The following is a 50,272-nucleotide window of genomic DNA, read 5'->3' as shown; positions in this document are numbered from 1 at the left end:
TCAACCAATGTTGGCCAGAAGCCGAAGACAGCTTCCTCGAACAGGCCTTATACATAGATGCAACCGGGTAGCAGTGTTTGAAAAGCAGGTAGACCGTGGGGGCGAGTCCATACATAAGGGCGGAACCATAAGTGGCCGTTACCGCAGAAACGGATATGTACACCAGCGAGAGCCAGGTCGGCTGTCAGGCCGCCATCGCAGGCAAGCCAGCTCCCACATTTGAACTGTGTACACCAGCGGGAGCCAGGCAGGCTGTCAGGCCGCCATCGCGAGCAAGCTCGGCTCCTACAAGGGATCCAATTTGCCCTTGCCCCGCCGCCATCGCACGCTAACATCAATATTCAGGGAAAATTCTCGCACAACCCTCAAGTTGCACCGGGTTGCGACCGACACAGTACTAATCGCCCGAGCAAGCCAAAACCGTATTTTGGCCAAGCAGACAGGCGAAATCTCCTGTGCTTGATTGTCCCTTTGACTGCCATCACGGGATTGCCAATACTCATGGCAACTTGACGCTACCCGCACGGAACAAGGAAAAGCCATTTGAAGCTGGAACTCAAAAACAGCTTGTCGGTGAAGTTGCTCCGGGTTGTATTGCTGTCGGCATTGATCGTCGGCGTGGTTCTAAGCTGCGCACAAATCGTCTTCGATGCCTATAAGACACGGCAGGCTGTGGCCAATGACGCCCAGCGTATCCTCGACATGTTCCGCGACCCATCGACCCAGGCGGTGTACAGCCTTGATCGGGAAATGGGCATGCAAGTGATTGAAGGTCTATTTCGCGATGACGCCGTGCGCATGGCGTCCATCGGCCATCCCAACGAAACCATGCTCGCGGAAAAAACCCGCGAACTGCAGCAATCATCCAGCCGCTGGCTGACCGATCTGATCCTCGGTCAGGAACGCACCTTTACCACCCAGTTGGTAGGTCGCGGCCCGTACAGCGAGTATTACGGCGACCTCAGCATCACCCTCGACACCGCGACTTACGGTCAGGGCTTTATCGTCAGTTCGGTAATCATCTTTATTTCCGGAATGCTTCGCGCGTTGGCCATGGGCCTGGTGCTGTATCTGGTCTATCACTGGCTGTTGACCAAGCCGCTGTCACGGATCATCGAACACCTGACCACCATCAATCCCGATCGCCCCAGCGAACACAAGATTCCGCAGCTCAAAGGTCACGAAAAAAACGAGCTGGGCATCTGGATCAACACCGCCAATCAATTGCTGGCCTCGATCGAGCGCAACACCCACTTGCGCCATGAAGCGGAAAACAGCCTGCTGCGCATGGCCCAGTACGACTTTCTCACGGGTCTGCCTAACCGCCAGCAGTTGCAGCAGCAACTGGACAAGATTCTGGTGGATGCCGGCCGCTTGCAACGGCGTGTAGCCGTGCTCTGTGTCGGCCTCGATGACTTCAAGGGCATCAACGAACAATTCAGCTACCAGACCGGCGACCAATTGCTGCTCGCCCTGGCCGATCGCCTGCGCGCTCACAGCGGCCGCCTGGGAGCTCTTGCCCGCTTGGGCGGCGACCAGTTCGCGCTGGTTCAGGCCGATATCGAGCAACCTTACGAAGCCGCCGAACTGGCACAAAGCATTCTCGATGACCTGGAAGCGACGTTCGCCCTCGATCATCAGGAGATTCGCCTGCGCGCGACCATCGGCATCACGCTGTTCCCGGAGGATGGCGACAGTACCGAGAAGCTGCTGCAGAAAGCCGAGCAGACCATGACCCTGGCCAAGACTCGTTCGCGCAATCGTTACCAGTTCTATATCGCCAGTGTCGACACCGAAATGCGTCGCCGACGCGAGCTGGAAAAAGACCTGCGCGAAGCCCTCACTCGCGAGCAGTTCCATCTGGTCTACCAACCGCAGATCAGCTACCGCGATCACCGCGTAGTCGGTGTCGAAGCCTTGATCCGCTGGCAGCACCCGGAACACGGGCTGGTGCCACCTGACCTGTTCATCCCGCTGGCCGAACAGAACGGCACGATCATCGCCATCGGCGAATGGGTGCTGGATCAGGCCTGCCGCCAGTTACGCGAATGGCATGATCAGGGCTTCGCGGATCTGCGCATGGCGGTCAACCTGTCCACCGTGCAACTGCACCACGCCGAGTTGCCACGGGTGGTCAACAACCTGCTACAAATGTATCGCCTGCCGCCACGCAGTCTGGAGCTGGAGGTCACCGAAACGGGCTTGATGGAAGACATCAGCACCGCTGCTCAGCACTTGCTCAGCTTGCGCCGTTCCGGGGCGTTGATCGCCATTGACGACTTCGGGACGGGTTACTCCTCCCTGAGCTATTTGAAAAGCCTGCCCCTGGACAAGATCAAGATCGACAAGAGCTTCGTCCAGGACCTGCTGGATGACGACGACGATGCCACCATCGTTCGGGCGATCATTCAATTGGGCAAGAGCCTGGGCATGCAGGTGATCGCCGAAGGCGTCGAAACCGCCGAACAAGAGGCCTACATCATCTCCGAAGGCTGTCACGAAGGTCAGGGCTATTTCTACAGCAAGCCTCTGCCCGCGCGCGAGTTGAGCGCTTATTTGAAGCAAGCCCAACGCAGTAACGCCGCCATCCTCTGACACTCGCCGACGAACCGTAGCAGCCGAACGCAACCTTCGGCAGCTGCTACAGGTCATATACAGGCGCAATCACCGCGCAAATAAGAAATATTTCCAACGCCAACCCTTTACACATAATGCAAATCTTTCGCATTATGTTGCAGCTTTGCGCGCCCGCGCGCCTGTCCACCCCTTTTGAAGCAGGATGTTCGCCATGATTCGTATGCCTCTGGCTACCGCCAGTCTGTTGGCCATCGCTATTTCCCTCGCCGGTTGTGGCGAGGGCAAAGACAAGGCTGCCGCTCCTCAAGCACCTGTTCCAGCCGCCAGCACCGCAGCACCTGCTGCTGCCACTACGGCTGGTAACGTTGACGAAGCCGCTGCCAAGGCCGTTGTCGCGCATTACGCCGACATGGTCTTCGCTGTCTTCAGCGATGCCGAATCCACTGCGAAAACCCTGCAAACCGCAATCGATGCGTTCCTTGCCAAGCCTGACGCCGACACTCTGAAAGCCGCCCGCGCTGCCTGGGTCGCCGCGCGCGTGCCTTACCTGCAAAGTGAAGTATTCCGCTTCGGCAACACCATCATCGACGACTGGGAAGGACAGGTTAACTCCTGGCCGCTGGACGAAGGTTTGATCGACTACGTCGACAAGAGCTACGAGCACGCACTGGGCAACCCGGGCGCGACTGCCAACATCATCGCCAACACTGAAGTTCAGGTCGGCGAAGACAAGGTCGACGTGAAAGACATCACCCCGGAAAAACTGGCCAGTCTCAATGAGCTGGGCGGCTCCGAAGCCAACGTTGCCACCGGCTACCACGCCATCGAATTCCTGCTCTGGGGCCAGGACCTGAACGGCACCGGCCCTGGCGCCGGTAACCGTCCAGCCTCCGACTATCTGGAAGGTGCCGGCGCCACTGGCGGTCACAACGATCGTCGCCGCGCTTACCTCAAAGCCGTGACCCAATTGCTGGTCAGCGACCTGGAAGAAATGGTCGGTAACTGGAAACCGAACGTGGCTGACAACTACCGCGCCACCCTGGAAGCCGAACCAGGCGAAACCGGTTTGCGCAAAATGCTTTTCGGCATGGGCAGCCTGTCCCTCGGCGAACTCGCCGGCGAGCGCATGAAGGTCTCCCTGGAAGCCAACTCTCCAGAAGACGAACAAGACTGCTTCAGCGACAACACCCACAACTCGCACTTCTATGATGCCAAAGGCATTCGCAACGTCTATCTGGGTGAATACACGCGCACAGACGGCACCAAGATGACCGGCGCCAGCCTATCCTCGCTGGTGGCGAAAATCGACCCGGCAACCGACACCGCACTGAAGGCCGATCTGGCTGCAACTGAAGCCAAGATCCAGGTTATGGTCGATCACGCCAACAAGGGTGAGCACTACGACCAACTGATCGCCGCGGGCAACACTGCCGGCAATCAGATCGTTCGTGAGGCTATTGCCTCCCTCGTCAAGCAGACCGGTTCGATCGAACAGGCTGCCGGCAAACTGGGCATCAGCGACCTGAACCCGGACAACGCTGATCACGAGTTCTGATCACCCGTTGTTTGAGTGAATAGAGAGGCGACCTTCGGGTCGCCTTTTTGTGGGACACAAAACCACCCCTCACCCTAACCCTCGCCCCGTTGGGGCGGTCCGGCGTTCCGGGAGGGTTAGGGTGAGGGGTGGATCTAACAGCCAACACAAATCCGGCTCTGCCCTCAAACCTTGCCCCACATCAAACTAAACGCTAATTCCTCTTATTCAAACTCCCCTACCCTGATAGACTTTGCGCCCTTGTTTTGCTCGTCTTGCTGGATGTCTGATGCCCTCGCTGCTGCTTCGCTTGTCCACTTTGTTTATGGCCCTGGGCCTGAGTGCCTGCGATGACGCCCCGCATTTCACCAAGGCCGAACCCGGTGAAGCGCGCTCTGGTGGCAGCGCGACAGTAAGGAAGACCGATCAGAACGCCTTTTCCCTGCCTTCGGCCAACCTGTCGCCCACCCGGCGTCTGGATTTCAGCGTCGGCAACAGCTTCTTTCGCAGCCCGTGGGTGATCGCCCCGTCGACCACTACTGCCCGCGATGGCCTGGGTCCGTTGTTCAATACCAACGGCTGCCAGAACTGCCACATCAAGGACGGTCGCGGCCACCCTCCAACACCAGACTCCGATAACGCGGTGTCGATGCTGGTACGTCTGTCGATTCCCAACGCCCCGGCCTATGCCAAAGTCATTGAGCAACTCGGCGTCGTGCCGGAGCCAGTCTACGGCGGGCAATTTCAGGACATGGCGATACCCGGCGTAGCACCGGAAGGCAAAGTGCGAGTCAACTACGACCCCGTGCCGGTTCGCTTCAAGGACGGCACCGAAGTCGAGTTACGCAAACCTACGCTTGCAATCACCCAACTCGGCTACGGGCCGATGCACCCGGACACGCGCTTCTCCGCACGCATAGCTCCGCCGATGATTGGCCTCGGCCTGCTCGAAGCCATCCCCGATGCAGCGATTCTGGCCAATGCTGACCCTGAAGACGACGACAATAACGGCATCGCCGGGCGACCGAATTGGGTATGGGATGACCTGCAACAAAAAACCGTTCTCGGGCGTTTTGGCTGGAAAGCCGGCCAACCCACTCTCAATCAGCAAAACGCTCACGCGTTTTCCGGCGACATGGGCCTGACCACCAGCCTGAAACCTGTTGATGACTGCACCAAAGCACAAACCGCCTGTCTGCAAGCACCCAATGGCAATGGCCCGGACGGCGAACCGGAGGTCAGTGACAACATCCTGCGCCTGGTGCTGTTCTATAGCCGCAACCTCGCCGTTCCTGCCCGCCGCGACGTGAACTCGCCGCAAGTGCTGGCCGGTAAAAACCTGTTCTATCAGGCTGGCTGCCAGTCTTGCCACACACCGAAATTCACCACGGCCGCGAATGCCGCAGAGCCTGAGCTGGCCAATCAAGTGATTCGCCCTTACAGCGACCTGCTGCTGCATGACATGGGCGAAGGGTTGGCTGACAATCGCACGGAATTCCAGGCCAGTGGCCGCGACTGGCGCACGCCGCCGTTGTGGGGCATCGGCCTGACACAAACGGTCAGTGGCCATACCCAATTTCTGCATGACGGCCGTGCCCGCAACGTGCTCGAAGCCGTGCTCTGGCACGGCGGCGAAGCCCAAACGGCGCAGCAACAGGTTTTAGCTTTCAATGCCGATCAGCGCGCCGCGTTGCTGGCATTCCTGAATTCTCTATAACGTATTTCCCATAAGCTTTTCCCAAAAAAAAGGGAGCCCGAATGTTCCGTCCCAAATTGTTGTTCACCAGCCTTGCCGCACTCGCCCTGGGTGCCTGCTCGCCCCAGGACCCACAAGCAGTCACCTCGGCGGCCATTGCCAAACAAGTGATCCTGCCGAGCTATAGCCGCTGGGTCGAAGCCGACCGCCAATTGGCGATCAGCGCGCTGGCCTTCTGTGAAGGCAAGGAAAACCTGGAAACCGCCCGCGCCGACTTCCTCCACGCGCAAAAAGCCTGGGCCGAGTTACAGCCGCTGCTGATCGGCCCGCTGGCCGAGGGCAACCGTTCCTGGCAAGTGCAGTTCTGGCCGGACAAGAAGAATCTGGTCGGCCGTCAGGTCGAGCAACTGGTCACCGCGCAGCCGCAGATTGATGCCGCCGAGCTGGCCAAATCCAGTGTTGTGGTGCAAGGCCTCTCGGCTTACGAGTACATCCTGTTCGACAGCAAAATCGACATGGCCGACAGCGCGCAGAAAGCCCGCTACTGCCCATTGCTGACGGCCATTGGCGAACGCCAGAAGGTCCTCGCCGAAGAGATCCTGTCGCGCTGGAACACCAACGACGGCATGCTCGCGCAGATGAGCAAATTCCCGAACCAGCGTTACGCCGACTCCCACGAAGCAATCGCCGATCTGCTGCGGGTTCAAGTGACCGCGCTGGACACCCTGAAGAAAAAACTCGGTACGCCAATGGGTCGCCAGAGCAAGGGCATCCCACAGCCGTTCCAGGCCGATGCCTGGCGCAGCCATACCTCGCTGCAAAGCATGGAGACCAGCCTCGCTGCCGCCAAGACCGTCTGGGTCGGTGTCGATAACAAGGGCCTGCGCGGTCTGTTGCCAAGCGAACAAAAACCACTGGCCGACAAGATCGACGCGGCCTATGCCGCTTCATTGAAACTGTTCGCCAGCAACCAACGCTCACTGACCGAGATGCTTACCGACGACGCCGGTCGCCAGCAACTCAACGACCTCTACGACAGCCTCAATGTCGTTCACCGCCTGCACGAAGGCGAACTGGCCAAAGCGCTGGGCATCCAACTGGGCTTCAACGCCAACGACGGTGACTGATGAGGGTTAGCTCCATGCTGCGACGTCAGGCTTTGACTTTAGGCAGTTTGCTGCTTGGCGCAGTGACACTGGGCGGCTGGACGCTGTTTCGGCAAAAGGACAAAAGTCCTTTGCTGCTCTCGGCGCGGGACGATGGCGACGGCAGGCACTATGCCGTCGGTTATCGTCTGGACGGCACCCAGGTGTTCGCCACCCAGGTTGGTCAGCGCTGCCATGACATCATCAATCATCCGACGCTACCGATTGCACTGTTCGTCGCCCGTCGCCCCGGGACCGAAAGTTACCTGATCGATCTGCGGGACGGCACGCTGTTGCAGACCGTTATCTCCCAACCGAACAGGCACTTCTACGGTCACGCGGTGATTCACAAGAGCGGCGACTGGCTCTATGCCACTGAAAACGACACCACGGACCCGGGACGCGGCCTACTCGGTGTGTACCGGTTCGACGGTGAGCGACTGGTGCACAGCGGCGAGATTTCCACCCACGGCGTCGGCCCCCATCAAGTGTCGTGGATGCCTGACGGCGAGACCCTGGTGGTGGCCAATGGCGGTATCCGTACGGAAGCCGAAAGCCGGGTCGAGATGAACCTCAACGCCATGCAGCCAAGCCTGGTGCTGATGCAGCGCGATGGTACGTTGCTGAGCAAGGAAACCCTCGCCCAGCAGATGAACAGCGTGCGCCATTTGGGTATTGCCAGCGACGGTACCATCGTCGCCGGCCAACAGTTCATGGGCGATGCCCATGAGTCTTCCGAACTGTTGGCGATCAAGCGTCCCGGTCAGCCCTTCGTCGCCTTCCCGGTCGCCGAACACCAGTTGCAGGCGATGGGGCACTACACCGCCAGTGTTGCCGTGCATAGCGAGTTGCGCCTGGTAGCCCTCACCGCACCGCGGGGCAACCGCTTCTTTATCTGGGATCTGGACACGGCTCAAGTGCGCCTCGATGCGCCTTTACCCGACTGCGCCGGGGTCGGTGCGGTAGCCGATGGTTTCGTCGTCACGTCGGGTCAGGGACGTTGCCGTTTCTACGATTGTCGTCAGGCACAGCTTGTTGCGAAACCCCTTGAGCTACCCGCAGGGCTCTGGGACAACCATTTGCATTTGGTCTAAACACCCGTAGCAGCTGGCGCAGCCTGCGTTCGGCTGCGCAGCAGTCGTAAACCATGCGCTGCGGTGTGTCAGGCTAACCGCAATGTCAGGATTTACGACCGCTATGCAGCCGAACGCAGGCTGCGCCAGCTGCTACGGGTCGCGTCATGCCTACCTGTTAAAACGGCCATCTGGAATCACCACCACAGTCAGAGTAACCTGCCCTATATCTCATTTTTCTCAGCTTTTTTCCAAGGAACCGGAATATGCTGCGTCGCCGCATGCTGATCATGTTGGGTATTGTTCTGCTCATCGTTCTGCTGCTCGCAGGTTACAAAGCCTTCTCCGTCTATCAGCAGATCCAGGTGTTCTCCATACCGAAACCGCCGCTGAGTGTGGCCGTGGCCACCGCTACTGAACGCCCATGGCAAAACCGTCTGCCAGCGGTTGGCACGCTCAAGGCGTTGCAAGGGGTCAACCTGAGTCTGGAGATCGCCGGGACGGTCAAGGATGTGCAGTTCCAGTCCGGGCAGAAGGTCAATGCTGGTCAACCAATCGTGCAACTCGACAGTGCGGTAGAAAGTGCCCTGCTGGAAACCGCTCAGGCCGACCTCGGTCTGGCCCAGCTCGACTATGGCCGGGGCAGCCAACTGGTGGGCAGCCAGGCAATTTCCAAAGGGGAATTCGACCGGCTCTCGGCGCAACTGCAAAAGACCAAGGCCACGGTCAATCAGCTCAAGGCTGCGCTGGCGAAAAAACACATCGTCGCGCCCTTCAGCGGCACCATCGGCATTCGCCAGGTAGATGTCGGTGACTACTTGCCCAGCGGCACGGTGATCGCCACCTTGCAGGACTTGAGCAGCCTTTATGTTGACTTCTACGTGCCGGAACAGGCGATACCGAAAATAGCGCTCGGCCAGCCGGTTCAGGTCAACGTGTCGGCCTACCCGACGCAGAACTTCCCCGGCACCATCAGCGCGATCAACCCGAAAGTCGAAAACACCACCCGCAACGTGCTGGTGCGCGCGACCCTGGCCAATCCGGACGGCACGTTGCTGCCAGGCATGTTCGCCAGCCTGCAAGTCATGCTGCCAGATCCGCAACCGAAAATCGTGGTGCCGGAAAGCGCGATCACCTACACCCTCTACGGCAATTCGCTGTTTGTGGTGGCGCAGAAAAAAGCCGCCGACGGTAGCATTGAGAAGGACGCCAACGGCCAACCGGTGCTGATTGCCGAACGACGTTTTATCGAAACCGGCGAGCGCCGAGACGGGCTGGTGCTGATCACCAAAGGTCTGCGGAACGGCGAACAAGTGGTCAGCGCCGGACAGATCAAACTGGACAACGACGCCCACATCACCATCAGCGCCGACAAGACATTGCCAGCAGAGCAGAAAAGCCAGCCACGCACCAACTGATCAAGGAATCCCCATGGCTTTCACTGATCCGTTCATCCGTCGCCCGGTGCTCGCCACCGTGGTCAGCCTGTTGATTGTGCTGCTGGGTTTCCAGGCCTGGAGCAAGCTGCCGCTGCGCCAGTATCCGCAGATGGAAAACACCCTGATCACGGTGACCACCGCCTACCCCGGGGCTAACGCCGAGACCATCCAGGGTTACATCACCCAACCGATGCAGCAGAGCCTGGCGAGCGCCGAAGGCATCGACTACATAACCTCGGTCAGCCGCCAGAATTTCTCGGTGATTTCGATCTACGCGCGAATCGGCGCCAACAGCGACCGGCTGTTCACCGAGCTGCTGGCCAAGGCCAACGAGGTCAAGAACCAACTGCCCCAGAACGCCGAAGACCCAGTGCTGAGCAAGGAAGCTTTGGGCGCCTCGGCGCTGATGTACATCAGCTTCTTCAGCAAGGACCTGAACAACCCTCAGATCACCGACTACCTGTCACGGGTGATCCAGCCGAAACTGGCGACGCTGCCGGGCATGGCCGAAGCGAAGATTCTCGGCAACCAGGTGTTCGCCATGCGCTTGTGGCTGGACCCGGTCAAACTTGCCGGCTACGGCCTCAGCGCCATTGACGTGACCGATGCGGTACGCCGTTACAACTTCCTCTCGGCGGCTGGCGAGGTGAAAGGCGAATACGTGGTCACCAGTATCAACGCCAATACCGAGCTTAAATCCGTCGAGGCCTTCGCCGCCATCCCGCTGAAAATCGACGGCGACAGCCGGGTACTACTCAGCGATGTGGCGCGGGTGGAAATGGGTGCCGAGAACTACGACACCATCAGCTCCTTCGGTGGCACGCCGTCGGTGTATATCGGCATTAAGGCAACCCCCGCTGCCAACCCGCTGGACGTGATCAAGGAAGTGCGCAAGATCATGCCAGAGCTGGCGTCCCAGCTGCCGCCGAACCTCAAAGCGGAGATCGCCTATGACGCCACGCTGTTCATTCAGGCGTCGATCAATGAGGTGGTGAAAACCCTGTTTGAAGCGGTGCTGATCGTGATTGTCGTGGTGTTCCTGTTCCTCGGTTCCCTGCGTTCGGTCGTGATTCCGGTGGTCACCATCCCGCTGTCGATGATCGGCGTAATGTTCTTCATGCAACTGATGGGCTACTCGATCAACCTGCTGACCCTGCTGGCGATGGTACTGGCCATCGGGCTGGTGGTGGACGATGCGATCGTCGTGGTAGAAAACATCCACCGACACATCGAAGGAGGCAAAACACCGCTCGATGCCGCCATCGAGGGTGCTCGGGAAATCGCCATGCCGGTGGTCTCGATGACTATCACACTGGCCGCGGTCTACGCGCCAATCGGATTTCTCACAGGCCTGACTGGAGCGTTGTTCAAGGAGTTTGCCCTGACCCTGGCCGGTGCAGTGGTGATCTCCGGGGTCATCGCCCTGACCCTTTCGCCGATGATGTGCGCCCTGCTCCTGCGCCACGATGAGAACCCGTCGGGCCTGGCCCATCGTCTGGACAGGATCTTCGAAGGACTCAAACGCCGCTATCAAAGCATCCTGCACGGCACACTCAATACGCGGCCAGTGGTGCTGGTGTTCGCGGTGATCGTCCTGTGCCTGATTCCGGTGCTGCTGAAATTCACCAAATCTGAATTGGCACCGAATGAGGACCAGGGTGTCATTTTCATGATTGCCAACGCGCCGCAACCAACCAACCTCGACTACCTCAACACCTACACCGATGAGTTCCTCACGATCTTCAAGGAGTTTCCCGAGTACTACTCATCGTTCCAGATCAATGGCTTCAACGGCGTGCAATCGGGGATCGGTGGTTTCCTGCTCAAACCGTGGAACGAACGCCGCCGGACTCAGATGCAAATCCTCCCGGAAGTTCAGCGCAAACTCGCTGCCGTCACCGGGCTTCAGGTGTTCGGCTTTAACCTGCCGTCCTTGCCAGGTACCGGTGAGGGCTTGCCGTTCGCCTTCATCATCAACACCCCGAAGGATTACGAGTCTCTGTTGCAACTGGCCATTCGAGTGAAAAAGCGTGCGCTGGAATCCGGCAAGTTCGCCTTTCTCGACATCGATCTGGCCTTTGACAAGCCTGAGGTGGTGGTCGATATCGACCGCGCCAAGGCGGCGCAAATGGGGGTTTCGATGCAGGACCTGGGGGGGACCCTGGCGATATTGCTGGGTGAGGCGGAAATCAACCGTTTCACTATTGAAGGCCGTAGCTACAAGGTCATTGCCCAGGTCGAACGAGCCTACCGCGACAACCCCGACTGGCTGAGCAACTACTACGTAAAGAACACCAAGGGCGAACTGCTGCCCTTGTCGACACTGATCACCGTTACCGACCGGGCTCGACCGCGCCAGCTGAACCAGTTCCAGCAGCTCAACGCGGCGACGATTTCAGGCGTTCCAGTCGTCAGCATGGGTGAAGCCATCGAAACCGTACGCCAGATCGCCCGGGAAGAAGCCCCACCGGGCTATGCCTTCGATTATGGCGGCTCTGCCCGGCAATTCGTTCAGGAAGGCAGCGCACTGTGGGCGACCTTTGCCCTGGCGCTGGCCATCATCTTCCTGGTGCTGGCGGCACAGTTCGAGAGTTTTCGTGATCCGCTGGTGATTCTGATGACCGTGCCCTTGTCGATCTGCGGCGCGCTGATCCCGCTGTTCCTCGGCTGGTCGAGTATGAACATCTATACCCAGGTCGGACTGGTGACCTTGATCGGCCTGATCAGCAAGCACGGCATCCTGATCGTTGAGTTTGCCAACCAGTTACGCAAAGACAAGGGCCTGTCATCTCGAGAAGCCGTGGAAGAAGCCGCGGCAATTCGCTTGCGACCGGTGTTAATGACCACGGCGGCGATGGTGTTCGGCATGGTGCCGTTGATCATCGCCAGCGGCGCGGGCGCCGTCAGCCGGTTCGATATCGGTACCGTGATCGCGACCGGGATGTCGATCGGCACGCTGTTCACCTTGTTCGTGCTGCCTTGTGTTTACACCCTGCTGGCCAAGCCAGATAAATAGTCGACCGAAAAATAAAAGGCCTCGCACTGCGAGGCCTTTTATTTGGGTTTTATTATCTTCAACTTTGTGGCCTCTTTCCTTGAGAAAGACCGAACATGAACAGCAAAAAATCATGGTCGGGGTTACTTGCAACGGATGCCTTGGCTACCCGAGGCAAGGGGCAATGCGCGTCACCGTGCATTGCACTGAGGACTTTGGTGCGTGGTTGCTCCCAAGCAACCACCGCCAGAGAAACAACTGCCAAGGCTCCTGCCAAAAATAAACCTCGCGCAATTTCTAGTTTCATTACTCTAAACCTTTGATAGCGCTGCCAAACGCCGTCATATAACGGTAGCTGAGTTTTTGCCAGTCCGTAGGGCTCCACGACGAATGGCGGCGCCGCTGTTTCATGTCGTGGACGGCGGCACGTTTGCGAGTCAAGCGTTGCCCGCGACTATTGGGTTCTTCCACCCACTCACCGCGCAGGCCCCGGAAATAGTCAAAGCGGTCCTCAAGAGCTACGTCCTTTTCTGAGACATCTTCCACTGCCATCCTGTTACCTCTTGCGTAATACATAAACCCGCCACATGGCGTAGAGCGGGAAAAAGTCCAAATGTTCCTGAATGCGAAAACCGGCCTGTTTGAATTCTTCTTCTACCGTGGCTGCTGGTATCACAAATCGATTTTGGTAACCGTCTTGTTGCCCCGTTTCCTGCTTGCGCTTGTGCTCCATGCGCTTGCGTTTCCAGGCCTTGAAGTTGCCATCGACCCAAAGAGAGATAATGACGCTGTCGCGGGTAACCCGCTGAAACTCCTGCAACAGGGCGAGCCGATGAGCAGATTCGCCAATGTGATGGAGCAAACGCATACAAAAAATGCTGTCGACAGCGTTATCCGGCAAGCTGATGTCGAATGCTGATGTCTGCAAGGGTTGTACCCGCTTTACCACTTCGACGGGCTGGGCTCGCGTTGCGACCTCCAACATCGCCGCAGAGTTGTCGGCACCGATGATCACACGATTCTGCTTTTCTGCCAGTAACGGCCAGAAACGACCTGCACCACAAGGCAAATCGAGCACCAGGCTTGGCTCTCCCGCCAGCGCCAGAGCCTTTCGTGCCAGTTGCCCATCGCGTTTGTGCGACAACCTGCGGGCTAAGCCGTCCTGGTGTTTGAGCAAGTACTCTTGCGCGTGCTGTTCATCGTACGTGTTGGAAAAATCAAGTTTTATCGGGCAATCCATAATCGCCGTCTCCTGTAACTGATGAGGCCACCTTAGGTAGGGACATGTCAGCGTCAGGTCATCGCGTTGTGAAAACTTCGTCCCCACCAACGTTGATGTACTTCAGGGTTTTACAGAAGGGCCGCAATAGCATTGCGGCCACGGCCCGATAAAAACTGCGGTAAAGCGTGCCCGGAAGAACCCTGGGCACGAGAAGGAATCAGTTTTTAGCCGGGTTCAGCTCGACATGGAACCGGCAGCCATTGGGCTCCATTGTGCTGAGGCTGACGCTCCAGCCCTGGTTTTCACAGATTCGCTGCACCAGTGACAGACCCAGGCCCAGGCCCTCGCCACGCTTTTCGTTGCCGCGCACGAACGGCTCGAACATCGCCTCGCGTTTTTCTTCGGGAATCCCCACACCGCTGTCCTCTACCACAAAGCCGCCAGGTTCCAGCGTCAGGCGGATAAAGCCACGGTCAGTGTAGTGCAGCGCATTGCGCAACAAATTGCCCATCACCGCATGCAAGAACGTCGCGTTGTATCGGGTATCCAGCGGGTTGTCGGGGTCATAGATCAGCTCAATCCCCTTGGCCTCAATGGGTTCACGCCACAGACCAATCAGGTCCTCGGCTACCAGATTCAAGGTCACCTGGGGCGACATGCTGGCATCTTCGCGCTGGGCACGCGCCAGCATCAGGAAGGTCTGGACCAGTTCGCGCATCTCTTCGCAGGCGCGGGCAATCCGTTCGACCTGAGCGCGACCACGCGGGTCGATGCAAGGATTTTCCAGCAGCAGTTCGCAGGAGCTGGCCAACACCATCAACGGGGTGCGCAATTCGTGACTGACGTCGCTGGTGAACAGACGCTCACGACTCAGCGCCTGACGTAAACGCCCCAAGGTGGCGTCGAAGGCCACCGCCAGTTCACCGACCTCATCGGCGGCATAATCGGGTGCCAACGGTGGTGCCAGGCCGAGTAACTGATCGCGATGCCGAACCTGGCGAGCCAGCCGCACCACCGGTGCCATTACCTTGCGTGCCAGGACCCAGCCAAGGAACACCGCTAGCGCCAGACTCAGCACGAAGCCCACCAGCACTACCGCGAACAGCACCCGTTCACGATCTTCAAAACCACTTTGATCCTGCAGCAACACATAACGCCTGCCATCGACGATCTCGACGATGGCGTGATACGACAAATGCTCACGAAATACTTCGTGAAAACCCGCATCCAGACTGCGCAGATCCTTGGGCAACTCAAAATCGCCACGCCCACCGCTGAAATAGAACAACTGGTCCGGTTCCGGCCGATGGCTCCAATCCTCGATGCTGTCCATCAACAGCAGACGCTGCAGATCACCGCCCAGGCCTGCTGAAATCAACTTCGCTTCAACCAGATGCACCGTTGCCACGATGCCTAGGGCGAATGCCCCTGCAACCAATGCGCTCATCAACGCAAAGGCGATGATGATTCGTTGGGCAAGGCTTTGCTTAAACTCCATCACGACCCTCGGCCAAGCGATAGCCGACGCCATGTACGGTTTGCAGCAGCGGTTTAGCGAATGGCTTGTCGATCACCTGACGCAGCTGATGAACATGGCTGCGCAGGCTGTCGCTGTCCGGGCAGTCATCGCCCCACAGGGCTTCTTCAAGAATTTCGCGACGCAGTACGTGAGGACTCTTTTGCATCAGCACCGCCAGCAACTTGAGCCCCACTGGGTTGAGCTTGAGCAAACGTCCTTCGCGGGTCACTTCCAGGGTGTCGAGGTCGTAGTTCAGATCCCCCACCTGCAAGGTCCGCCGCCCTCCCCCCTGAGCACGACGCATGACCGCCTCGATCCGCGCCGCCAGCTCAGACAGCGCGAAGGGTTTCACCAGATAATCATCGGCGCCTGACTTGAAGCCCAGCAGACGATCATCCAGTTGATCACGAGCGGTGAGCATGATCACCGGGGTATCACGACGGGCATCTTCGCGCAGTCGTTTGCAAAGGGTGTAACCGTCGATACCGGGCAGCATGATGTCGAGCACGATCAAGTCGTAGTGCTCGGTCGCCGCCAGGTGCAGGCCCGACAAACCGTCTTGAGCGCAATCTACGGTATAGCCTTTAAGCCCCAGGTAGTCGGCCAGATTGGCCAGGATATCGCGGTTGTCTTCAACCAATAGAATTCGCATGGGCACTCCTCCGTACACAGTAACGGCCGTTTGGCTCGCGCAGCTTAAGGCCAAGTGTGACTCACGGCTAGGGCTGTCAGTACCGGCAAGCCGTGTCAGCACCGCGCAGAATGGGCTTAACAAGTTTTTCACTCTCGATTCACAACCCGATTACAGTGTCGGCACCAGACTCTGGCATGATTGATATCAGGAATGTTGTCGATGGTTTTTTCAAGAAAGCGCTCGTGCACTTTCTGCTGCTTGTGACCGGCTCCTGGCTCGTGGTTTTCCTGCTAATCCGCCGTGTTTTGCCAATCACTCATCTGGATTAACGGAGAGTCCCGGGCTACGGCCAGCGACCCGCTGATTCAGTGCGGCCTCACCTGTTACCAAATCGCCAGTTATGGCTTCAAGCAACAGCTGTTCGGCTGGAAACCACCCAAAGAGGGCTCCGACCAGATCAGCGAACGCTAACCGAAATGCCCCTGGCTCGTCTGCCAGGGGCTTTTTTCTATCAGCTCAGGATCCACCATGTCATCAACCGTTGTCCGCCCAGTCTCCCGCCCGCTCAATTTCTGGGTATGCCTGGGTGTGCCCGCCATTGCGGCAATCATATTGCTCTTGCTGGAATTGACGTCTTTGGACATGGACCTTGCGAAACTGTTTTATGACCCGGTCGCAGGCGATTTCATCGGCAAGCAAAGTTACTTTCTGGAAGATATCCTGCATGTCCGGGCCAAACAGGTGGTCATTGCTTTCTCGGTGTTGGCTATTCTCGGGTTCATCGACGCTTTTTTTGTGCCGCGGCTCAAACCAATCAAACGAGAACTGGGCTGCCTGGTGCTGTCTCTGGCCCTGGCCACATCCTTCGTCACCCCGGTCAAAGCAGTGACTGCCGTGCAATGCCCTTGGAGTCTCAAGGAATTCGGTGGCAAGGAAACCTACAGCGAGCTGCTCAGCCCGCGCCCACAGACCGATAAACCCGGCCGCTGCTGGCCCGGTGGACATGCGGCTACGGGTTTCACGCTGTTTGCGCTGTTCTTTGTACTGCGTGACCGTCGTCCGCGAATGGCTCGCAACGCCCTGATCTTTGCGTTCAGCCTGGGTACGGTGTTCTCCATCGGCCGGATGATTCAGGGCGCGCACTTCTTTTCCCACAATGTATGGACGGCGATTTTCTGCTGGTTGATTTGTCTGGGGTCGTATTACTACGTCCTGTATCGGCCGACGCCCAAGGCTGAACGGCCAGTTAAGGTAGAACCTGTCAGCGCCTGACTGCTTTAAGATCAAAAGATCGCAGGCTCCTACACCGATCGCGTCCCCCATCGAGATAGCGGGTGTAGCCTGCGATCTTTGGGGCTTACACAAATCCCGGACATGAAAAAGCCCCGCCTGCTTAACGCAGGCGGGGCTTTTTTTGTAGGGGTAAGGCTGGCTTACATCATGCCGCCCATGCCACCCATACCGCCCATGTCTGGCATACCGCCACCAGCTGGTTTGTCATCTGGAGCATCAGCGATCATGGCTTCGGTGGTCAGCATCAAGCCACCAATGGACGCCGCAGCCTGCAGAGCAGAGCGAGTCACTTTAGTAGGGTCGAGGATGCCCATTTCGATCATGTCGCCGTATTCGCCAGTGGCTGCGTTGTAACCGAAGTTACCCGAACCTTGCTTGACCTTGTCGACAACTACGCTTGGCTCGTCGCCGGAGTTGGCAACGATCTGACGCAGTGGCGATTCGATAGCACGACGCAGTACAGCAATACCGACGTTCTGATCAGCGTTGTCGCCTTTCAGGTCGCTGATGGCTTGCAGAGCGCGAATCAGCGCTACGCCACCGCCAGGTACCACGCCTTCTTCAACGGCTGCACGAGTAGCGTGCAGGGCGTCTTCAACGCGGGCTTTCTTCTCTTTCATTTCAACTTCGGAACCAGCGCCAACCTTGATCACTGCAACGCCGCCGGACAGCTTGGCCAGACGCTCTTGCAGTTTTTCACGGTCGTAGTCCGAAGAAGTATCAGCCACTTGCTGACGGATCTGCAGAACGCGAGCCTGGATATCAGCTTCAACGCCGGCACCGTCAATGATGGTGGTGTTTTCTTTGGACAGGATTACGCGCTTGGCATTACCCAGGTGTTCCAGGGTAGTGCTTTCCAGGCTCAGACCGATCTCTTCGGAGATAACGGTACCGCCAGTCAGAACAGCGATGTCCTGCAGCATGGCCTTGCGACGGTCGCCAAAGCCTGGGGCTTTAACGGCAGCAACTTTAACGATGCCGCGCATGTTGTTCACAACCAGAGTCGCCAAGGCTTCGCCTTCAACGTCTTCGGCAACGATCAGCAGTGGACGGCCAGCTTTGGCAACAGCTTCCAGTACTGGCAGCATTTCGCGGATGTTGGAGATCTTTTTGTCGACCAACAGGATCAGCGGACCGTCCAGCTCAGCAACCATGGTGTCTGGTTTGTTGATGAAGTACGGGGACAGGTAACCACGGTCGAACTGCATGCCTTCAACAACCGACAGTTCGTTTTCCAGGCCCGAGCCTTCTTCAACGGTGATCACGCCTTCTTTACCGACTTTTTCCATGGCTTCGGCAATGATGTCGCCGATGGAGTTGTCGGAGTTGGCAGAGATGGTGCCGACCTGAGCGATTGCCTTGGTGTCAGCGCAAGGCTTGGACAGGGCTTTCAGCTCTTTGACAATAGCGATAGTCGCTTTGTCGATGCCGCGTTTCAGGTCCATCGGGTTCATGCCGGCAGCGACGGCTTTCAGGCCTTCGTTGACGATCGATTGAGCCAGAACGGTAGCGGTGGTGGTGCCGTCGCCTGCGTCATCGTTAGCACGGGAGGCAACGTCTTTGACCAGCTGCGCGCCCATGTTTTCGAAGCGATCTTTCAGCTCGATTTCTTTAGCGACGGAAACGCCGTCCTTGGTGATGGTCGGAGCGCCGAAGCTCTTCTCGATGATCACGTTACGGCCTTTAGGCCCCAGGGTCGCTTTTACTGCGTCAGCCAGGACGTTGACACCGGCGAGCATTTTCTTACGGGCGGAATCGCCGAATTTAACTTCTTTAGCAGCCATGATCGATATTCCTTAAATACTTTGTAGTAGCGGGAAATTGAGCGGGAATCAGCCTTCGATAACAGCGAGGATTTCGTTCTCGCTCATTACCAGCAGGTCTTCGCCGTCTACTTTCACAGTGTTGCTGCCGGAGTAAGGGCCGAACACAACCTTGTCACCCACTTTCACGGCCAGTGCACGCACTTCACCGTTGTCCAGAACGCGGCCGGTGCCTACAGCAAGGATTTCACCGCTGTTGGCTTTTTCGGCAGCCGAACCCGGCAGAACGATACCGCCAGCGGTTTTCTTTTCTTCTTCGCTGCGACGGATTACGACGCGGTCATGCAGAGGACGAAGCTTCATTGTCGATCTCTCCTAATTGTGGTTTTCATCGGCCGGTGTAGTCCCGGCGGGTTAGCAAATCCGGCATTGCCGGTTGCGGCTCGCAAAGCGAACCGCGGAAGTCTGTCTGGTGTCACCACCAAAACCTTGCGGTGACCGTTACATAAGGGCGCATAAGCTTATTACAAGGGCTGATGAGCGAATTTTTTTACGTTCGGCGTCTGCCTGGAAAACAAACATGGCACCCGAAGGTGCCATGTCGATAACCAAAGCTGATTACGAATCGCGATGCTCGAACTCACCCTCGATCACGTTCGGCTGGCGCCCAAGGGGCTGCTGCGGGGTCGGACCGCCGCGAGCCTGCATATCCTCGGCAAAAGCACGCTGACGAATCGCCTGCTCCTCGGCACGTTGACGCATCTTGTTGGCCAGCAGCCGGCGAGTGATCGGTAGCAACATAATCAAGCCAACTACGTCGCTGATGAAGCCCGGCAAGATCAACAGACCGCCACCCAGGGCCATCATCAGGCCTTCAAGCATTTGCTGAGCCGGCAACTCGCCGCGATTCAGGCTTTCACGTGCCCGTAGGGCCGTGGCCAAACCAGCGACGCGCAGCACCAGAACACCAAGCATCGAGCCGAGAATGATCAACAGCAACGCTGGGAAAAAGCCGATGGCGGAGCTGACTTTGACAAACACAAACAGCTCTAGCACCGGGAACAGCAGAAAGAGCAACAAAAATGGGCGCATCAAATGGTTCCTCAAAGGAAGAGTGCCTTCCAGTTCACATTAGATGACGTCGCCATTTCGTGAATTCAAGCATCGGCACCTTCATTTTTTGGCCAATGTTCGGCGTGAGCCAGGAAAACCAAGGCTTCGCGTACTTGTGTCGGCGTATTACAAGGCTCTTGGAAGGGCAACCAGTACAGCCCCTGACCGATGCGCAAGTGCATGCCTTCGGTGTCGATCCCGGCCAGTTGCGCCGGTACGGTTTTCGGCAATCCGGCCAACTCAACGTAATGGGCAATGGCCTTGGCGTGGTCGCTGTTCATGTGTTCGACCATGCTCACCTCCGCCTTGCCAGCAAATGGGTTGGCCAGCGTTAGCTGATCGACCCAGTGAATCGCGCCGAAGCCACCGATGTAGCGATGGCGGACCGGTTTGAGCACCCAAAAGTCGAAGTCATGGGCTTTGTGGTAGTTCTGCGACTCCGGGAAATAGCGGTAATAGCGCTCGGCGGCAGCCTCAATAGCCTCGGGTTCGCTGAGTTTTTCCGCCTCGGCCAGATAGGTCAGGCGGCCGACGGCTTGTACATCTTCGGCTTCACGCTCGCCCACCAGCAGTGAGCATTTGGCATCTTTGAGCAAGTTGTGGGTGTGCTGGGCAATCCGGCTGATCAGGATCAGCGGCCGCCCCTGCTCGTCCAGGCAGTAAGGAACCACCGAACCAAAAGGAAAACCGGGCATCGCCTTGGAGTGCGTCGACAACACTCCGCGGTATTCCTTGAGCAGCAGTTCTCGGGCATGCTTAGCGGCTTCAACGCTCAATTTATGACTCCTTATATAGAATCCGTCGAAAACGGACGGGCGCCTGGACCGATGTTCCAGCAACGCCATCGGGGGGTAGTTCTCATATGCAGCCAAGCCACATCAGGCACGCAAGAGAGGCCCTATAAAAGGAAACCACTCTGACCTGCTACCGGGGCATGCGAATGCAACTCACTGACAAAGTAATCATTATCACGGGCGGTTGCCAGGGTTTAGGTCGTTCCATGGCCGAGTATTTCGCAGCCAAGGGCGCGAAGCTAGCCCTGGTCGACCTGAACCAGGAAAAGCTCGATCTGACCGTGGCTGCCTGCACCGCCGCCGGTGTCGAAGCCCGTGCTTATCTGTGCAACGTCGCCAATGAAGAACAAGTGACCCACATGGTCGCTCAGGTCGCCGAAGATTTCGGCGCGATTCACGGCTTGGTCAACAATGCCGGAATCCTGCGCGATGGCCTGCTGATCAAGGTCAAAGACGGTGAAATGACCAAGATGAGCCTGGCCCAATGGCAAGCGGTGATCGACGTCAACCTGACCGGGGTATTCCTGTGCACCCGCGAAGTGGCGGCGAAGATGATTGAGCTGGAGAATCAGGGTGCAATCATCAATATCTCGTCGATTTCCCGTGCCGGTAACGTTGGCCAGACCAACTATTCGGCCGCCAAGGCCGGTGTCGCTGCCGCCACCGTGACGTGGGCCAAGGAACTGGCACGCTACGGAATCCGCGTTGCGGGCATCGCGCCGGGCTTTATCGAAACCGAAATGACCCTGAGCATGAAGCCTGAAGCGCTGGAGAAAATGACGTCGGGTATTCCGCTCAAGCGCATGGGCAAACCTGAAGAGATTGCCCACTCGGCGGCCTACATCTTCGAGAACGACTATTACACCGGCCGGATTCTGGAAATGGACGGCGGTTTGCGCATCTAAAGCCCACCTAAAACCAATGTGGGAGCGAGCCTGCTCGCGATGAGGGCCTGACATTCAGCCAGGATGGTGACTGTCAGATCGCTATCGTCGGAACGCCGCCCGGAGCAGGCTCGCTCCCACAGTTATCAGTGTTATCTGATAGACATCAATCGTCGCTGATGGTGATGTTCGGCATCGCTGGCGTTGCGGCTTCCTGCAGAACGATCCGCGCACCGACATGACGAGCCAGTTCCTGATACACCATGGCGATCTGGCTGTCCGGCTCGGCAATGACCGTCGGCTTGCCACCGTCGGCCTGCTCGCGGATCACTATCGACAACGGCAGCGAAGCCAGCAGCTCGACACCGTATTGCGTGGCCAGTTTCTCGCCACCGCCTTCACCGAACAAGTGCTCGGCATGACCGCAATTGGAGCAGATGTGCACGGCCATGTTTTCCACGACGCCGAGCACCGGAATGTTGACCTTGCGGAACATCTCCACGCCCTTACGCGCATCCAGCAGTGCCAGATCCTGCGGTGTCGTGACGATCACCGCACCCGCCACCGGAACTTTTTGTGCCAGCGTCAGCTGGATGTCACCGGTGCCTGGCGGCATGTCGATAACCAGGTAATCAAGATCACCCCAAGCGGTTTGAGTAACCAGCTGCAACAACGCACCCGAAACCATCGGGCCACGCCAGACCATAGGTGTGTTGTCGTCAGTCAGGAAGGCCATGGACATGACCTCGACGCCGTGGGACTCGATCGGCACGAACCACTTCTGATCCTTGACCTTCGGTCGGGTGCCTTCCGGGATACCGAACATGATGCCCTGGCTCGGGCCGTAGATGTCTGCGTCGAGAATCCCGACCTTCGCGCCTTCGCGCGCCAGTGCCAGCGCCAGGTTGGCCGCGGTGGTGGACTTACCCACACCGCCCTTGCCGGAAGCCACTGCCACCACGTTTTTCACGTTGGCCAGACCCGGAATCTGCGCCTGAGCCTTGTGCGCGGCAATCACGCTGGTGATTTCGACCCGGGCCGTCATCACGCCATCCAGACCTTCGATGGCCAGCTGCAACAGCTGCGCCCAACCGCTCTTGAACAACCCGGCGGCATAGCCCAGTTCAAGCTGAACAGTGACGCGATCACCCTGGATGTCGATAGCGCGCACACAACCGGCGCTGACCGGATCCTGGTTCAGATAAGGGTCGGTGTATTGGCGAAGGACGGCTTCCACCGCTGCGCGATTGACTGCGCTCATGGGCAACTCCGATAGCAGGACTGAGAAAATCAGGGGGTATCCTACCTGTTCTGGACGGCGCACGGCATGCTTTCAGGATGTGACAAAGTTCGAATGGCCAATCACGGACCTGTAGCAGCTGGCGCAGCCTGCGTTCGGCTGCGCAGCAGTCGTAAACCCTGTCGCCACGGTTTGTCAGATAGACCGCGTCAGCCGGATTACGACCGCTTCGCGCTCGAACGCAGGCTGCGCCAGCGGCTACGGGTGCGGTGGAAAACGCAGCAGCGGGGTGAAAAATATGCGCTGGCGCTTTATAGTGGCCGACCTCCGTTTCATCAAGTAGCCGAGCCCCATGTCCGAGCCACGCAAGATCCTCGTCACCAGCGCCCTGCCCTATGCCAATGGTTCAATCCACCTTGGCCATATGCTTGAGTACATCCAGACCGATATGTGGGTGCGCTTCCAGAAGCATCGCGGCAATCAATGTATCTATGTCTGCGCGGACGACGCCCACGGCTCGGCGATCATGTTGCGCGCGGAAAAGGAAGGCATCACCCCGGAACAACTGATCGCCAACGTCCAGGCTGAACATAGCGCCGACTTTGCCGAGTTCCTGGTGGACTTCGATAATTTCCACTCGACCCACGCCGAAGAAAACCGTGAGCTGTCGAGCCAGATCTACCTGAAGCTGCGCGACGCCGGGCACATCGCCACTCGCTCGATCACTCAGTATTTCGATCCGGAAAAGAAAATGTTCCTGGCCGACCGCTTCATCAAGGGCACCTGCCCGAAATGCGGCACCGAAGACCAATACGGCGACAATTGCGAAAAATGTGGCGCGACCTATGCGCCAACCGACCTTAAAGATCCGAAATCGGCGATCTCCGGCGCCACGCCGGTGCTCAAGGATTCACAACACTTCTTCTTCAAGCTGCCGGACTTCCAGGAAATGCTGCAGAGCTGGACCCGCAGCGGCACCCTGCAAGACGCCGTGGCGAACAAGATCGCCGAATGGCTGGACGCCGGCCTGCAACAGTGGGACATCTCCCGCGATGCGCCGTACTTTGGCTTCGAAATTCCCGGCGAGCCGGGCAAGTATTTCTACGTGTGGCTGGACGCGCCAATCGGCTACATGGCGAGCTTCAAGAACCTCTGTGCCCGTCGTCCGGAGCTGGATTTCGACGCATTCTGGGCCAAGGATTCCACCGCTGAGCTGTACCACTTCATCGGCAAGGACATCGTCAACTTCCACGCGCTGTTCTGGCCAGCAATGCTCGAAGGTGCGGGTTACCGCAAGCCGACCGCGATCAATGTGCACGGCTACCTGACCGTCAACGGCCAGAAGATGTCCAAATCCCGCGGCACCTTCGTCAAGGCCCGAACCTACCTCGATCACCTGTCACCGGAATACCTGCGCTACTACTACGCAGCCAAGCTCGGCCGTGGCGTCGACGACCTGGACCTGAACCTCGAAGACTTCGTGCAGAAGGTCAACTCGGATCTGGTCGGCAAAGTGGTCAACATTGCCAGCCGTTGCGCCGGCTTCATTCATAAAGGCAACGCCGGCGTGCTGGTGGCCGGCAACGCCGCGCCAGAACTGACCGACGCCTTCCTTGCTGCCGCGCCAAGCATTGCCGAAGCCTACGAGGCTCGCGACTTTGCCCGCGCCATGCGCGAGATCATGGGGCTGGCCGACCGCGCCAATGCCTGGATCGCCGACAAGGCACCGTGGTCGCTGGCCAAACAGGAAGGTAAACAGGACGAAGTTCAAGCTATCTGCGCCCTGGGCATCAACCTGTTCCGCCAACTGGTGATTTTCCTCAAGCCGGTGCTGCCATTGCTGACCGCTGACGCCGAGGCGTTCCTCAATGTCGCGCCGTTGACCTGGAACGACCACGCGACCTTGCTCAGCAACCATCAGCTGAACGAATTCAAACCACTGATGACCCGCATCGATCCAGTAAAAGTACAAGCCATGACCGACGCCTCGAAAGAAGACCTGACCGCCAGCCAGACCGATACCGGCGCGGCACAAGGTAATGGCGAATTGCTCAAGGACCCGCTGTCGGCCGAGATCGATTTCGATGCCTTTGCCGCCGTCGACTTGCGAGTAGCGTTGATCCTCAAGGCCGAAGCCGTGGACGGTGCGGACAAACTGCTGCGCCTGACCCTGGATATCGGTGACGAGCAGCGCAACGTATTCTCCGGCATCAAGAGCGCCTACCCGAACCCGGCCGAGCTGGAAGGTCGTCTGACCATGATGATCGCCAACCTCAAACCACGCAAAATGCGCTTCGGGATCTCCGAAGGCATGGTGATGGCAGCGGGTCCCGGCGGTGAAGAAATCTACCTGCTCAGCCCGGACAGCGGCGCCAAGCCAGGCCAGCGGATCAAGTAAGACTCAGCGCTGGATTGATCCCCCCGCCATGTAGTTTAGTGGTGGGGGGATTTTCATATCCGGTGGGCCCTTTCTCCTTGCCGGATAAGGCCTAATCTTTAGGCTACAGACCTGTTCGCTCAACCCGGCACGATCATGACCGACATTCTCCTCACGCTTATCAGCGCTGCCCTGATCAACAATTTTGTATTGCAATGGCCGTTGGGCGTCGATCCGCTGCTACAGACGGCTCGCGAATCGGGTGCCGAGCGTCGGCAAGTGCATGCCTTGGGTATCGCAACAACCTGCCTGATGCTGATCAGCTGTGTCCTGGGTTACACGCTCTACCATTACCTGCTGGCTCCGCTGGCGTTGACTTCGTTGCGTTTGTTCGTCTTCTTGCCCCTCAGCGTGCTGCTGATCAGGCCAATCCTGAGCCTGCTTTCAAGCGGGTTTCCACAGCTGCCGTTCAGCGGTCTCAGGCCTCTGTTGGCGGGCAATGCTGGCGTCTTGGGCCTGGCCCTACTCAGCACGCAGGGAGACAAAGGTCTGGGCTATACGACCTCGCTGAGCCTCGGCGCAGGCCTGGGCTTCTGGCTGGTGTTGAGCCTGTTCAGCGATTTGCGTCAACGAACCCTCAATAATGATGTCCCTCTACCCTTTCGCGGCTTGCCGATCGAACTGATCAGCGCCGGGCTGATGGCAGTGGCATTTCTAGGCTTCACCGGACTGATCAAAACATGAGTCTGATTCAACGCATCGACGCCCTGTTGCCGCAGACCCAATGCGGAAAATGTGGCCATCCAGGATGCAAACCCTACGCTGAAGGCATTGCCAACGGTGAGGCGATCAACAAATGCCCACCTGGAGGCGCAGAAACTATTTCGGCGCTGGCCGACCTTCTCAAAATACCTGTGCTGGAACTGGACACGGAACGTGGTTCGGCCCCTGCGCAAATCGCCTTTATTCGTGAAGCAGAATGCATCGGCTGCACCAAATGCATTCAGGCCTGCCCGGTGGACGCGATTGTCGGTGCAGCCAAGCTGATGCATACGGTGATCATCGACGAATGCACCGGTTGCGACCTCTGCGTGGCGCCCTGCCCGGTGGATTGCATTGAAATGCATCCATTGCCGCTGGCCACCGTGCTGCCGATTGTCGGAGGGCTGGCATTCAGCCCGGAAGAACAACGCGCCCGCACCGAAAAGCGCAATCACGCACGTAGCCGTTTCGAACAGCGAAATGCCCGTCTGCGCCGCGAAGAAGAGCAAAAACTGGCCGAGCGTCTGGCGCGCGCCCAACGTCCCACGCAGAACAGCGAAGTGTCCGTCAATCCGGTTCAGGCCGCCATTGACCGGGTTCAGGCGCAGAAAGCCGACGCTGCCGATGCAGCCTTGAAAAAGGCCAAGATCGATCTAGCCATGAGCCGTGCACAACTGAACAAGTCGCTGAAAGCCTTCGGACATCCGCCGACCTTTGAACAGCAGTCACAGCTGATCATTCTGCAACGACAGTTCGAGGCCGCAGAACTTGCATTGGCACAGCTTGAAAACAACGCAGCACCTGCGCCAGAAACGGCTCCTGCCAAGGATGCCGAGCTAAAACGCGCAAAAATCCAACTGGCCATGCGCCGCGCCGAACTGAAAAAAGCCCAAAACAGCGAAGCATCGAGCGAGCAAATTGCAGTTTTGGATAATGCTCTGGCTGAAGCTGAGCAGGCTTTGCACCGCGCCGAGGCCGCCAGTGAGCAACCCGCTCCCGATCTGATTCGGGTCGAGAAACGGCCCATCGACAGCCAGCTTCGGCAGTTGAAAACGGAGCTGGCCTACGCTCGCGCGGACCTCAGCAAGCTTGAACGACGTCCCGATACATCTGCAGAGGTCATGACCAAGGCTCGAAACCGACTGAGCGAAGCTGAGCGTCAGGTAAATGCTTATGTCGCCTCTTGAAACCGTTGACGGACGCCTTCAGCAGGCAATGAAGCTGGTGTTGCTGGCAACACTGCCGGGGATTTTCGTTTTGCTGTGGTTATACGGCTGGGGCGTACTGATCAACTTGCTGCTGGCCGGCTCCACAGCCCTGGCCGTTGAAGCCACCGTCCTCAGCTTGCGCAGGCGCCCTCTGAGGCCCTCTCTGAGCGATGGCAGCGCACTCGTCAGTGCCACATTGCTGGCCTTGGCATTACCGCCCTATTGCCCATGGTGGTTGACCCTGAGCGCCACCGCGTTCGCACTGTTTTTTGGAAAACACTTGTATGGTGGTGTCGGCAAAAACCCGTTCAATCCAGCGATGCTTGGCTACGCAATGGTCCTGGTGTCGTTTCCACAGCAAATGACGCACTGGCCGGCCTCCCACGGCATGGATCTGCTGGGTGGCTTGCAACAGGTTTTCGGCTTCAACTTCAGCGCCTCGGCACCTGATGCCTGGGTCCAGGCCACCGCCCTGGACAGCGTGCGGATCAACAAAAGCCTGACCATGGATGAACTGTTCGCCGGCAATCCTGCGTTCGGTCACTTTGGGGGTAAAGGCGCCGAGTGGGTCAATCTGGCGTTCCTCGCCGGCGGCGCTTTCCTGCTACAACGTCGGGTATTCAGTTGGCACGCCCCGGTCGGCATGCTTGCCAGTCTGTTTATCATCAGTTTGCTTTGCTGGAACGGCTCGGGCTCCGACTCCCATGGTTCTCCTCTGTTCCACCTGTTGACGGGCGCGAGCATGCTCGCCGCTTTCTTTATCGTCACCGAGCCGGTCTCCGGCGCCAAAAGCCCAAAGGCCCGGCTGTGTTTCGGAATAGGCGTTGGTCTGCTGACCTATCTCATACGTACGTGGGGCGGTTATCCAGACGGCGTGGCGTTTGCCGTGCTGTTGATGAACCTGGCCGTGCCCTCGCTGGAGCGCCTCTTCGCCCCCCAACCAGAGCCGTCTGCGCCATGAACAGAAATGTCGGCATACTGATCCTGATGTTATTAGCCGGTCTGGGTGGAACCGCGACATTCTTTGTACAACAAGTCGCCGCACCGCACATCGCGGCAGAACGACGTGCGGTACAAAACCGCAATCTGCTGGAAATGCTGCCCCCAGGCAGCTACGACAATCAGCCACTGGACCAGCCGCTGTCGCTCAAGGACGTAGAGCTTGGCAGTAGCCGACTGCTTGGCGGGTATCTGGCGACTCAATCCAGTCAACCCAGCGCGGTGATTCTGCACAGTCAAACGGTGGGCTACGCAGGTCCTATTGAGCTGTTGATCGGGATCGGGGCAAACGGCAAGCTGCTGGGTGTCAAAACCCTCAAACAGTCAGAAACCCCGGGGCTTGGAGGGAAAATTGCGGCAACCCCGAACCCTTGGCTGCAGAGCTTTTCCGGCAAATCACGCAATGACCCGCCCGAAGCGGGCTGGGCACTTAAAAAAGATAGCGGCCAGTTCGATCAAATCGCCGGAGCGACGATTACCTCAAGGTCGGTGATAAGCGCCATTCATGATGCGCTACGTTATTTCGACGAGCATCAGGCGCAACTCACAGGAAAGCCTGCTCATGAATAACGCCTCGACACTGCGCAATTCGCTGATGCTCGCACCACTGATTGGCGTCAGTGACACCTTGGTCAAGGCCGTCGGTTTGTGGCTGATGTCCATTCTGATCATCGCAATCTATGGCATGGCCATGAAAGTGATTCGGACTTGGCTCAGCCCGAACCTGCGCCTGACGGCCAACATTTTGCTGGCCGCAACGATCGTCAGTTGTGCAGAGCTGGCCTTGCAAGTTCGGGCGTTTGAACTGCATCAAAGCCTGGGAATTTATCTTGGGCTGATTGCCCTTCAATGCGTGCTGCTTGAGCTCAGCGGCTTTTTCGAACACCGACCAATGTCGGACAGCCTGCAACTGACAGCCCTGTTCGGCGTGCTGCTGGTTGTGCTTGGCACGCTGCGAGAAGTCCTGGGATCGGGATCTCTGGGCAGCCACCTGTCGTGGCTGGCCGGATCCACCGATACTCACTGGCAGCTCTGGCTATGGGCTCAGGATACGGGGCCACGTCTGCTCACTCTGGCGCCAGGCGGGTTTATTCTTCTAGGGCTGCTGATCGCCGCGAAACAGGCTTGGGCCGCTTCTTCAAAACCACACTGACCGCCTTCAAGGAAACGCTCTACCCATGAACGCCGCAAAACGTCTGGAAATATTCCGCCGGCTTCACGAGGACAATCCGGAACCGAAAACCGAGCTGGCCTATTCCTCGCCGTTTGAACTGTTGATCGCAGTTATTTTATCTGCCCAAGCGACAGACGTTGGGGTCAACAAAGCCACAGCAAAACTATTCCCGGTTGCCAACACACCTGCGGCGATCTATGCCCTCGGTGTCGAAGGGCTGTCGGAGTACATCAAGACCATCGGTCTGTACAACAGCAAAGCGAAGAACGTGATCGAGACCTGTCGATTGCTGGTAGAGCGTCATAACAGTGAAGTCCCGCAAACACGCGAAGAGCTTGAAGCACTCCCGGGTGTGGGACGGAAAACCGCGAACGTGGTGCTCAATACCGCTTTTCGCCAACTCACCATGGCCGTCGACACGCATATTTTCCGAGTCAGTAACCGAACGGGACTGGCTCCGGGGAAAAATGTCGTTGAGGTGGAAAAGCAACTAATGAAGTTCGTGCCAAAGGAATTCCTGCTCGACTCGCACCACTGGCTCATCCTCCACGGACGCTATGTATGCCAGGCCCGCAAGCCACGCTGCGGCAGCTGCCGGATCGAAGACCTGTGCGAATACAAGCACAAGACCTCTGACGATTGAGCAACCATAGAGTTTAATGATCGATCGATTGAAAAAATCTTTTTTACCCGACACCGGATTATCGCTATAAGGAGCCCCAATGGCAGTCTTAGCCTGGAGTTAACTTTATGAGCGCTACTAAAGAGCAACTGGACGTAGAAGACGACTTCACCGCCGTTGAGTCAGAGGATGCAGAACCTGTGGTGGAGGTGGCGAAGACCAATCTGAGCAAACGCCGCACCATTGACAATCTTCTGGAAGAGCGCCGCCTGCAAAAGCAATTGGCCGATTACGATTTTGACCTTTAGCACCTGAAAGCCTCCCGAAACGGAGGCTTTTTTTGTTGCACCAGAACCTTGGCACTGGCTTTTTCGCACAGACGTCCTGCCGGCTGATAGAGCAGAGCTGGTCACGGCAAACAGGTGGCATCTGCAAGGGCACCAAGAGAAAAGCACGTTTTGCGAGTACTCAGGTAGACACAGACAAACCGTTTGAAGGTCGAGCAACGGCGCAATGCCGCCAGGCATTGCCACACCGCTCCTTACTTTTTTCCGTGTTGAGGTTCAAACCAATCCATTGCGTTGTGCAAGCTCAATCAAATCAACCAATGAGCGGGCATTGAGCTTTAACAGCAAGCGCGTCTTGTAAGTACTCACTGTTTTGTTGCTGAGAAACATTCCATCGGCAATCTCCTTATTGGTCTTTCCTTGTGCAAGCTGCTGCAACACCGCCATTTCCCGACCGGAAAGACGATCCACCATATCCGCTTCACTGGTATTCCCCAAACTCGAACGCACAGTGTGCAACGCCTGATTGGGGAAATAGCTGTAACCGGTAAGCACTGCCTTGATCGCGCTAAGCAGATCTGTCAGATCTTGTTGCTTGCACACATACCCCGCGGCGCCGGCCTGCATACAACGCATGGAAAAATGTCCTGGTGCCTGAGAGGTCAACACCAGCACCTTGACAGGTATGTCCATTGACGTCAGACGCGCGATAACTTCCAAACCACCAAGTTTTGGGATCCCGATATCCAGAATAACAATATCCGGTATATATTCACGGGCCAGTTGCAACGCATCGACACCATTATCCGTCTCCGCTATGACTTCATAGTCATGACGTTCCATCAGCATACGTACAGCAAGACGAATGACGGGATGATCATCCACGATCAGCACTTTATTCATGGGTAATTCCAATTTTCGCTGTTCGAATTTTCAGAGTCAGCACAATAGCCTAGTCATTTCCCACTTGGCATGGTGCCCCGCCCCGGCGACTAGCAACGAGAGACCATCCCTACAAGCAATTCAGATTCCCCCTACAAAAAAAACACTAAAAATGATATGTCTTAAAGTTTAATCGACCTGCTACCTTCCCCTCGATTGAGAATTTTCTGTGTCACATCCGTCTACCATTGGAGCTTACAGAATCGCTCCCGCTAAACTGTCGTTTGATTTTGTAGCAAATCACCGTTGAAGATATTCACTCACCAACACTTCAGAGAACGTATTGATACGGAGAAACGAATAAAACAATCAACCTCAACTCAACGCAATAGCCAGCATCATACCCTCAATACAAATCGGACTAGCCGAAAGAGCACCCTACAACCTACAGAACACTCACCGCACTAAACATGCCTACCGGACACATACTTTCGCCCTATTACATCTCCATTAAAAAAATCTGCCCATTGTCAATCCGAGTCTAGAATCATTAAAAGCGGTAATAGAAATAAAACCATCACCCCACACAACATCAATACTTATCCTGGGAAGCGATAACGAGCAAACAGCATCACAGCCTGAATTTAAACGGCATCCATTATTTACACGAAATCTTAAAGCATCTTAAAATTTATTACAGCATCACTTAAACAAGCCATTTCTTCCTTTCGCACCTTCACCGGCGCGAATCCGAGACTATAAAACACAACACTCTCAAGTGAGAAAAAAATGAATAGACACAGAAAAAAAGCAACCAACCCAATGACCATCATCGCAATCTTCGCGGCGCTAACGGAAGCATCGGCAACTGTATCGCTTCCGTTCCTAGACGACGATGAGCGAGATGTTTACGTCTGGTTCTTGATCGGCTTTCCGTTCTGCCTGATATTTTTATTCTTTGTTACATTAAACTTCAACCACAAATCACTGTACGCGCCTTCCGATTTCAAAAAAGGAAAACACTTCATAAAAATCATCGATGATGCCGCTTGCCCGAAAAAAATTAAAGACACCCCTTCGAACACTATACTTCTTAAACAACATAGCTACACAGCCGACAGTGAGGAAGACGTCCATCTCTCTGCAAGACTGCTTAACTGCTCGCCACAGAGCTTTATATTCCGGCAGCAGAAATACTGCTACTCATCACGCAATGGGCAAGCTCCACCTCCCGTCCATATCAATTTATTCGCACACCACACCTTGCATCTGCCCCAGGCACTGCACGGCCTGCACATCATTGATACTCGGCAGGTCAACACAAAAAAAGACGTAGGGACTCTAATCACAGCGGCAGGTCTGAAGACAAGCAGAAAACCAGGCACCCTTGACCTCGTCATCTTTCTTACCAACCAGAATTCTGCTCAACTTATAAACCAAAGCGAACTAAAAAAGCTAAACAAAGACAGGGAAAAGCAATCCTGCTACATGATTTATAACTTGAGCACGCTTACCTTGACGCTAAACGTTCAAGCTTGGAAACAATAGAAAATAGATGACAAATCAACCTGAACCCAGCATAAAGCAGATGAGAAAAATCATACTAACCATCGTTCAAGCCTTCACACTGAACGAGGCGACTTTAACTAAATGTATTACGAAAAAAAATGGCCCTGTTTATTACAGGGCCATCTTTTTATTCGCACTCAATCAATCAGAACAACTTCCGACCTTTGTTTGCGGCAATACGCATACGCAACGCATTGAGTTTGATGAAGCCTGCAGCATCCGCCTGATTGTAAGCGCCGCCATCCTCTTCAAAAGTCGCAATGTTTGCATCGAACAATGACTCATCGGACTTACGGCCGGTGACAATGACATTGCCCTTGTACAATTTCAGACGAACCACACCATTCACGTGCGCCTGAGACGCATCGATCATCTGTTGCAGCATCAGACGCTCAGGGCTCCACCAGTAACCGGTGTAGATCAGGCTGGCGTATTTAGGCATCAGCTCATCTTTGAGGTGAGCCACTTCGCGGTCCAGAGTAATCGACTCGATTGCACGGTGAGCACGCAGCATGATGGTGCCGCCCGGCGTCTCGTAGCAGCCGCGGGACTTCATACCAACATAACGGTTCTCGACGATATCCAGACGGCCGATACCGTTTTCGCCGCCAATGCGGTTCAGCGTGGCCAAGACGGTGGCCGGAGTCATTTCAACACCGTCCAGAGCAACGATATCGCCATTGCGATAGGTCAGCTCAAGATAGGTTGCAACGTTCGGAGCGTCTTCTGGCGACTTGGTCCAGCGCCACATGTCTTCTTCGTGCTCGGTCCAGGTGTCTTCCAGCACACCGCCTTCATAGGAGATGTGCAGCAGGTTGGCATCCATCGAATACGGGGATTTTTTCTTGCCGTGACGTTCGATCGGGATGTTGTGCTTTTCAGCGTAATCCATCAGCTTTTCACGGGAGAGCAGGTCCCATTCACGCCAAGGGGCAATCACTTTGACCCCAGGCTTCAACGCATAGGCGCCCAGTTCAAAACGAACCTGGTCGTTACCTTTGCCGGTTGCACCATGAGAAATGGCGTCGGCACCGGTTTCGTTGGCAATTTCGATCAAACGCTTGGCGATCAACGGACGAGCGATGGAGGTACCCAGCAGGTACTCACCTTCGTAAACGGTGTTGGCGCGGAACATCGGAAACACGAAATCGCGTACGAATTCTTCGCGCAAATCGTCGATGTAGATCTCTTTTACGCCCATGGCTTGCGCCTTGGCGCGTGCAGGTTCGACTTCTTCGCCCTGACCCAGGTCAGCGGTGAATGTCACCACTTCACAGTTATAAGTATCCTGCAGCCACTTGAGGATCACCGAAGTGTCCAGGCCGCCGGAATACGCCAGAACGACCTTGTTTATGTCCGCCATGCCATCACTCCACCGGGTTGTACGGAAAGCCTTCAAGTCTACCGTTCAAACAGGATAATTTACAGAGGCGCGACAGCTTATGACGACGAAGCGACAGATTATGTCGAACGCGCGACGACTACAGCCGTTTTAGGAAGTCGCTGCGGCGTTGCTCGCGGAGCTGACCTGTGGGGCCGGCTTTTCGGTGGGTGCAACACGCTCAAGCTGAACATTGACCCGGCGATTCCTGGCTCGATTGGCGGAGTTGGTATTGGGTGCCAGAGGATAGCGCTCACCGTGAAAACGCAGGGTAATCTGCGACTCCTGAACACCATTGGCCTTGAAAAAATCCATTACCGCCAACGCTCTGCGCCGCGACAGATCGCGATTGGTCAGACGATTGCCGCTGTTATCCGAGTGACCGTCGAGCTCGATGTGATTGACGGTCGGATCCGCTTTGAGGAACGCCAGCATGACCTGCAACCTGGCCTTGGCCTGCGCATCCAGGTCGATACCCCCACCCGGAAAACCGACCTCGGCCTGTTTCACTTGTTCGAAGTTCATTGGCAACAGCTTGGCGGTGCACGCTTGATAGTCGCTGTAGGCCTTACTGAATTTGACCGGCAACAAACGGACTTCAGAAACGCGACCGTCACGAGAGTAATGGCGGACCACCGGGCTGCGACCGTCCAACAGGCCATTGAACAGTCGGCCGGCCTGCGCCTGCGAGCTGTTAAACAGTACATCACCGCTACCGGCTTTCACCGCCCCCAGGTTGATGTCGCCACGCCCCGGCTGCCAAGGCGCAGCGGCCGCCAACAAGGTCGCCGAGCCGCTACCGAGCATTGAGTTGTAAGCCTTGAGGCGGAACGTCGCTTGCTCACCCGCACGTCGAACGAACTCACCCGAGCCAAAATCGGTAATGGGTTGGGCCAGACGACACTCGAATTTGTCGCCTTCGACCGTCCACTCGATGCTCTCCAGACGAGTCTGGAAAGTCAAAGCCATCGCGGGCAGGCTGGCAAACACACTGAGCAAGGCTAAATAACGCTGGCGCACGGGAGGCTCCACTGGCTTCTACACAAAAGACCGACACACACGTTTACGGCATATCACTTGTTTACAGCACACCTATGGGATATCGGAAGCTTGCTGCAAAACTTGATAGCGAGTGCCTGAGAGAGTCTTTTCCGGTAGCATTCCCCTCAGTTTGACCCGCCTGGAATCCCCAATGTCCGACCGCCTGACCCTGCTGCGTCCCGACGACTGGCATATACATCTTCGCGATGGTGCTGTGCTGCCCAATACTGTCGCGGATGTTGCGCGCACTTTTGGCCGCGCCATCATCATGCCCAACCTGGTACCACCGGTGCGCAACGCCGCTGAAGCCGACGCCTATCGCCAGCGCATTCTCGCTGCGCGACCGGCCGGCAGCCGTTTCGAACCACTGATGGTGCTCTACCTGACTGATCGCACTGAACCTGCCGAGATTCGCGAGGCCAAGGCCAGTGGCTACGTGCACGCCGCCAAGCTCTATCCGGCCGGTGCGACCACCAACTCGGATTCTGGCGTCACCAGCATCGACAAGATTTTCCCCGCACTTGCGGCCATGGCCGAAGTCGGGATGCCGCTGCTGATTCACGGTGAAGTCACTCGCGGCGACGTCGATGTCTTCGACCGTGAGAAGCTGTTCATTGACGAACACTTGCGTCGGGTTGTGGAACACTTCCCAACGCTCAAAGTGGTGTTCGAACACATCACCACCCGTGAAGCCGTGCAGTTCGTCAATGAGGCCTCGGCCAACGTTGGCGCAACCATCACCGCTCATCACCTGCTGTACAACCGCAACCACATGCTGGTTGGCGGAATTCGCCCGCACTTCTATTGCTTGCCGATCCTCAAGCGTAATACTCACCAGGAAGCACTGCTTGATGCCGCCACCAGTGGCAGCGAAAAGTTTTTCCTCGGCACCGATTCGGCCCCGCACGCTCAACACGCCAAAGAAACCGCGTGTGGCTGTGCCGGTTGCTACACCGCTTATGCTGCGATCGAGATGTACGCCGAAGCCTTCGAACAGCGCAATGCGCTGGACAAGCTCGAAGGCTTCGCCAGTTTGCACGGCCCGCGCTTCTATGGCCTGCCAGCCAACACCGATCGCATCACCCTGGTTCGAGAAGAATGGACCGCCCCTTCCAGCCTGCCCTTCGGCGAGCTGTCTGTAATCCCGCTGCGCGCCGGTGAAAAACTGCGCTGGCGTCTGCTGGAGAAACACTCGTGAGTGAAGACCATTTCGACGACGAACAAGACGGCCACAACGGTGGTGGCGGTTCACGCCATCCGATGGCAGCCAGGTTTCGTGGTTACCTGCCGGTAGTCGTCGATGTTGAAACCGGTGGTTTCAACTGTGCCACCGATGCATTGCTGGAAATTGCAGCGGTCACCATCGGCATGGATGAAAAAGGCTTCGTGTTCCCTGAACACACCTATTTCTTCCGGGTTGAGCCTTTTGAAGGCGCGAACGTCGAAGCGGCAGCCCTGGAGTTCACCGGGATCAAGCTCGATCATCCGCTGCGCATGGCGGTCAGTGAAGAGACTGCCCTGACCGATATCTTCCGTGGCGTACGCAAGGCCCTGAAGGCCAACGGCTGTAAACGCGCGATTCTGGTGGGGCATAACAGCAGCTTCGATCTGGGCTTCCTCAACGCTGCCGTCGCGCGCCTGGACATGAAACGTAACCCGTTTCATCCGTTCTCCAGCTTCGACACTGCAACGTTGGCCGGCCTGGCGTATGGTCAAACCGTACTGGCCAAGGCCTGCCAGACTGCCGATATCGACTTCGACGGTCGTGAGGCCCATTCGGCGCGCTACGACACCGAGAAGACTGCCGAGCTGTTCTGCGGCATCGTCAATCGCTGGAAACAAATGGGTGGCTGGGAAGACTTCAACGACTGATCACGTCGCCTGAAAAAATCGCACCCATAAAAAAACCCGGCCTCTCAGCCGGGTTTTTTATACCTGACGCGCAGCTTACAGCTTGCCGGCGTTCTCGGTCAGATAAGCAGCAACGCCTTCTGGCGAAGCGGTCATACCTTTGTCGCCTTTTTTCCAGTTGGCAGGGCAAACTTCGCCGTGCTCTTCGTGGAATTGCAGAGCATCGACCAGACGCAGCAGCTCTTCCATGTTACGGCCCAGTGGCAGGTCGTTGACGATTTGCGAACGGACTACGCCTTTGTCGTCGATCAGGAATGCGCCACGGAAAGCCACGCCGCCTTCGGACTCAACGTCGTAGGCCTTGCAGATTTCGTGGGTGATGTCCGCAGCCATGGTGTATTTAACCTGACCGATGCCGCCGGCATTGATCGGGGTGTTGCGCCAGGCGTTGTGGGTGAAGTGGGAGTCGATGGAAACAGCGACTACTTCAACGTTGCGCGCTTTGAAATCTGGAATGCGATGGTCCAGAGCAATCAGTTCGGACGGGCAGACAAAGGTGAAGTCCAGTGGGTAGAAGAACACCAGGCCGTATTTGCCTTTGATGGCCGAGGACAGAGTGAAGCTGTCTACGATCTCGCCATTGCCGAGTACGGCCGGTACGGTGAAGTCAGGGGCTTGTTTGCCTACGAGTACGCTCATTGGATATCTCCTGGTGTAATAACGTGAAAAACAGGGTTCGCGCCAGCCTGCCACCCTCAGGCGACAGCCCTGTGACACGAACCCGCTTCGCAAGGGCCGACCATCATACACCGCGTTTTTGACCTGTCCTTAGCGGTTTTTTTCGAGGCCGAAAAAGGTCACGCTAGATTTTCCTCAGGAATTGCGTGAAGGGGAAACCGTTCGTCAGCCACATGCCCTTATGACGCGAAGCTTTCAGAAAGCACTTTGACAATCATTCTCGTTAACATTAAGATCCATCGCAATTGAGCCACAACCAGCGACGGTTCTCACTTATGTATGTCTGCCTCTGCACAGGCGTCACTGACGGGCAAATCCGCGATGCGATCTTTGACGGTTGCTGCAGCTACCGTGAGGTGCGCCAAGCCACCGGCGTTGCCAGCCAATGCGGCAAATGCGCATGCCTTGCCAAGCAAGTGGTACGCGAAACCCTGACCGAACTGCAAAGCAGCCAGGCAGCGATCCCCTACCCTGTAGAATTTTCCGCCGCTTAAATAGCGTGTTTTAAAGAACCGGACTTAGTGTCCGGTTTTTTTATGCCTAGAATTCAATCGCTTAGGGGCAAGACGCGGAACACAAACATTCTTATTCCGATTAATTTTCATATATTATTCAATAACTTAGGTTTGACACTTGTAATGGCGCGGCTCAGACTCGGCCTTATATACAGTTAATACAGGGCAGGATTCCCATCATGAAAGGCGACATTACAGTCATCCAGCATCTCAACAAGATCCTTGCCAATGAGCTGGTCGCGATCAATCAATACTTCCTCCATGCGCGCATGTATGAAGATTGGGGCCTGAACAAACTCGGCAAACACGAGTATCACGAATCCATCGACGAGATGAAGCATGCGGACAAGCTGATCAAGCGCATCCTGTTCCTCGAAGGCCTGCCAAACGTACAAGACCTCGGCAAGCTGCATATCGGTGAACACACCAAGGAAATGCTTGAGTGCGACCTGCGCATCGAGAGAGCCGGCCACGCCGATCTAAAAGTCGCTATCGCTCACTGTGAAGTGACCGGCGATTTCGGCAGCCGTGAGTTGCTGGAAGACATTCTTGAGTCTGAAGAAGAACATATCGACTGGCTGGAAACCCAACTGGGCCTGATCGATAAAGTTGGCCTTGAGAACTACCTGCAATCGCAGATGGGCGAATAACCTGGCGCCGTAATCTCGATGTAATAAAAAGCCCCGCCCTCTTTCGAGAGGCGGGGCTTTTTATTGCCTATGTAACGCTGTGATTATCCACTACCTGTAGGAGCGAGCTTGCTCGCGATGAACGTGAACGATAACGCGGTGTGGCTGATACACCGCCGCTACGCGGCTATCGCGAGCAAGCTCGCTCCTACAATTACAGGGTTGCGTCAAATCAAGCGATCAGGCTTCGGTCTTGTTCGCTGCGGCTTTTTCGACAGCAGCTTTGATCGTGGCCTGCAATGAACCGTCGGCGGCCATTTCAGTCATGATGTCACTGCCACCAACCAGCTCACCACCCACCCACAATTGCGGGAAGGTTGGCCAGTTGGCGTACTTTGGCAGGTTGGCGCGGATTTCCGGGTTCTGCAGGATATCCACGTAAGCGAACTTCTCACCACAGCCCATGACGGCCTGAGCGGCTTTCGCGGAGAAGCCACACTGTGGGGCATTCGGCGAGCCTTTCATGTAAAGCAGAATGGTGTTGTTGGCAATCTGCTCTTTAATAGTTTCGATGATATCCATGAAGCACCTCGGCTGAACTTTCCGACTCAGTTGTCGGCACGGTGGCGCATTGTAACGGAAAGCCGAGCGCCATGCTCGGCCTCCCCGACAGACACTCATCATCGCAGATTTTCTCCAGCAGCACTCAGGTCGCCGCCACTTTAACCGGCACGCCGTTCAACGCCGCGTTGCCCGAAAGCTCATCCAGCTGTCGCTCATCAGTAAGGTCATTGGCGCTGCCACCTGGCTGGCCGGTAGCGATACCCATTTGCACACCTGGCCGCGCATGCCCCCAACCATGAGGCAGACTGACCACACCCGGCATCATCTCAACACTTGCCAGCACTTCAACTTCGATAGCTCCGACCCGCGAGCTGACACGCACCCGCTGCCCATCACTGAGGCCGCGACTGGCCAGGTCATCCGGGTGCATCAGCAATTGATGACGAGGTTTGCCTTTCACCAAGCGGTGATAGTTGTGCATCCAGGAGTTGTTACTGCGCACATGCCGACGCCCTATCATCAGCAGTTCATCGGCCAACGGCGCTTGTTGTGCGGCAAAACGCGCCAGGTCAGCCAGAATCGCTGCCGGTGCCGCCTGAACACGTTGATTTGCAGTCTTCAAGCGTGGCCCAAGATTGGCTTTGAGCGGCCCCAGATCGATCCCATGGGGATGGTCGAACAAGGTAGCGACAGACAACTTATGCGCCGAAGCATCTCCATACAGGCCCGCACGCAACCCTCGGTCGATCATTTGCGCCGGGGCAATGGTCGGCTTCAACTCTTTGCCGGTCTTCGCAGCAAAGGCCTGAGCCAGGCCGACAAATATCTCCCAATCGTGCAACGCACCTTCAGGCTTGGCCAGAATCGCCCGATTGAAACGGCTGACGTTACGCACCGCAAACATATTGAACGTGGTGTCGTAGTGATCATTCTCCAACGCCGAGGTCGACGGCAGGATCAAGTCGGCATAACGGGTGGTTTCGTTGATGTACAAGTCGATGCTGAGCATGAACTCCAGTCCGTCCAGCGCCTGCTCCAGCTGCCGGCCATTGGGTGTCGACAGCACCGGGTTTCCGGCTACCGTAATCAGCGCCCGTACCTGCCCTTCCCCTTCGGTGAGCATTTCTTCGGCCAGCGCCGATACCGGTAACTCGCCGCCATACTCCGGACGCCCCGAGACCCGGCTTTGCCAGAGATTGAAATGCCCACCCGAGGTCGAAGCCACCAGGTCCACCGCAGGTTCCGTGCACAGCGCACCGCCCACCCGGTCGAGGTTGCCGGTCACCAGATTGATCAACTGCACCAGCCAGTGGCACACAGTGCCGAACGACTGGGTGGAGACGCCCATCCGGCCATAGCAGACAGCTTTGTCCGCCGCCGCGAAGTCCCGCGCCAATTGGCGGATCTGCTCGGCAGGGACTGCGCAAAGCGGGCTCATCGTCTCGGGGGTGAAGCGGCTGATCGCCTGGCGGACCTCGTCCAGACCCTCCACAGGTAAGTGGCTCTCGCGAGTCAGGCCTTCATTGAACAAGGTGTTGAGCAACCCGAACAACAGTGCCGCATCGCCACCCGGGCGGACAAACAGGTGCTGATCGGCGATGGCCGCCGTTTCGCTGCGCCGTGGATCGACCACTACAACCTTACCGCCCCGCACCTGGATCGCCTTCAAGCGCTTCTCCACATCCGGCACAGTCATGATGCTGCCGTTGGAGGCCAATGGATTGCCCCCCAGGATCAGCATGAAGTCGGTGTGATCAATGTCCGGAATGGGCAGCAGCAAGCCGTGGCCATACATCAAATGGCTACTCAGGTGCTGAGGTAATTGGTCGACCGAGGTCGCGGAAAACCGGTTACGGGTTTTCAGCAGACCGAGAAAATAATTGCTGTGGGTCATCAGCCCATAGTTATGCACACTGGGATTGCCCTGATAAATCGCCACGGCATTGTGTCCATGACGCTCCTGAATCGCTCCAAGCCGCTCGGCTACCAGCGTAAACGCCGCATCCCACTCGATTGGCTGCCATTCGCTACCAACCCTGAGCATGGGCTGACGCAAGCGATCCGGATCGTTCTGGATATCTTGCAGTGCTACCGCTTTGGGGCAGATATGACCGCGACTGAAGGTGTCCTGCGGGTCACCCTTGATCGAAGTGATCTGCACGGCAGCGCCGTCAACCGCAGTGGTTTCGATGGTCAAGCCGCAGATGGCTTCACACAGATGGCAGGCACGGTGATGGAGAGTCTTGGTCATGGCCAGTCTCTATTTTATTCTGGGCAACCAGCGTGAGGCTGCGGGAACAAAACTATGGTGCCTGACCGGCTGCTGCGCCAGCGACGTTCGTCTTGTGAATCGAAGGGCATCAGCCCAGCCGATGTGGCCCCGCAAAGACTCAGCCTGGCGGGCTCTGCAACTGAATGTCCTGAATGGTATCGATCTGCTCCTGGGTCATGTGGACCTCAGTGAGTTCGCCGATCTGCCGCCAGTGCTCGTCGAGCCCGGTGCTGATGGTTGCCATGCGGCGGCCGGCAGCCTTGGTCACTTCGTCTTCACTGCGCAACAGCTCGTAGGACATCGAGGTCATGGAAGCGGTGAGGTGGGTCAGGGAGCGTGCAGTGAGTCCCAATAGCTCCATCAACTGCGGTTCTTTTGATTCCACTCCAGAAATTCCTTGTGTCGCTCGTGACACCTTTATAGCCCAGCACTTTGCATTAGCACACTTTTCTGCTGAGCGAGCCAGCCTTGTAGATCAGGTCCACAAAAGTCCCGGCTAGCGAGTCAGAAACTGACCGTTACGGTGCTTTGCCCGCCCTGTTTGATTGCCAAGCCGCGCGAGGGCAGTGTACAAATAGCGGGCTACTGTCAGGAAACAGGCTTCAAAAGCGCTACCGCGACCTCCTCGTAGCACCGCTGAACTCCCCTAAAAACCGTAGCCTATTGGAAAGACGCGACATTTAATGTCAAGATCGCGCCTTCCCCTATTTCGTCGCCCCGTGCGGCTTTCGCCGCAGGTCTCGCCCGTTTTTCGAATAAACCCGGCTTTGAGTATCTGCGGTCTGTTGCAAAAAGGTAGTTAATGATGAGCGCAAGGCACTTTCTCTCCCTGATGGATTGCACGCCCGAAGAGCTGGTCAGCGTGATTCGTCGAGGCATCGAGCTGAAGGACCTGCGTAATCGCGGCGTACTCTTCGAGCCACTGAAAAACCGCGTTCTCGGGATGATTTTCGAGAAGTCCTCGACCCGTACCCGTCTCTCCTTCGAAGCCGGCATGATCCAACTGGGCGGCCAAGCGATCTTCCTGTCGCCGCGCGATACCCAATTGGGCCGTGGTGAGCCCATAGGCGATTGCGCCATCGTCATGTCGCGCATGCTCGATGCAGTGATGATCCGTACCTTTGCCCACAGCACCCTGACCGAATTCGCCGCCAACTCCCGCGTGCCAGTGATCAACGGTTTGTCCGATGACCTGCACCCGTGCCAGTTGCTGGCTGACATGCAAACCTTCCTCGAACACCGCGGTTCGATCCAGGGTAAAACTGTCGCCTGGATCGGCGACGGCAACAATATGTGCAACAGCTATATAGAAGCCGCCATTCAGTTCGACTTCCAACTGCGTATTGCCTGCCCGCAAGGTTACGAGCCGAACCCTGAATTTGTCGCCAAGGCCGGTGATCGCGTGACCATCGTCCGCGACCCTCGGGATGCGGTGATTGGCGCTCATCTGGTCAGCACTGACGTCTGGACCTCCATGGGTCAGGAAGAGGAAACCGCCAAGCGCCTCGCGCTGTTCGCGCCCTTCCAGGTGACTCGCGCCCTGCTCGATATGGCCGCACCGGACGTGCTGTTCATGCACTGCCTGCCTGCTCACCGTGGCGAAGAAATCAGCCTCGATCTGCTCGACGACCAACGTTCTGTCGCCTGGGATCAAGCGGAAAACCGTCTTCACGCACAAAAAGCCCTGCTCGAGTTTCTGGTCGAGCCGGCGTACCACCACGCATGAGCCAGCCACTACTGCTTAACCTGCGTAACCTGGCCTGCGGCTACCAAGACCAACGGGTCGTGCAGAACCTCAACCTGCACCTCAATGCCGGGGATATCGGTTGCCTGCTCGGCTCATCCGGTTGCGGCAAAACCACTACCCTACGGGCGATTGCCGGTTTCGAGCCGGTGCACGAAGGTGAAATAAAACTGGCCGGTGAAGTCATCTCCAGCGCCGGTTTCACCCTGGCGCCCGAGAAACGACGGATCGGCATGGTGTTCCAGGACTACGCGCTGTTTCCGCACTTGAGCGTGGCCGAGAACATCGCTTTCGGGATCCGCAAACATCCGCAAAAGGACCGCGTGACCGAAGAACTGCTCGAACTGGTCAACCTGAAAAACCTCGGCAAGCGTTTTCCCCATGAGTTGTCGGGCGGCCAGCAGCAACGTGTCGCGCTGGCTCGCGCACTGGCGCCAGAACCGCAATTGCTGTTGCTCGACGAGCCCTTCTCCAACCTCGACGGCGAACTGCGCCGCAAGCTCAGCCATGAGGTGCGGGACATTCTCAAAGCCCGCGGCACCAGCGCGATTCTGGTCACCCACGATCAAGAAGAAGCCTTCGCGGTCAGCGATCATGTTGGTGTATTCAAGGAAGGTCGACTGGAGCAGTGGGACACGCCGTATAACCTCTACCACGAGCCGCTGACGCCCTTTGTAGCGAGCTTTATCGGCCAGGGTTATTTCATTCGCGGTCAGTTACTCAGCCCGGAATCGGTGCAGACCGAACTGGGTGTACTGCGCGGCAATCGTGCTTATACATGGCCGATTGGCGGCGCTGTCGACGTGCTATTGCGTCCGGACGATATCGTCTATGCACCGGACAGCGAGCTGAAAGCACGAATCATCGGCAAGACCTTCCTCGGCGCATCGACGCTGTATCGCCTGCAGTTACCGACCGGTAGCCAGCTGGAGTCGATCTTCCCAAGCCATGCTGATCACACGGTGGGTGCCGGCGTTGGCATTCGTGTCGCGGCAGAACATCTGGTGTTGTTTCAGGCATCCGGGAGCTTGGCGGCGCATATTCCAGTGGTGGAATCTGGTGTTCGGCGGTATAGCACCGCTAGCTGAACCAACGCGGTAAATGTGGGAGCGGGCTTGCTCGCGAAGGGGCCATAACATTCAACATCATTGTTGACTGTTACACCGCTTTCGCGAGCAAGCCCGCTCCCACATTGGATTTTCGTTTAACCCAGCAATAGCGTTCCGCTGGCCACCAGCGTCGCATTGCCGCCGATCTTCACTCGCTCGCCTTCCAGACGGCAGAACAACTCCCCTCCCCGCGCCGAACATTGATACGCCGTCAGACTCGACTTGCCTAAACGCTGCGACCAGTACGGGATAAGGCTGCAATGGGTCGAACCGGTCACCGGATCTTCGTTGATCCCGATCGCCGGGGCGAAATAACGCGAGACGAAGTCGTGCTTGCTACCCCGTGCCGTGACGATCGCGCCAAGCCACGGCAATTTCGCCAACGCGGTCATGTCCGGTTTGCAATCGAGCACGGCCTGCTCGGACGCCAGTACCACAAACAATTCGTTGCAGCCCAACACGTCGACCGCCTCAACCCCCAGCGCGCGCTCCACATCCAGCGTCACCCCAACCTCACGGGGCACAACCACCGGGAAATCCAGCCACAGACGCTCGCCTTCACGGCTGACGCTCAGGGGGCCGGACTTGCTGATGAAGTCCAGTCGCTCGACCGGCTCCTTATAAACCTCAAACAAGACGTAGGCGCTGGCCAAAGTGGCGTGACCGCACAAAGGAACTTCAGTCGTCGGGGTGAACCAGCGGATATGCCAGCCTTGACCTTCGCGTACCAGAAAAGCGGTTTCGGCCAAATTGTGCTCGGCGGCAATCTTCTGCATCAGCTCATCGGCGAGCCACGCGTCGAGCCGATAGACCATTGCCGGATTCCCACTGAACGGGCGTTCGCTGAACGCGTCGACCTGATGAAACTCAAGTTGCATAACCACACCTCTCCTTGAACATGCGACGCCGAGCATGCGCCCGGACGTGATCCGGCACTAGGCACAGAGAAGAGTAATTTTCGCCATACAGCACCGATTCAAAAGATCGACGCCAGAGCTCAAGCCCGACCAATATCGGCGAACTTTGCTTGGGTGTGCTCGGCCAACACCGCAGCCGACAGCTCGACTTCAAGGCCTCGGCGCCCCGCGCTGACAAAAATACTGGCAAAGGGTTGGGCGCTGTTATCGACGAAAGTTCGCAAACGCTTCTTTTGCCCCAGCGGGCTAATCCCGCCCAGCAGGTAACCGGTCGCCCGTTGAGCGGCAGCCGGGTCTGCCATCTCGACTTTTTTCACCCCCGCCGCATGGGCCAGCGCCTTCAAATCCAGACTTCCAACGACCGGCACCACCGCCACCAACAACTCGCCCTTTTCGCTGGAGGCCAACAGCGTCTTAAACACCTGAGCCGGATCGAGCCCAAGCTTTTCCGCAGCCTCCAGGCCATAGGAAGCAGCCTTCGGATCATGTTCGTAACTGTGCACTCGATGTTCGGCACGAACTTTTTTCAATAAATCCAATGCAGGTGTCATGGCAGCTCCGGGCCTGGCCAATGGAGAAAAACGCTGGTGAAAGATTCTAGGTCATCAGTGGGTAAAAGGCTCTATTGCGCAGTCGTTCCGCATGCTGTTCGTTGAATTCATGGGCAAGCACCCCGCTCACCTGAAGCATTCCCCTGAGCCCACAACGCGATCATTCAGACGGCCAATAGCTAAAAAATGACCGACGGTTCACTTTCGACCTTTGACATCAGTGTTTCTTGTCTATATTTTTTCGAATCTGAATATGGATCCAACAGTTCCAAAGTCGTACCAGCAGCAAGCCGAGGCAACGATGGGGGATTCTTGCTTTGGTGAAAATCGCGCTCTGAGCATTTTGAAAAGCGCCAAACAACAACAAAAAACGAGGTTTTCAATGACGACTGCTTTGCAACAACCTTCGCTCTCGAGCCAATGCATGGCCGAGTTCCTGGGTACCGCTTTATTGATTTTCTTCGGCACTGGTTGCGTTGCCGCGCTCAAAGTCGCGGGCGCCAGCTTTGGCCTATGGGAAATCAGCATCATCTGGGGGATCGGCGTCAGCATGGCGATCTACCTGACCGCTGGTGTTTCCGGCGCTCACCTGAACCCGGCCGTCAGCATCGCGCTGAGCATTTTCGCCGATTTCGAGAAGCGTAAACTGCCGTTCTACATCTTCTCCCAGGTCGCAGGCGCCTTCTGCGCAGCGTTGTTGGTTTACACGCTTTACAGCAACCTGTTCTTCGATTTCGAACAAACGCACCACATGGTTCGCGGCACACAAGCCAGCCTGGAACTGGCCTCGGTGTTCTCGACCTTCCCGAACCCTGCCTTGTCGACGGGCCAGGCATTTCTGGTGGAGGTGATCATCACCGCCATCCTGATGGGCGTGATCATGTCCCTGACCGACGACAACAATGGTCTGCCAAAGGGTCCACTGGCGCCGCTGCTGATCGGTCTGCTGATTGCCGTTATCGGCAGTTCGATGGGCCCGCTGACCGGTTTTGCGATGAACCCTGCGCGGGATTTCGGACCTAAACTAATGACCTTCTTCGCCGGCTGGGGTGAAATATCTTTCACCGGCGGGCGCGATATTCCGTACTTCCTGATTCCGATTTTTGCACCGATCATCGGTGCCTGCCTCGGCGCTGCCGCCTATCGCGGGCTGATTGCCCGCCATCTACCCAGCGCCATACCTGCTACAACGGATGCAGAACGTGCCATTGACGGCAAAGTAAAAGTTTCTTGAAAGCGGCGGCGCGAAATCCTGCCCAACCCTGATCTCGCGCCCCCACCCACTCCTTATTTCGTCCAAGGCAATCGACATGACCGACACTCAGAATAAGAACTACATCATTGCCCTCGATCAGGGTACGACCAGCTCCCGAGCGATCATTTTCGACCGCGACGCCAATGTGGTCTGTACCGCTCAGCGCGAATTCGCCCAGCATTACCCGCAAGCCGGCTGGGTCGAACACGACCCGATGGAAATCTTCGCCACCCAAAGTGCGGTGATGGTCGAGGCCCTGGCTCAAGCCGGCCTGCATCACGATCAGGTTGCAGCCATCGGCATCACCAACCAACGCGAAACCACCGTGGTTTGGGACAAGACCAGCGGCCGCCCGATCTACAACGCGATCGTCTGGCAGTGCCGACGCAGCACCGAGATCTGCCAGCAGCTCAAACGCGATGGCCATGAACAGTACATCAGCGAAACCACCGGTCTGGTGACCGACCCGTACTTCTCCGGCACCAAGCTGAAGTGGATTCTCGACAACGTCGAAGGTAGCCGCGAACGCGCCCGCAACGGCGAGTTGCTGTTCGGCACCATCGACAGCTGGCTGATCTGGAAATTTACCGGCGGCAAGACCCACGTTACCGACTACACCAACGCTTCGCGGACCATGCTCTTCAACATCCACACCCTGGAGTGGGATGCGAAGATGCTTGAGATACTGGATATCCCGCGGGAAATGCTCCCAGAGGTAAAGTCGTCCTCGGAAATCTACGGCCACACCAAAAGCGGTATCGCCATCGGCGGCATTGCTGGCGACCAACAGGCTGCTCTGTTCGGTCAGATGTGCGTCGAGCCAGGCCAGGCGAAAAACACCTACGGCACCGGCTGCTTCTTGCTGATGAACACCGGCGACAAGGCCGTGAAATCCAATCACGGAATGCTCACCACCATCGCGTGTGGCCCACGCGGCGAAGTCGCTTACGCACTGGAAGGTGCAGTGTTCAACGGCGGCTCCACCGTGCAGTGGCTGCGTGACGAGCTGAAAATCATCAACGACGCTCACGACACCGAATACTTTGCCAACAAGGTCAAAGACAGCAATGGTGTGTACCTGGTCCCTGCCTTCACCGGTCTGGGCGCGCCTTACTGGGACCCATATGCCCGTGGAGCGCTGTTCGGCCTGACCCGTGGCGTACGCGTGGATCACATCATTCGCGCGGCGCTGGAATCGATCGCCTACCAGACCCGCGACGTGCTCGACGCCATGCAACAGGACTCGGGCGAACGCCTTAAAGCCCTGCGCGTCGACGGTGGTGCAGTCGCGAACAACTTCCTGATGCAATTCCAGGCGGATATTCTCGGCACTCACGTCGAACGCCCACAAATGCGTGAAACCACGGCCTTGGGCGCTGCCTATCTGGCGGGTCTGGCCTGTGGCTTCTGGGGAAGCCTGGATGAACTGCGTGGCAAGGCCGTGATCGAGCGCGAATTCGAACCTCATCTGGCCGAAGCCGAGAAGGAAAAACTCTACGCCGGCTGGAAAAAAGCGGTGAGCCGCACCCGCGATTGGGAACCGCACGAAGAGGCTAAATAAGCCAGAGCACTGACTCGTATCAGCATGTAACTGGCAGGGAGTGGATTCGTGCGGCATCATGGGCAAATTTTGCACGGCAGCCCAAAGGAAGCCCCATGAATCTGCCTCCCCGTCAGCAGCAAATCCTCGAGCTGGTCCGCGAACGCGGTTACGTCAGCATCGAGGAAATGGCACAGCTGTTCGTCGTAACCCCGCAGACCATCCGCCGCGATATCAATCAATTGGCGGAAGTAAATTTGTTGCGTCGCTATCACGGCGGCGCTGCTTACGATTCAAGCGTAGAAAACACTGCCTACGCCATGCGTGCCGATCAAATGCGCGATGAAAAACAACGCATCGCCGAAGCCATCGCCGCCCAGATTCCCGATCACGCCTCGCTGTTCATCAACATCGGCACCACCACCGAATCCATCGCCCGGGCGCTGCTCAATCACAGCCAGCTCAAGGTGATCACCAATAACCTGCACGTCGCCTCGATCCTCAGTGCCAAGGATGATTTCGAAGTCTTGCTCGCTGGCGGCAATGTTCGCCGCGACGGCGGTGTCGTCGGCCAGGCCAGTGTCGATTTCATCAACCAGTTCAAGGTCGACTTCGCTTTGGTCGGTATCAGCGGCATCGACGAAGACGGCAGCCTGCTGGATTTCGACTATCAGGAAGTGCGGGTGTCCCAGGCAATCATCGCCAATGCCCGACAAGTAATACTGGCGGCCGACTCCAGTAAATTTGGTCGTAACGCCATGGTTCGACTGGGACCGATCAGCCTGATCGATTGCCTGGTCACCGATCACGCGCCGGTGCCAGCGCTGGCGCAGCTACTGAGTCAGCACAAGATTCGGCTGGAAGTGGTTTAAGCCGCGGAACGCGGTTAAACCACTGTAGGAGCACGGCTTGCCGGCGATGGCGTACTCAAGACCGCCATCGCCGACAAGCCGTGCTCCTACAGAATTCGCTGCAAATCCCTACCCGTCCATCAAAATGTTCGAAAATCTTCCTTTTAGCGTCCTTCGATCAGTTTTTTCAATCAAAGTCGACTGGCCGTGCCTGACTTTATGCGCTAAAATTTTCGCAAATGAACATTAATGTTCGAATTCAAATATTAAAAGAATGACCGAGGCCAGCCGATGCCCACTTCTACCTTGCCTACGCCCCCTCTTGCCGAGGTCTACGATATCGCCGTCATTGGCGGTGGGATTAACGGTGTAGGGATTGCAGCTGATGCCGCTGGTCGCGGTCTGTCGGTGTTCCTTTGCGAAAAAGACGACCTGGCCAGCCACACCTCGTCCGCCAGCAGCAAGCTGATTCACGGCGGGCTGCGCTACCTCGAACATTATGAATTTCGCCTG

Annotated in this window: 46 protein-coding genes and 1 pseudogene (1 of these 47 only partly in view); 28 read left to right on the top strand and 19 right to left on the bottom strand. The window is 57.1% G+C overall.

What is annotated here, in order from left to right; translation table 11 throughout:
* The first annotated feature begins 543 nt into the window (after positions 1–543).
* The 7 genes from ACZYSM_RS12175 (at position 544) to ACZYSM_RS12145 (ending at position 12,480) form a co-directional block, all read left to right on the top strand.
* Entirely contained in the window at positions 544–2,595 is a 2,052-nt protein-coding gene (locus ACZYSM_RS12175; RefSeq protein WP_489071732.1) for a putative bifunctional diguanylate cyclase/phosphodiesterase, read from the top strand.
* A gap of 193 nt (positions 2,596–2,788) precedes the next feature.
* Positions 2,789–4,132: an imelysin family protein gene (locus tag ACZYSM_RS12170; RefSeq protein ID WP_489071731.1), complete on the top strand. Its 1,344-nt coding sequence runs from the start codon at positions 2,789–2,791 to the stop codon at positions 4,130–4,132.
* A 268-nt stretch (positions 4,133–4,400) separates the two neighbouring features.
* On the top strand, positions 4,401–5,828 hold the full coding sequence (locus tag ACZYSM_RS12165) for a di-heme oxidoreductase family protein (RefSeq protein WP_489071730.1): 1,428 nt from the start codon (positions 4,401–4,403) through the stop codon (positions 5,826–5,828).
* Between the two features lie 41 nt (positions 5,829–5,869).
* Positions 5,870–6,934, top strand: a complete 1,065-nt coding sequence (locus tag ACZYSM_RS12160) for an imelysin family protein (RefSeq protein ID WP_489071729.1) — start codon at positions 5,870–5,872, stop codon at positions 6,932–6,934.
* Between the two features lie 14 nt (positions 6,935–6,948).
* Complete coding sequence (locus ACZYSM_RS12155; RefSeq protein ID WP_489071728.1) at positions 6,949–8,046, top strand: DUF1513 domain-containing protein; 1,098 nt, start codon at positions 6,949–6,951, stop codon at positions 8,044–8,046.
* A gap of 245 nt (positions 8,047–8,291) precedes the next feature.
* Positions 8,292–9,443, top strand: a complete 1,152-nt coding sequence (locus tag ACZYSM_RS12150; RefSeq protein ID WP_489071727.1) for an efflux RND transporter periplasmic adaptor subunit — start codon at positions 8,292–8,294, stop codon at positions 9,441–9,443.
* Positions 9,444–9,456: 13 nt separating this feature from the next.
* On the top strand, positions 9,457–12,480 hold the full coding sequence (locus tag ACZYSM_RS12145) for a multidrug efflux RND transporter permease subunit (protein WP_489071726.1): 3,024 nt from the start codon (positions 9,457–9,459) through the stop codon (positions 12,478–12,480).
* A gap of 58 nt (positions 12,481–12,538) precedes the next feature.
* Here ACZYSM_RS12145 and ACZYSM_RS12140 read toward each other — a convergent pair whose 3' ends face one another.
* The 5 genes and pseudogenes from ACZYSM_RS12140 to colR all read right to left on the bottom strand — a co-directional run bounded on the left by ACZYSM_RS12140 (position 12,539) and on the right by colR (position 15,852).
* Positions 12,539–12,766: a hypothetical protein gene (locus ACZYSM_RS12140; RefSeq protein WP_489071725.1), complete on the bottom strand. Its 228-nt coding sequence runs from the start codon at positions 12,764–12,766 to the stop codon at positions 12,539–12,541.
* A pseudogene (locus ACZYSM_RS12135) lies at positions 12,766–12,906 on the bottom strand (lipopolysaccharide kinase InaA family protein); the annotation flags it as partial. The gene ACZYSM_RS12140 and the pseudogene ACZYSM_RS12135, both read right to left, overlap by 1 nt.
* A gap of 109 nt (positions 12,907–13,015) precedes the next feature.
* On the bottom strand, positions 13,016–13,699 hold the full coding sequence (locus ACZYSM_RS12130; RefSeq protein WP_489071738.1) for a class I SAM-dependent methyltransferase: 684 nt from the start codon (positions 13,697–13,699) through the stop codon (positions 13,016–13,018).
* Between the two features lie 199 nt (positions 13,700–13,898).
* The gene (locus ACZYSM_RS12125; protein WP_489071724.1) at positions 13,899–15,179 is read right to left on the bottom strand and encodes a sensor histidine kinase; all 1,281 of its coding nucleotides are present in this window, start codon (positions 15,177–15,179) and stop codon (positions 13,899–13,901) included.
* Positions 15,169–15,852, bottom strand: a complete 684-nt coding sequence (gene colR, locus ACZYSM_RS12120; protein ID WP_489071723.1) for a two-component system response regulator ColR — start codon at positions 15,850–15,852, stop codon at positions 15,169–15,171. Before colR ends, ACZYSM_RS12125 begins: the two co-directional genes overlap by 11 nt.
* Before the next feature lie 510 nt (positions 15,853–16,362).
* On the opposite strand from colR, the gene ACZYSM_RS12115 reads away from it, so the two are divergent.
* Positions 16,363–17,106 carry a phosphatase PAP2 family protein gene (locus ACZYSM_RS12115; RefSeq protein ID WP_489071722.1) on the top strand — a complete coding sequence of 248 codons (744 nt, stop codon included), beginning with the start codon at positions 16,363–16,365 and terminating at the stop codon, positions 17,104–17,106.
* Between the two features lie 161 nt (positions 17,107–17,267).
* On the opposite strand, the gene groL is transcribed toward ACZYSM_RS12115, so the two are convergent.
* The 4 genes from groL to ACZYSM_RS12095 all read right to left on the bottom strand — a co-directional run bounded on the left by groL (position 17,268) and on the right by ACZYSM_RS12095 (position 20,779).
* On the bottom strand, positions 17,268–18,911 hold the full coding sequence (groL, locus tag ACZYSM_RS12110) for a chaperonin GroEL (protein ID WP_489071721.1): 1,644 nt from the start codon (positions 18,909–18,911) through the stop codon (positions 17,268–17,270).
* A gap of 48 nt (positions 18,912–18,959) precedes the next feature.
* Entirely contained in the window at positions 18,960–19,253 is a 294-nt protein-coding gene (locus tag ACZYSM_RS12105; protein ID WP_047532658.1) for a co-chaperone GroES, read from the bottom strand.
* Positions 19,254–19,508: 255 nt separating this feature from the next.
* Positions 19,509–19,982 (bottom strand): FxsA family protein, encoded by a 474-nt coding sequence (locus ACZYSM_RS12100; protein ID WP_489071720.1) that lies wholly within the window; start codon positions 19,980–19,982, stop codon positions 19,509–19,511.
* 65 nt (positions 19,983–20,047) lie between these two features.
* Entirely contained in the window at positions 20,048–20,779 is a 732-nt protein-coding gene (locus tag ACZYSM_RS12095; RefSeq protein ID WP_489071719.1) for a HugZ family pyridoxamine 5'-phosphate oxidase, read from the bottom strand.
* A gap of 164 nt (positions 20,780–20,943) precedes the next feature.
* Between ACZYSM_RS12095 and ACZYSM_RS12090 the strand changes: the two genes are divergently transcribed.
* Positions 20,944–21,702 (top strand): SDR family oxidoreductase, encoded by a 759-nt coding sequence (locus ACZYSM_RS12090; RefSeq protein WP_489071718.1) that lies wholly within the window; start codon positions 20,944–20,946, stop codon positions 21,700–21,702.
* A gap of 145 nt (positions 21,703–21,847) precedes the next feature.
* Here ACZYSM_RS12090 and apbC read toward each other — a convergent pair whose 3' ends face one another.
* Positions 21,848–22,942 carry an iron-sulfur cluster carrier protein ApbC gene (gene apbC, locus ACZYSM_RS12085; RefSeq protein WP_489071717.1) on the bottom strand — a complete coding sequence of 365 codons (1,095 nt, stop codon included), beginning with the start codon at positions 22,940–22,942 and terminating at the stop codon, positions 21,848–21,850.
* Positions 22,943–23,273: 331 nt separating this feature from the next.
* On the opposite strand from apbC, the gene metG reads away from it, so the two are divergent.
* The 8 genes from metG to ACZYSM_RS12045 all read left to right on the top strand — a co-directional run bounded on the left by metG (position 23,274) and on the right by ACZYSM_RS12045 (position 30,371).
* Positions 23,274–25,319 (top strand): methionine--tRNA ligase, encoded by a 2,046-nt coding sequence (gene metG, locus ACZYSM_RS12080; RefSeq protein ID WP_489071716.1) that lies wholly within the window; start codon positions 23,274–23,276, stop codon positions 25,317–25,319.
* A gap of 135 nt (positions 25,320–25,454) precedes the next feature.
* On the top strand, positions 25,455–26,042 hold the full coding sequence (locus tag ACZYSM_RS12075) for an electron transport complex protein RnfA (protein WP_489071715.1): 588 nt from the start codon (positions 25,455–25,457) through the stop codon (positions 26,040–26,042).
* Positions 26,039–27,247: an electron transport complex subunit RsxB gene (rsxB, locus tag ACZYSM_RS12070; RefSeq protein ID WP_489071714.1), complete on the top strand. Its 1,209-nt coding sequence runs from the start codon at positions 26,039–26,041 to the stop codon at positions 27,245–27,247. Before ACZYSM_RS12075 ends, rsxB begins: the two co-directional genes overlap by 4 nt.
* Entirely contained in the window at positions 27,234–28,229 is a 996-nt protein-coding gene (locus ACZYSM_RS12065) for an RnfABCDGE type electron transport complex subunit D (protein ID WP_489071713.1), read from the top strand. The genes rsxB and ACZYSM_RS12065 overlap by 14 nt, the downstream gene beginning before the upstream one ends.
* Positions 28,226–28,837, top strand: a complete 612-nt coding sequence (locus ACZYSM_RS12060; RefSeq protein ID WP_489071712.1) for an RnfABCDGE type electron transport complex subunit G — start codon at positions 28,226–28,228, stop codon at positions 28,835–28,837. Before ACZYSM_RS12065 ends, ACZYSM_RS12060 begins: the two co-directional genes overlap by 4 nt.
* A complete protein-coding gene (locus tag ACZYSM_RS12055; RefSeq protein WP_489071711.1) occupies positions 28,830–29,420 on the top strand; it encodes an Rnf-Nqr domain containing protein in 591 nt (196 codons plus the stop codon). The genes ACZYSM_RS12060 and ACZYSM_RS12055 overlap by 8 nt, the downstream gene beginning before the upstream one ends.
* A gap of 25 nt (positions 29,421–29,445) precedes the next feature.
* A complete protein-coding gene (gene nth, locus ACZYSM_RS12050) occupies positions 29,446–30,084 on the top strand; it encodes an endonuclease III (RefSeq protein ID WP_489071710.1) in 639 nt (212 codons plus the stop codon).
* 107 nt (positions 30,085–30,191) lie between these two features.
* Positions 30,192–30,371: a PA3496 family putative envelope integrity protein gene (locus ACZYSM_RS12045; protein ID WP_489071709.1), complete on the top strand. Its 180-nt coding sequence runs from the start codon at positions 30,192–30,194 to the stop codon at positions 30,369–30,371.
* A gap of 255 nt (positions 30,372–30,626) precedes the next feature.
* On the opposite strand, the gene ACZYSM_RS12040 is transcribed toward ACZYSM_RS12045, so the two are convergent.
* Positions 30,627–31,253 carry a response regulator gene (locus ACZYSM_RS12040; protein ID WP_489071708.1) on the bottom strand — a complete coding sequence of 209 codons (627 nt, stop codon included), beginning with the start codon at positions 31,251–31,253 and terminating at the stop codon, positions 30,627–30,629.
* A gap of 768 nt (positions 31,254–32,021) precedes the next feature.
* Here ACZYSM_RS12040 and ACZYSM_RS12035 point away from each other — a divergent pair.
* Positions 32,022–32,780, top strand: coding sequence for a hypothetical protein (locus tag ACZYSM_RS12035; protein WP_489071707.1), 759 nt, complete (start codon positions 32,022–32,024; stop codon positions 32,778–32,780).
* A 166-nt stretch (positions 32,781–32,946) separates the two neighbouring features.
* Here the strand turns inward: ACZYSM_RS12035 and ACZYSM_RS12030 are convergent, their stop codons facing one another.
* Both ACZYSM_RS12030 and ACZYSM_RS12025 read right to left on the bottom strand, forming a co-directional pair.
* Positions 32,947–34,164: an argininosuccinate synthase gene (locus ACZYSM_RS12030; protein WP_489071706.1), complete on the bottom strand. Its 1,218-nt coding sequence runs from the start codon at positions 34,162–34,164 to the stop codon at positions 32,947–32,949.
* Between the two features lie 129 nt (positions 34,165–34,293).
* On the bottom strand, positions 34,294–35,202 hold the full coding sequence (locus ACZYSM_RS12025; RefSeq protein ID WP_489071705.1) for a flagellar protein MotY: 909 nt from the start codon (positions 35,200–35,202) through the stop codon (positions 34,294–34,296).
* A 172-nt stretch (positions 35,203–35,374) separates the two neighbouring features.
* Here ACZYSM_RS12025 and pyrC point away from each other — a divergent pair, with 172 nt between their 5' ends.
* Positions 35,375–36,421 carry a dihydroorotase gene (pyrC, locus tag ACZYSM_RS12020; RefSeq protein WP_489071704.1) on the top strand — a complete coding sequence of 349 codons (1,047 nt, stop codon included), beginning with the start codon at positions 35,375–35,377 and terminating at the stop codon, positions 36,419–36,421.
* Positions 36,418–37,095, top strand: coding sequence for a ribonuclease T (rnt, locus tag ACZYSM_RS12015; RefSeq protein ID WP_489071703.1), 678 nt, complete (start codon positions 36,418–36,420; stop codon positions 37,093–37,095). The genes pyrC and rnt overlap by 4 nt, the downstream gene beginning before the upstream one ends.
* A gap of 75 nt (positions 37,096–37,170) precedes the next feature.
* Here the strand turns inward: rnt and ACZYSM_RS12010 are convergent, their stop codons facing one another.
* On the bottom strand, positions 37,171–37,773 hold the full coding sequence (locus ACZYSM_RS12010; RefSeq protein WP_489071702.1) for a peroxiredoxin: 603 nt from the start codon (positions 37,771–37,773) through the stop codon (positions 37,171–37,173).
* 314 nt (positions 37,774–38,087) lie between these two features.
* Here ACZYSM_RS12010 and ACZYSM_RS12005 point away from each other — a divergent pair, with 314 nt between their 5' ends.
* Together ACZYSM_RS12005 and bfr are read left to right on the top strand one after the other, a co-directional pair.
* On the top strand, positions 38,088–38,306 hold the full coding sequence (locus ACZYSM_RS12005) for a bacterioferritin-associated ferredoxin (RefSeq protein ID WP_489071701.1): 219 nt from the start codon (positions 38,088–38,090) through the stop codon (positions 38,304–38,306).
* A 200-nt stretch (positions 38,307–38,506) separates the two neighbouring features.
* Complete coding sequence (gene bfr, locus ACZYSM_RS12000; RefSeq protein ID WP_489071700.1) at positions 38,507–38,977, top strand: bacterioferritin; 471 nt, start codon at positions 38,507–38,509, stop codon at positions 38,975–38,977.
* Between the two features lie 219 nt (positions 38,978–39,196).
* Here the strand turns inward: bfr and grxD are convergent, their stop codons facing one another.
* The 3 genes from grxD to ACZYSM_RS11985 form a co-directional block, all read right to left on the bottom strand.
* Entirely contained in the window at positions 39,197–39,538 is a 342-nt protein-coding gene (gene grxD, locus ACZYSM_RS11995; RefSeq protein WP_150643657.1) for a Grx4 family monothiol glutaredoxin, read from the bottom strand.
* A gap of 124 nt (positions 39,539–39,662) precedes the next feature.
* Entirely contained in the window at positions 39,663–41,771 is a 2,109-nt protein-coding gene (locus tag ACZYSM_RS11990) for a molybdopterin oxidoreductase family protein (RefSeq protein ID WP_489071699.1), read from the bottom strand.
* A 139-nt stretch (positions 41,772–41,910) separates the two neighbouring features.
* Positions 41,911–42,177: a hypothetical protein gene (locus tag ACZYSM_RS11985; RefSeq protein ID WP_489071698.1), complete on the bottom strand. Its 267-nt coding sequence runs from the start codon at positions 42,175–42,177 to the stop codon at positions 41,911–41,913.
* Between the two features lie 420 nt (positions 42,178–42,597).
* On the opposite strand from ACZYSM_RS11985, the gene argF reads away from it, so the two are divergent.
* Together argF and ACZYSM_RS11975 are read left to right on the top strand one after the other, a co-directional pair.
* Positions 42,598–43,518 (top strand): ornithine carbamoyltransferase, encoded by a 921-nt coding sequence (gene argF, locus ACZYSM_RS11980; RefSeq protein ID WP_419118469.1) that lies wholly within the window; start codon positions 42,598–42,600, stop codon positions 43,516–43,518.
* Positions 43,515–44,624, top strand: a complete 1,110-nt coding sequence (locus ACZYSM_RS11975) for an ABC transporter ATP-binding protein (protein ID WP_489071697.1) — start codon at positions 43,515–43,517, stop codon at positions 44,622–44,624. Before argF ends, ACZYSM_RS11975 begins: the two co-directional genes overlap by 4 nt.
* 116 nt (positions 44,625–44,740) lie before the next feature.
* Here ACZYSM_RS11975 and ACZYSM_RS11970 read toward each other — a convergent pair whose 3' ends face one another.
* Together ACZYSM_RS11970 and ybaK are read right to left on the bottom strand one after the other, a co-directional pair.
* Positions 44,741–45,523 carry a PhzF family phenazine biosynthesis protein gene (locus ACZYSM_RS11970; protein WP_489071696.1) on the bottom strand — a complete coding sequence of 261 codons (783 nt, stop codon included), beginning with the start codon at positions 45,521–45,523 and terminating at the stop codon, positions 44,741–44,743.
* Positions 45,524–45,642: 119 nt separating this feature from the next.
* On the bottom strand, positions 45,643–46,113 hold the full coding sequence (gene ybaK, locus ACZYSM_RS11965) for a Cys-tRNA(Pro) deacylase (RefSeq protein WP_489071695.1): 471 nt from the start codon (positions 46,111–46,113) through the stop codon (positions 45,643–45,645).
* 382 nt (positions 46,114–46,495) lie between these two features.
* Here ybaK and ACZYSM_RS11960 point away from each other — a divergent pair, with 382 nt between their 5' ends.
* From ACZYSM_RS11960 to glpD, 4 genes are all read left to right on the top strand, one after another.
* Entirely contained in the window at positions 46,496–47,347 is an 852-nt protein-coding gene (locus tag ACZYSM_RS11960; RefSeq protein WP_489071694.1) for an MIP/aquaporin family protein, read from the top strand.
* Positions 47,348–47,423: 76 nt separating this feature from the next.
* Positions 47,424–48,929, top strand: a complete 1,506-nt coding sequence (glpK, locus tag ACZYSM_RS11955) for a glycerol kinase GlpK (protein WP_489071693.1) — start codon at positions 47,424–47,426, stop codon at positions 48,927–48,929.
* 95 nt (positions 48,930–49,024) lie between these two features.
* On the top strand, positions 49,025–49,780 hold the full coding sequence (locus tag ACZYSM_RS11950) for a DeoR/GlpR family transcriptional regulator (protein ID WP_489071692.1): 756 nt from the start codon (positions 49,025–49,027) through the stop codon (positions 49,778–49,780).
* A 270-nt stretch (positions 49,781–50,050) separates the two neighbouring features.
* Positions 50,051–50,272, top strand: the start of a protein-coding gene (gene glpD, locus ACZYSM_RS11945) for a glycerol-3-phosphate dehydrogenase (protein WP_489071691.1). The gene runs 1,317 nt beyond the window's last position; the window shows 222 of its 1,539 coding nt (coding positions 1–222); the start codon lies at positions 50,051–50,053; its stop codon lies off the right edge, out of view.

This window comes from Pseudomonas sp. F220 (genome assembly GCF_057813935.1).
The sequence above is the reverse complement of the archived record's forward strand: the minus strand, read 5'-3'. Positions and strand labels throughout refer to the sequence as shown.

Excerpts from the sequence above, each read along its gene's own strand:
- ACZYSM_RS12170 (WP_489071731.1), top strand. The coding sequence starts at position 2,789 with ATGATTCGTATGCCTCTGGCTACCGCCAGTCTGTTGGCCATCGCTATT.
- ACZYSM_RS12165 (WP_489071730.1), top strand. The coding sequence starts at position 4,401 with ATGCCCTCGCTGCTGCTTCGCTTGTCCACTTTGTTTATGGCCCTGGGC.
- ACZYSM_RS12160 (WP_489071729.1), top strand. The coding sequence starts at position 5,870 with ATGTTCCGTCCCAAATTGTTGTTCACCAGCCTTGCCGCACTCGCCCTG.
- ACZYSM_RS12155 (WP_489071728.1), top strand. The coding sequence starts at position 6,949 with ATGCTGCGACGTCAGGCTTTGACTTTAGGCAGTTTGCTGCTTGGCGCA.
- ACZYSM_RS12150 (WP_489071727.1), top strand. The coding sequence starts at position 8,292 with ATGCTGCGTCGCCGCATGCTGATCATGTTGGGTATTGTTCTGCTCATC.
- ACZYSM_RS12145 (WP_489071726.1), top strand. The coding sequence starts at position 9,457 with ATGGCTTTCACTGATCCGTTCATCCGTCGCCCGGTGCTCGCCACCGTG.
- ACZYSM_RS12140 (WP_489071725.1), bottom strand. The coding sequence starts at position 12,766 with ATGAAACTAGAAATTGCGCGAGGTTTATTTTTGGCAGGAGCCTTGGCA.
- ACZYSM_RS12130 (WP_489071738.1), bottom strand. The coding sequence starts at position 13,699 with ATGGATTGCCCGATAAAACTTGATTTTTCCAACACGTACGATGAACAG.
- ACZYSM_RS12125 (WP_489071724.1), bottom strand. The coding sequence starts at position 15,179 with ATGGAGTTTAAGCAAAGCCTTGCCCAACGAATCATCATCGCCTTTGCG.
- colR (WP_489071723.1), bottom strand. The coding sequence starts at position 15,852 with ATGCGAATTCTATTGGTTGAAGACAACCGCGATATCCTGGCCAATCTG.
- ACZYSM_RS12115 (WP_489071722.1), top strand. The coding sequence starts at position 16,363 with ATGTCATCAACCGTTGTCCGCCCAGTCTCCCGCCCGCTCAATTTCTGG.
- groL (WP_489071721.1), bottom strand. The coding sequence starts at position 18,911 with ATGGCTGCTAAAGAAGTTAAATTCGGCGATTCCGCCCGTAAGAAAATG.
- ACZYSM_RS12105 (WP_047532658.1), bottom strand. The coding sequence starts at position 19,253 with ATGAAGCTTCGTCCTCTGCATGACCGCGTCGTAATCCGTCGCAGCGAA.
- ACZYSM_RS12100 (WP_489071720.1), bottom strand. The coding sequence starts at position 19,982 with ATGCGCCCATTTTTGTTGCTCTTTCTGCTGTTCCCGGTGCTAGAGCTG.
- ACZYSM_RS12090 (WP_489071718.1), top strand. The coding sequence starts at position 20,944 with ATGCAACTCACTGACAAAGTAATCATTATCACGGGCGGTTGCCAGGGT.
- apbC (WP_489071717.1), bottom strand. The coding sequence starts at position 22,942 with ATGAGCGCAGTCAATCGCGCAGCGGTGGAAGCCGTCCTTCGCCAATAC.
- metG (WP_489071716.1), top strand. The coding sequence starts at position 23,274 with ATGTCCGAGCCACGCAAGATCCTCGTCACCAGCGCCCTGCCCTATGCC.
- ACZYSM_RS12075 (WP_489071715.1), top strand. The coding sequence starts at position 25,455 with ATGACCGACATTCTCCTCACGCTTATCAGCGCTGCCCTGATCAACAAT.
- rsxB (WP_489071714.1), top strand. The coding sequence starts at position 26,039 with ATGAGTCTGATTCAACGCATCGACGCCCTGTTGCCGCAGACCCAATGC.
- ACZYSM_RS12065 (WP_489071713.1), top strand. The coding sequence starts at position 27,234 with ATGTCGCCTCTTGAAACCGTTGACGGACGCCTTCAGCAGGCAATGAAG.
- ACZYSM_RS12060 (WP_489071712.1), top strand. The coding sequence starts at position 28,226 with ATGAACAGAAATGTCGGCATACTGATCCTGATGTTATTAGCCGGTCTG.
- ACZYSM_RS12055 (WP_489071711.1), top strand. The coding sequence starts at position 28,830 with ATGAATAACGCCTCGACACTGCGCAATTCGCTGATGCTCGCACCACTG.
- nth (WP_489071710.1), top strand. The coding sequence starts at position 29,446 with ATGAACGCCGCAAAACGTCTGGAAATATTCCGCCGGCTTCACGAGGAC.
- ACZYSM_RS12045 (WP_489071709.1), top strand. The coding sequence starts at position 30,192 with ATGAGCGCTACTAAAGAGCAACTGGACGTAGAAGACGACTTCACCGCC.
- ACZYSM_RS12040 (WP_489071708.1), bottom strand. The coding sequence starts at position 31,253 with ATGAATAAAGTGCTGATCGTGGATGATCATCCCGTCATTCGTCTTGCT.
- ACZYSM_RS12035 (WP_489071707.1), top strand. The coding sequence starts at position 32,022 with ATGAATAGACACAGAAAAAAAGCAACCAACCCAATGACCATCATCGCA.
- ACZYSM_RS12030 (WP_489071706.1), bottom strand. The coding sequence starts at position 34,164 with ATGGCGGACATAAACAAGGTCGTTCTGGCGTATTCCGGCGGCCTGGAC.
- pyrC (WP_489071704.1), top strand. The coding sequence starts at position 35,375 with ATGTCCGACCGCCTGACCCTGCTGCGTCCCGACGACTGGCATATACAT.
- ACZYSM_RS12010 (WP_489071702.1), bottom strand. The coding sequence starts at position 37,773 with ATGAGCGTACTCGTAGGCAAACAAGCCCCTGACTTCACCGTACCGGCC.
- ACZYSM_RS12005 (WP_489071701.1), top strand. The coding sequence starts at position 38,088 with ATGTATGTCTGCCTCTGCACAGGCGTCACTGACGGGCAAATCCGCGAT.
- bfr (WP_489071700.1), top strand. The coding sequence starts at position 38,507 with ATGAAAGGCGACATTACAGTCATCCAGCATCTCAACAAGATCCTTGCC.
- grxD (WP_150643657.1), bottom strand. The coding sequence starts at position 39,538 with ATGGATATCATCGAAACTATTAAAGAGCAGATTGCCAACAACACCATT.
- ACZYSM_RS11990 (WP_489071699.1), bottom strand. The coding sequence starts at position 41,771 with ATGACCAAGACTCTCCATCACCGTGCCTGCCATCTGTGTGAAGCCATC.
- argF (WP_419118469.1), top strand. The coding sequence starts at position 42,598 with ATGAGCGCAAGGCACTTTCTCTCCCTGATGGATTGCACGCCCGAAGAG.
- ACZYSM_RS11975 (WP_489071697.1), top strand. The coding sequence starts at position 43,515 with ATGAGCCAGCCACTACTGCTTAACCTGCGTAACCTGGCCTGCGGCTAC.
- ACZYSM_RS11970 (WP_489071696.1), bottom strand. The coding sequence starts at position 45,523 with ATGCAACTTGAGTTTCATCAGGTCGACGCGTTCAGCGAACGCCCGTTC.
- ybaK (WP_489071695.1), bottom strand. The coding sequence starts at position 46,113 with ATGACACCTGCATTGGATTTATTGAAAAAAGTTCGTGCCGAACATCGA.
- ACZYSM_RS11960 (WP_489071694.1), top strand. The coding sequence starts at position 46,496 with ATGACGACTGCTTTGCAACAACCTTCGCTCTCGAGCCAATGCATGGCC.
- glpK (WP_489071693.1), top strand. The coding sequence starts at position 47,424 with ATGACCGACACTCAGAATAAGAACTACATCATTGCCCTCGATCAGGGT.
- ACZYSM_RS11950 (WP_489071692.1), top strand. The coding sequence starts at position 49,025 with ATGAATCTGCCTCCCCGTCAGCAGCAAATCCTCGAGCTGGTCCGCGAA.